The sequence below is a fragment of the Nocardioides cremeus genome (genome assembly GCF_030518195.1).
GTDB lineage: Bacteria > Actinomycetota > Actinomycetes > Propionibacteriales > Nocardioidaceae > Nocardioides > Nocardioides cremeus.
The window spans coordinates 1-57,007 of sequence record NZ_JAULSC010000004.1 but is presented as its reverse complement, the minus strand read 5'-3'; the positions used below and the strand labels follow the sequence as shown (position 1 = coordinate 57,007).

Annotated in this window: 48 protein-coding genes and 1 tRNA gene (1 of these 49 cut by a window edge); 27 read left to right on the top strand and 22 right to left on the bottom strand. The window is 74.3% G+C overall.

The window, feature by feature from the left end; genetic code table 11:
- From nirB to QWJ41_RS05935, 5 genes are all read left to right on the top strand, one after another.
- Nucleotides 1–2,574, top strand: the 3' portion of a protein-coding gene (gene nirB, locus QWJ41_RS05955; RefSeq protein WP_302706448.1) for a nitrite reductase large subunit NirB. The gene continues 3 nt to the left of window position 1, outside the view; only the last 2,574 of its 2,577 coding nucleotides appear in the window; its start codon lies beyond the left edge, outside the window; it ends in the stop codon at nucleotides 2,572–2,574.
- Complete coding sequence (gene nirD / locus QWJ41_RS05950; protein WP_302706446.1) at nucleotides 2,571–2,954, top strand: nitrite reductase small subunit NirD; 384 nt, start codon at nucleotides 2,571–2,573, stop codon at nucleotides 2,952–2,954. The genes nirB and nirD overlap by 4 nt, the downstream gene beginning before the upstream one ends.
- Nucleotides 2,951–4,138 (top strand): uroporphyrinogen-III synthase, encoded by a 1,188-nt coding sequence (locus QWJ41_RS05945; protein ID WP_302706444.1) that lies wholly within the window; start codon nucleotides 2,951–2,953, stop codon nucleotides 4,136–4,138. Before nirD ends, QWJ41_RS05945 begins: the two co-directional genes overlap by 4 nt.
- Nucleotides 4,135–4,824 carry a sirohydrochlorin chelatase gene (locus QWJ41_RS05940; RefSeq protein ID WP_302706442.1) on the top strand — a complete coding sequence of 230 codons (690 nt, stop codon included), beginning with the start codon at nucleotides 4,135–4,137 and terminating at the stop codon, nucleotides 4,822–4,824. Before QWJ41_RS05945 ends, QWJ41_RS05940 begins: the two co-directional genes overlap by 4 nt.
- A 221-nt stretch (nucleotides 4,825–5,045) precedes the next feature.
- A complete protein-coding gene (locus QWJ41_RS05935) occupies nucleotides 5,046–6,983 on the top strand; it encodes a PA domain-containing protein (protein ID WP_302706440.1) in 1,938 nt (645 codons plus the stop codon).
- Between the two features lie 96 nt (nucleotides 6,984–7,079).
- Here the strand turns inward: QWJ41_RS05935 and QWJ41_RS05930 are convergent, their stop codons facing one another.
- From QWJ41_RS05930 to QWJ41_RS05910, 5 genes are read right to left on the bottom strand one after another with little or no spacing between them, the layout of a single operon-like run.
- Entirely contained in the window at nucleotides 7,080–8,618 is a 1,539-nt protein-coding gene (locus QWJ41_RS05930; RefSeq protein ID WP_302706438.1) for a sodium/solute symporter, read from the bottom strand.
- Entirely contained in the window at nucleotides 8,615–9,016 is a 402-nt protein-coding gene (locus QWJ41_RS05925) for a hypothetical protein (RefSeq protein WP_302706437.1), read from the bottom strand. The genes QWJ41_RS05930 and QWJ41_RS05925 overlap by 4 nt, the downstream gene beginning before the upstream one ends.
- A 52-nt stretch (nucleotides 9,017–9,068) precedes the next feature.
- A complete protein-coding gene (locus QWJ41_RS05920; protein ID WP_302706435.1) occupies nucleotides 9,069–9,821 on the bottom strand; it encodes a LytR/AlgR family response regulator transcription factor in 753 nt (250 codons plus the stop codon).
- Nucleotides 9,818–10,951, bottom strand: a complete 1,134-nt coding sequence (locus QWJ41_RS05915; protein ID WP_302706434.1) for a sensor histidine kinase — start codon at nucleotides 10,949–10,951, stop codon at nucleotides 9,818–9,820. The genes QWJ41_RS05920 and QWJ41_RS05915 overlap by 4 nt, the downstream gene beginning before the upstream one ends.
- Before the next feature lie 27 nt (nucleotides 10,952–10,978).
- On the bottom strand, nucleotides 10,979–11,953 hold the full coding sequence (locus QWJ41_RS05910; protein ID WP_302706432.1) for a class I SAM-dependent methyltransferase: 975 nt from the start codon (nucleotides 11,951–11,953) through the stop codon (nucleotides 10,979–10,981).
- A 35-nt stretch (nucleotides 11,954–11,988) separates the two neighbouring features.
- Here QWJ41_RS05910 and QWJ41_RS05905 point away from each other — a divergent pair, with 35 nt between their 5' ends.
- Nucleotides 11,989–12,720 (top strand): Fic family protein, encoded by a 732-nt coding sequence (locus QWJ41_RS05905; protein WP_302706430.1) that lies wholly within the window; start codon nucleotides 11,989–11,991, stop codon nucleotides 12,718–12,720.
- A 478-nt stretch (nucleotides 12,721–13,198) separates the two neighbouring features.
- On the opposite strand, the gene QWJ41_RS05900 is transcribed toward QWJ41_RS05905, so the two are convergent.
- The gene (locus QWJ41_RS05900; RefSeq protein WP_302706428.1) at nucleotides 13,199–13,975 is read right to left on the bottom strand and encodes an HAD family hydrolase; all 777 of its coding nucleotides are present in this window, start codon (nucleotides 13,973–13,975) and stop codon (nucleotides 13,199–13,201) included.
- Between the two features lie 161 nt (nucleotides 13,976–14,136).
- On the opposite strand from QWJ41_RS05900, the gene ssd reads away from it, so the two are divergent.
- From ssd to QWJ41_RS05865, 7 genes are all read left to right on the top strand, one after another.
- Nucleotides 14,137–15,264: a septum site-determining protein Ssd gene (gene ssd / locus QWJ41_RS05895; protein WP_302706427.1), complete on the top strand. Its 1,128-nt coding sequence runs from the start codon at nucleotides 14,137–14,139 to the stop codon at nucleotides 15,262–15,264.
- Nucleotides 15,261–16,448 (top strand): TadA family conjugal transfer-associated ATPase, encoded by a 1,188-nt coding sequence (locus QWJ41_RS05890; protein WP_302706426.1) that lies wholly within the window; start codon nucleotides 15,261–15,263, stop codon nucleotides 16,446–16,448. Before ssd ends, QWJ41_RS05890 begins: the two co-directional genes overlap by 4 nt.
- A complete protein-coding gene (locus QWJ41_RS05885; protein WP_302706425.1) occupies nucleotides 16,442–17,275 on the top strand; it encodes a type II secretion system F family protein in 834 nt (277 codons plus the stop codon). The genes QWJ41_RS05890 and QWJ41_RS05885 overlap by 7 nt, the downstream gene beginning before the upstream one ends.
- Before the next feature lie 7 nt (nucleotides 17,276–17,282).
- A complete protein-coding gene (locus tag QWJ41_RS05880) occupies nucleotides 17,283–18,014 on the top strand; it encodes a type II secretion system F family protein (RefSeq protein ID WP_302706423.1) in 732 nt (243 codons plus the stop codon).
- 149 nt (nucleotides 18,015–18,163) lie between these two features.
- Nucleotides 18,164–18,409, top strand: coding sequence for a DUF4244 domain-containing protein (locus QWJ41_RS05875; protein ID WP_302706421.1), 246 nt, complete (start codon nucleotides 18,164–18,166; stop codon nucleotides 18,407–18,409).
- 62 nt (nucleotides 18,410–18,471) lie between these two features.
- Nucleotides 18,472–18,804, top strand: a complete 333-nt coding sequence (locus tag QWJ41_RS05870; protein WP_302706419.1) for a TadE family type IV pilus minor pilin — start codon at nucleotides 18,472–18,474, stop codon at nucleotides 18,802–18,804.
- The gene (locus QWJ41_RS05865) at nucleotides 18,801–19,187 is read left to right on the top strand and encodes an Rv3654c family TadE-like protein (RefSeq protein ID WP_302706417.1); all 387 of its coding nucleotides are present in this window, start codon (nucleotides 18,801–18,803) and stop codon (nucleotides 19,185–19,187) included. The genes QWJ41_RS05870 and QWJ41_RS05865 overlap by 4 nt, the downstream gene beginning before the upstream one ends.
- A gap of 48 nt (nucleotides 19,188–19,235) precedes the next feature.
- On the opposite strand, the gene QWJ41_RS05860 is transcribed toward QWJ41_RS05865, so the two are convergent.
- Complete coding sequence (locus tag QWJ41_RS05860) at nucleotides 19,236–21,614, bottom strand: DEAD/DEAH box helicase (RefSeq protein WP_302706415.1); 2,379 nt, start codon at nucleotides 21,612–21,614, stop codon at nucleotides 19,236–19,238.
- A gap of 225 nt (nucleotides 21,615–21,839) precedes the next feature.
- Here QWJ41_RS05860 and QWJ41_RS05855 point away from each other — a divergent pair, with 225 nt between their 5' ends.
- Together QWJ41_RS05855 and QWJ41_RS05850 are read left to right on the top strand one after the other, a co-directional pair.
- Nucleotides 21,840–22,178, top strand: a complete 339-nt coding sequence (locus QWJ41_RS05855) for an anti-sigma factor antagonist (protein WP_302706413.1) — start codon at nucleotides 21,840–21,842, stop codon at nucleotides 22,176–22,178.
- A gap of 204 nt (nucleotides 22,179–22,382) precedes the next feature.
- Nucleotides 22,383–24,707, top strand: coding sequence for a sodium-translocating pyrophosphatase (locus QWJ41_RS05850; protein WP_302706412.1), 2,325 nt, complete (start codon nucleotides 22,383–22,385; stop codon nucleotides 24,705–24,707).
- Between the two features lie 106 nt (nucleotides 24,708–24,813).
- On the opposite strand, the gene QWJ41_RS05845 is transcribed toward QWJ41_RS05850, so the two are convergent.
- Nucleotides 24,814–26,442, bottom strand: coding sequence for an Ig-like domain repeat protein (locus QWJ41_RS05845; RefSeq protein ID WP_302706410.1), 1,629 nt, complete (start codon nucleotides 26,440–26,442; stop codon nucleotides 24,814–24,816).
- A 145-nt stretch (nucleotides 26,443–26,587) separates the two neighbouring features.
- Here QWJ41_RS05845 and QWJ41_RS05840 point away from each other — a divergent pair, with 145 nt between their 5' ends.
- Nucleotides 26,588–28,120, top strand: coding sequence for a DUF7059 domain-containing protein (locus QWJ41_RS05840; protein ID WP_302706408.1), 1,533 nt, complete (start codon nucleotides 26,588–26,590; stop codon nucleotides 28,118–28,120).
- Between the two features lie 6 nt (nucleotides 28,121–28,126).
- Here the strand turns inward: QWJ41_RS05840 and QWJ41_RS05835 are convergent, their stop codons facing one another.
- Nucleotides 28,127–29,002: a hypothetical protein gene (locus QWJ41_RS05835; protein ID WP_302706406.1), complete on the bottom strand. Its 876-nt coding sequence runs from the start codon at nucleotides 29,000–29,002 to the stop codon at nucleotides 28,127–28,129.
- Nucleotides 29,003–29,272: 270 nt separating this feature from the next.
- Here QWJ41_RS05835 and topA point away from each other — a divergent pair, with 270 nt between their 5' ends.
- The 5 genes from topA to QWJ41_RS05810 all read left to right on the top strand — a co-directional run bounded on the left by topA (nucleotide 29,273) and on the right by QWJ41_RS05810 (nucleotide 36,760).
- Nucleotides 29,273–32,005, top strand: a complete 2,733-nt coding sequence (gene topA / locus QWJ41_RS05830; protein ID WP_302706404.1) for a type I DNA topoisomerase — start codon at nucleotides 29,273–29,275, stop codon at nucleotides 32,003–32,005.
- 130 nt (nucleotides 32,006–32,135) lie between these two features.
- Nucleotides 32,136–33,224 carry a spore photoproduct lyase family protein gene (locus tag QWJ41_RS05825; RefSeq protein ID WP_302706402.1) on the top strand — a complete coding sequence of 363 codons (1,089 nt, stop codon included), beginning with the start codon at nucleotides 32,136–32,138 and terminating at the stop codon, nucleotides 33,222–33,224.
- A 70-nt stretch (nucleotides 33,225–33,294) separates the two neighbouring features.
- A complete protein-coding gene (gene tmk / locus QWJ41_RS05820) occupies nucleotides 33,295–33,984 on the top strand; it encodes a dTMP kinase (RefSeq protein WP_302706401.1) in 690 nt (229 codons plus the stop codon).
- A complete protein-coding gene (locus QWJ41_RS05815; RefSeq protein ID WP_302706399.1) occupies nucleotides 33,981–35,168 on the top strand; it encodes a DNA polymerase III subunit delta' in 1,188 nt (395 codons plus the stop codon). Before tmk ends, QWJ41_RS05815 begins: the two co-directional genes overlap by 4 nt.
- Nucleotides 35,165–36,760 (top strand): alpha/beta hydrolase, encoded by a 1,596-nt coding sequence (locus QWJ41_RS05810; RefSeq protein ID WP_302706397.1) that lies wholly within the window; start codon nucleotides 35,165–35,167, stop codon nucleotides 36,758–36,760. The genes QWJ41_RS05815 and QWJ41_RS05810 overlap by 4 nt, the downstream gene beginning before the upstream one ends.
- A gap of 9 nt (nucleotides 36,761–36,769) precedes the next feature.
- Here the strand turns inward: QWJ41_RS05810 and QWJ41_RS05805 are convergent, their stop codons facing one another.
- From QWJ41_RS05805 to QWJ41_RS05795, 3 genes are read right to left on the bottom strand one after another with little or no spacing between them, the layout of a single operon-like run.
- On the bottom strand, nucleotides 36,770–37,168 hold the full coding sequence (locus QWJ41_RS05805) for a limonene-1,2-epoxide hydrolase family protein (protein WP_302706395.1): 399 nt from the start codon (nucleotides 37,166–37,168) through the stop codon (nucleotides 36,770–36,772).
- 31 nt (nucleotides 37,169–37,199) lie between these two features.
- Nucleotides 37,200–38,555 carry a flavin monoamine oxidase family protein gene (locus tag QWJ41_RS05800; protein ID WP_302706393.1) on the bottom strand — a complete coding sequence of 452 codons (1,356 nt, stop codon included), beginning with the start codon at nucleotides 38,553–38,555 and terminating at the stop codon, nucleotides 37,200–37,202.
- Between the two features lie 42 nt (nucleotides 38,556–38,597).
- On the bottom strand, nucleotides 38,598–39,533 hold the full coding sequence (locus QWJ41_RS05795; RefSeq protein ID WP_302706392.1) for a LysR family transcriptional regulator: 936 nt from the start codon (nucleotides 39,531–39,533) through the stop codon (nucleotides 38,598–38,600).
- A gap of 97 nt (nucleotides 39,534–39,630) precedes the next feature.
- Between QWJ41_RS05795 and QWJ41_RS05790 the strand changes: the two genes are divergently transcribed.
- Together QWJ41_RS05790 and QWJ41_RS05785 are read left to right on the top strand one after the other, a co-directional pair.
- Nucleotides 39,631–39,813: a hypothetical protein gene (locus QWJ41_RS05790; protein ID WP_302706391.1), complete on the top strand. Its 183-nt coding sequence runs from the start codon at nucleotides 39,631–39,633 to the stop codon at nucleotides 39,811–39,813.
- 111 nt (nucleotides 39,814–39,924) lie between these two features.
- Nucleotides 39,925–40,000 (top strand) — tRNA-Thr (locus QWJ41_RS05785).
- Nucleotides 40,001–40,076: 76 nt separating this feature from the next.
- On the opposite strand, the gene QWJ41_RS05780 is transcribed toward QWJ41_RS05785, so the two are convergent.
- The 9 genes from QWJ41_RS05780 to QWJ41_RS05740 form a co-directional block, all read right to left on the bottom strand.
- Entirely contained in the window at nucleotides 40,077–41,195 is a 1,119-nt protein-coding gene (locus tag QWJ41_RS05780) for an MSMEG_0565 family glycosyltransferase (protein ID WP_302706389.1), read from the bottom strand.
- Complete coding sequence (locus tag QWJ41_RS05775; RefSeq protein WP_302706388.1) at nucleotides 41,192–42,058, bottom strand: carbon-nitrogen hydrolase family protein; 867 nt, start codon at nucleotides 42,056–42,058, stop codon at nucleotides 41,192–41,194. The genes QWJ41_RS05780 and QWJ41_RS05775 overlap by 4 nt, the downstream gene beginning before the upstream one ends.
- A gap of 16 nt (nucleotides 42,059–42,074) precedes the next feature.
- Nucleotides 42,075–43,424 carry an MSMEG_0569 family flavin-dependent oxidoreductase gene (locus QWJ41_RS05770; RefSeq protein ID WP_302706386.1) on the bottom strand — a complete coding sequence of 450 codons (1,350 nt, stop codon included), beginning with the start codon at nucleotides 43,422–43,424 and terminating at the stop codon, nucleotides 42,075–42,077.
- A gap of 1 nt (nucleotide 43,425) precedes the next feature.
- Nucleotides 43,426–43,716 carry an MSMEG_0570 family nitrogen starvation response protein gene (locus QWJ41_RS05765; RefSeq protein WP_302706784.1) on the bottom strand — a complete coding sequence of 97 codons (291 nt, stop codon included), beginning with the start codon at nucleotides 43,714–43,716 and terminating at the stop codon, nucleotides 43,426–43,428.
- 1 nt (nucleotide 43,717) lies between these two features.
- Nucleotides 43,718–44,623 (bottom strand): carbon-nitrogen hydrolase family protein, encoded by a 906-nt coding sequence (locus QWJ41_RS05760; protein WP_302706384.1) that lies wholly within the window; start codon nucleotides 44,621–44,623, stop codon nucleotides 43,718–43,720.
- Entirely contained in the window at nucleotides 44,623–46,047 is a 1,425-nt protein-coding gene (locus QWJ41_RS05755) for an MSMEG_0567/sll0787 family protein (protein ID WP_302706382.1), read from the bottom strand. Before QWJ41_RS05755 ends, QWJ41_RS05760 begins: the two co-directional genes overlap by 1 nt.
- Before the next feature lies 1 nt (nucleotide 46,048).
- The gene (locus QWJ41_RS05750) at nucleotides 46,049–47,149 is read right to left on the bottom strand and encodes an MSMEG_0568 family radical SAM protein (protein ID WP_302706380.1); all 1,101 of its coding nucleotides are present in this window, start codon (nucleotides 47,147–47,149) and stop codon (nucleotides 46,049–46,051) included.
- A 19-nt stretch (nucleotides 47,150–47,168) separates the two neighbouring features.
- On the bottom strand, nucleotides 47,169–47,693 hold the full coding sequence (locus tag QWJ41_RS05745; RefSeq protein ID WP_302706378.1) for an MSMEG_0572/Sll0783 family nitrogen starvation response protein: 525 nt from the start codon (nucleotides 47,691–47,693) through the stop codon (nucleotides 47,169–47,171).
- 66 nt (nucleotides 47,694–47,759) lie between these two features.
- Nucleotides 47,760–48,587 (bottom strand): amidohydrolase family protein, encoded by an 828-nt coding sequence (locus QWJ41_RS05740; protein WP_302706376.1) that lies wholly within the window; start codon nucleotides 48,585–48,587, stop codon nucleotides 47,760–47,762.
- A 226-nt stretch (nucleotides 48,588–48,813) separates the two neighbouring features.
- Here QWJ41_RS05740 and QWJ41_RS05735 point away from each other — a divergent pair, with 226 nt between their 5' ends.
- From QWJ41_RS05735 to QWJ41_RS05725, 3 genes are all read left to right on the top strand, one after another.
- Nucleotides 48,814–49,212: a hypothetical protein gene (locus QWJ41_RS05735; protein ID WP_302706374.1), complete on the top strand. Its 399-nt coding sequence runs from the start codon at nucleotides 48,814–48,816 to the stop codon at nucleotides 49,210–49,212.
- A gap of 119 nt (nucleotides 49,213–49,331) precedes the next feature.
- Entirely contained in the window at nucleotides 49,332–52,919 is a 3,588-nt protein-coding gene (locus QWJ41_RS05730) for a SpoIIE family protein phosphatase (protein WP_302706372.1), read from the top strand.
- A 46-nt stretch (nucleotides 52,920–52,965) separates the two neighbouring features.
- Complete coding sequence (locus tag QWJ41_RS05725) at nucleotides 52,966–54,627, top strand: amidohydrolase (RefSeq protein ID WP_302706370.1); 1,662 nt, start codon at nucleotides 52,966–52,968, stop codon at nucleotides 54,625–54,627.
- A gap of 6 nt (nucleotides 54,628–54,633) precedes the next feature.
- On the opposite strand, the gene QWJ41_RS05720 is transcribed toward QWJ41_RS05725, so the two are convergent.
- The gene (locus tag QWJ41_RS05720; protein WP_302706368.1) at nucleotides 54,634–55,158 is read right to left on the bottom strand and encodes a GNAT family N-acetyltransferase; all 525 of its coding nucleotides are present in this window, start codon (nucleotides 55,156–55,158) and stop codon (nucleotides 54,634–54,636) included.
- Nucleotides 55,159–55,316: 158 nt separating this feature from the next.
- On the opposite strand from QWJ41_RS05720, the gene QWJ41_RS05715 reads away from it, so the two are divergent.
- Complete coding sequence (locus QWJ41_RS05715) at nucleotides 55,317–56,597, top strand: HNH endonuclease signature motif containing protein (protein ID WP_302706366.1); 1,281 nt, start codon at nucleotides 55,317–55,319, stop codon at nucleotides 56,595–56,597.
- Nucleotides 56,598–57,007: the final 410 nt, after the last annotated feature.

Here is a 57,007-nt window from a genome sequence, read left to right as displayed (position 1 = left end):
ACGAGCACCACCCCCCGCCCCCGCCTGGTCGTGGTCGGCCACGGCATGGTCGGCCACCGCCTCGTGCAGGCCGCCGTCGAGCGCGGGCTGACCGCCACCCACGACGTCGTCGTGGTCGGCCAGGAGCCGCGACCGGCCTACGACCGCGTGGCGCTGACGTCGTACTTCGCCGCGAGCGGGCCCGAGGAGCTCTCCCTGCTGCCCTCCGGCTCGTACGACGACCCCGCGGTCGAGCTGCTGCTCGGCACCGAGGTCACCGCGCTCGACCGGGCTGAGCGCACGGTCTCGCTCCGCGACGGCCGGGTGCTGGGCTACGACCAGCTGGTGCTGGCCACGGGCGCGGCGCCCTTCGTGCCGCCCGTGCCTGGCCACGACCTCGACGGCTGCTTCGTCTACCGCACCATCGAGGACCTCGACGCGATTCGGGCGGCGGCCGGCCCGGCCACGGCCGGGGTCGTGGTGGGCGGCGGCCTGCTGGGCCTCGAGGCCGCCAACGCGCTCGTGCAGCTCGGGCTCGAGACCCACGTCGTGGAGATGGCGCCCCGGCTGATGCCGGTGCAGCTCGACGAGGCGGCCGGCGCCACGCTGGTGCGCCACGTCGAGGGCCTCGGCGTGCGGGTGCACACCGGTGTGGCCACCGAGTCGGTGAGCGGCACCGACCGCGTCGACGGGCTCGCCCTGGCCGGCGGGGCACGGGTCGAGGCCCAGGTGGTGGTCTTCTCGGCCGGCATCCGCCCGCGCGACGCGCTGGCCCGCGCGGCCGGGCTCGAGGTCGCCGAGCGGGGCGGGGTGCTGGTCGACGAGCAGTGCCGCAGCAGCGACGAGCGGATCTGGGCGGTCGGCGAGTGCGCCGCCCCTGGGGGTCGGATGTACGGACTGGTCGCGCCCGGCTACGACATGGCCGAGGTGGTCGTCGACGCCCTGCTCGGCGGCGCCGGCCGCTTCGTGGGCGCCGACATGTCGACGAAGCTTAAGCTGCTCGGGGTCGACGTGGCCTCGTTCGGCGACGCGTTCGCCACCACCGACGGCGCCCTCGAGCTGGTCTTCTCCGACGCGGTCGCCGGGCTCTACAAGAAGCTCGTGGTCAGCGACGACGGGCGGCGCCTGCTCGGCGGGATCCTGGTCGGCGACGCGTCGGCGTACGGCGTGCTGCGACCGATGGTGGCCAGCGGCATCGACCTGCCCGACAACCCCGAGGAGCTGATCCTGCCGCCCAGCCGTGGTGGTGCCACGACCGGAGTGGCGTCGTTGCCGCCCGAGGCCCAGGTCTGCTCCTGCAACAACGTCACCAAGGCGACCCTCCTCGAGCGGCTCGACGTGGCCCACCCCGGCCCCGACGGAGCCGAGCACCACTGTGGGGACGTGGCCGCGCTCAAGGCCTGCACCGGGGCGGGCAGCACCTGCGGCTCGTGCGTGGGCACCGTCAAGGCGATCGTCGAGGACCACTTCGCCGCCCAGGGCCGCGAGGTCAGCCGGGCCTTGTGCGAGCACTTCGCGCTCTCGCGCGCCGAGCTCTTCGACGTGGTCGCGATCCACGGCTACCGCAGCTTCGACGAGGTGGTGACGGCCCACGGCACCGGCCGCGGCTGCGACGTGTGCAAGCCGACCGTCGCCTCCGTGCTGGCCAGCCTGGTCAACGAGCACGTGCTGGGCGAGCAGCGCGCGGTGCTCCAGGACACCAACGACGCGTTCCTGGCCAACATCCAGCGCAACGGCAGCTACTCGGTGGTGCCGCGCATCCCGGGCGGTGAGATCACCCCCGACAAGCTCATCGTGATCGGCGAGGTCGCCCGCGACCACGGGCTCTACACCAAGATCACCGGCGGCCAGCGCATCGACCTCTTCGGGGCCCGGGTCGAGGAGCTCCCGGTGATCTGGCGCCGCCTCGTCGACGCCGGCTTCGAGTCCGGGCACGCCTACGGCAAGTCGCTGCGCACGGTGAAGTCGTGCGTGGGGTCGACGTGGTGCCGCTTCGGGGTGCAGGACTCGGTGCAGATGGCCATCGACCTCGAGCTGCGCTACCGGGGGCTGCGCTCGCCGCACAAGCTCAAGGGCGGGGTCTCGGGGTGTGCACGTGAGTGCGCGGAGGCGCGGTCGAAGGACTTCGGCGTGATCGCCACCGAGAAGGGCTGGAACCTCTACGTCGGAGGCAACGGCGGGGCCACCCCGGCGCACGCCAGGCTGCTCGCCGGTGACCTCGACGACGAGACGCTCGTGCGCTACCTCGACCGCTACCTCATGTACTACGTCCGCACCGCCGACCGGCTGCAGCGCACGGCGCCGTGGCTCGACTCCCTCGAGGGCGGGCTCGACCGGCTCCGCGAGGTGGTCGTCGACGACGTGCTCGGCCTGGGCAGCGAGCTCGAGGCCGCCATGGCGCGCCACGTCGCGACGTACGTCGACGAGTGGTCGGCGGTGCTCGACGACCCCGACAAGCTGGCCCGCTTCGTCTCCTTCGTCAACGCACCCGAGACCCCCGACCCGGCCGTCTCGTTCGGCACGGCGCGCGACCAGATCGTGCCGGCCGGACCGGTCGACCTGGGGGCCACCATCGCGATGGGGGCGCCGGCATGAGCGCCACGGCGCCGGACGAGGTGCGGGTTCCCGACGACGTGACGTGGGTGCCCGTGTGCGCCCTGGGCGCGCTGGCCCGCGAAGCCGGTGTGCCCGCCCTGGTGCGTGGTGAGGCCGTCGCGGTCTTCCGCACCCACGACGACCAGGTGCACGCGCTGTCCAACATCGACCCCGTCACCGGGGCGTCGGTGCTCTCGCGTGGGATCATCGGGACACGCGGCGACGAGGTGTTCGTGGCCTCGCCGCTGCACAAGGAGCACTACGCGCTGCGCGACGGCCGGTGCCTCGACGACCCGACCCTGCGGGTCGCCGCCTACGACACCCGAGTCGTCGACGGAGAGGTGCAGGTCGGCGGGCGGCGCCCCGAGTGCCCGCAGTGACCTCCGGGAGGGCCCTGGCGCCAGGTGCCGGACCGGACGCCGAGGAGAGGGCCGAGGAGATGGACGAGTCCGGGGGCGGCAGCCTCGACGGGTTCCGCGTCGGGGTCACGGCCTCGCGCAAGGTCGAGGAGCAGGTCGCGCTCATCGAGCGGCGCGGCGCCGAGGTCGTGTGGGCGCCGGCGCTGTCGACCGACCCCACCCGTGTGGACGACGCGGCGCTCCGACGGGCGACCGAGGCCGTCGTCGCCCAGCCGCCCGACCTGTTCCTGGCCACCACCGGGGTCGGGATGCGCGCCTGGCTCGCCGCTGCCGAGGGCTGGGGGCTGCGCGAGGGCCTCGTCGAGGCGCTGCGCCCGGCCGAGATCCTGGCCCGCGGCCCGAAGAGCGTCGGTGCCCTGCGCGGCGCAGGCCTGCGCGAGCTGTGGTCGCCGGAGTCGGAGCTCTTCGAGGACGTGCTCAACCACCTGCGCGGGCGCGACCTCGCCGGCCGGCGGATCGTGGTGCAGGAGCACGGCCAGTCGCTCTCGATGGTGGCCCACGCCCTGCGCCGCCAGGGGGCCGTCGTCGACGTGGTGACCGTCTACCGCGTCGTGGGCGCCGACGACCCGACACCGATGTTCCGCCTGGTCGACCAGATCGCCGACGGCCAGGTGCACGCCGTCACCTTCACCGCCGCTCCGGCGGTCTCCGCCCTGCTCGACGCCGCCGCCTCGGTGGGCCGGCGCGACGACGTGGTCAGCGCCTTCCAGGCCGACGTGCTGGCTGTGTGCGTCGGCCCGGTCACCGCCGCGGCCTTCGAGCTGTGGGGCGTGCCCACCGTCTACCCCGACCGCTCCCGGCTGGTGGCGATGGTCAAGCTGCTGGCCACCGAGCTGCCCTCGCGACGTTCCGGTCTGGCCGTCGAGCTGGTCGGCGGCCACCAGCTGCTGCTGCACGGCGACAGCGTGCTGCTCGACGGTGCGGAGGTGAAGCTCTCGCCCGCCCCCGCCTCGGTCCTCCAGGCCCTGGTCGCCAACCCCGGCAACGTGGTCTCACGGCGCGCCCTGCTGGCGATGCTCCCCAGCGGCACCGCCGGCTCCGAGCACGCCGTCGAGATGGCGGTCGCCCGCCTGCGAGCCGCCCTCGGTACTCGCGCCGTCCAGACCGTCGTCAAGCGCGGCTACCGGCTCGCGGTCGAGCCGTGAGCGGGTCGCCGCTGCTGGTCACGGTCGCGCACGGCACCCGGCGCGCCGGCGGAAACGAGACCGCCCGGCGCCTGACCGCCGCGGCGGCCGAGCGGCTCGGCGTGCCCGCGACGGCGGCGTACGTCGAGCTGAGCGAGCCGCTGCTCGGTGACGTCGTAGCCGGGTTGGCGGCCCCGGCCGTGGTGGTCCCGCTGCTGCTCTCGACCGGGTTCCACGTGCGCCAGGACCTGCCGCAGGCGTGCGCCGGCGCGCCGGCCGGGGTGCCGGTCGTGCTGGGCCGCCCGCTCGGGCCCGACCTGCTGCTGGCCCGCGCGCAGGTCGACCGGCTGGTCGAGGCCGGTGCCGAGCCGGGTGCGCCGCTGGTGATGGTCGCCGCCGGCTCCACCGACCTGCGTGCCTGGCGCGACCTGCGCGGCGCCACCCGGCTGCTGGCCGGGCAGTGGGGCGGGCGGGTACGGCTGGCGACGCTCTCCGGCTACGGCCGGCGGCCCGAGGAGGTCGTCCGGCCCGGTGACGCGGTGTCGGCGTACCTGCTCTCGCCGGGGCTGTTCTCGCGCAAGGTGCGAGAGATGGCCGACGCCGCCGGGGCGGGCGTCTGCGCCGACGTGCTGGGCGAGCACCCGCTGGTGGTCGAGCTGGTCGTCCAGCGTGCTCGCTCCTTGGTGGTGTCGGCGCAGGGTGCCTGAGCCGGCCTCCGAGCACCCCGTGGACCAGTCTGCGGACACCAGCCCGTTACCCCATGTGCGGGTTCTCCGCAACGCCAGTTGTGACGGTTGTCACATACCCCTGGGCGTGTTGTGCTGCCACCCCGAGGTGGGCTCGGCACGCGGGCAGCACCGAAGAGATCCGACCAGGAGATGCTGTGAACAGATTGCGAAGAGCTGCGTGGGCCGTGGGGGCCGCCGGCATGCTGACCCTGTCGCTGGCGGCGGGGCCGTCGATGGCCCACCCGGGAGCAGGTGACCTCGAGGGCGATGCCTCGCACCCCGAGACCGGGGCGCACGACCACGACGGTGGTGTCTCCGCGCCGACCGACCCCTCCGACGCGCTCGAGAGCCACGACGCCGCGACCGAGGGCGTCATCAGTTCCGGACCGACGACGAAGAAGAACAAGAACCTCGCCCTGACCGGTCGCGGTGAGCGACTGGCACCCGACGCGACGACGGACGTCTGGACCCTCGGCAAGTACGCCTACCTGGGCACGTTCAACTCGCCTTGCGGCACCGGCGAGGGCTACGGCACCGATGCCCTGGTCCAGGGCGTCGAGGGTCCCGGGGTGCCGGTGTTCGACGTCCACAACGCCAACAAGCCCTCCTACGTCGGCAACATCCCTTCGGTGGAGGGGAGCCGGATCAACGACGTCAAGGTCGCCTCCATGGGTGGGCGCGACATCCTGGTCCACTCCAACGAGCCCTGTGACGGTGGACCGGGCGGTTTCGAGGTCTACGACGTCTCGGAGGTCACCGCGCCGACGCACCTGGCCCACGTGCAGGTCGACGACATCAACGTCCTGCTGCGCGAGGACCTCGGCTTCACCGACGTAGGTGTGCACAACAACTACCTGTTCGAGCGCGACGGTCGCAGCTACAACGCGGTGCAGGCCGAGGGTCTCCTGGGCAGCTTCCAGGTCTTCGACATCACCGACCCGGCCGACGTCCAGCTGGTCGGATGGTTCGGTGCCGAGTACCTGCTGGACCCCGGTGTCGACTGGGCGACCACGCGAGACTTCGGGCTGATCCTGGATGCCAACGACTACCTGACGAGCGGCTTCGGTTCCTCGGCCAACAAGTTCCTCCACGACCACTTCGTCACTCCCGACGGTCGGCAGGCCTACCTCGCGAACTGGGACGCCGGGCTGTTGCTGGTGGACCTCGGTGACCTCGACGGTTCCCCGGCCAGCCTGATCTCCCAGGCGATCGACGTCGAGAACGGCTCCCTCGACGGCGAGGTCAACAGCCACTCGGTGTGGCCCACGGCCGACGGCCGGACCGTGGTGGAGGGCGAGGAGGACTTCGACGCCATCGTCAGCGACAAGCCCTTGAGCAACTTCACGTTCGGGGAGCACCCGACCAACACCATCTACGGCGTGGGCATCAGCCCGATCGCCGGAGACGACTTCGAGGCGAGCCAGACCGGCAACACCGTCACCATCAGCTCCACCCGTGTCGAGGTGAGCGCGGGCCCGCTGGCGGACAACAGCTACCCCGCCGTGGAGGGCGGCGGGAACCAGCCCAAGCTGGGCGAGGACACCCTCGAGGGCGAGGCTGTCTGGATCGGGCGGGCATGTGACGGCGACGAGCTGCTGAATGCCGACACGTTCGAGGAGAGCAACATCGCCGTCGTCCGTCGCGGTGGCTGTGCTTTCGCCGACAAGCTCGCCAACGCGGCCGAGCTCGGAGCGGCGGCGATCGTGGTCTCCAACAACGTGCGCAACGACACCCCGTGGAGCGGACTGCGGATCTGGGACTACTCCGACCCCGCGAACCCGGTGCTGGCCAGCACGTTCGACACGGTGTGCAGCGCTGACCCGTTCGACGAGTCGTGCGACCCCCGCGGCACCTACAGCTCGCACAACGTGGTGGTCGACGGAGACCGCGCCTACGTCTCCTGGTACTCCGACGGTGTGCTGGTGCTCGACATCTCCGACCCCTACCACCCGGTGGAGGTGGGGCGCTACACGCAGTCCGGTCCGGCGTTCGAGGAGGCCAACGGGGGACCCCAGGACGTGTGGGGCGTCTACAAGGAGGCCGGCAGTCCGCGCGTGTACGCCTCGGACCGCAACGGCGGGCTCTACGTCCTCAAGGAGCTCGGCAAGGGAACCCTGAAGCAGCAGGGCCAGGGCTGAGCCTCCCTCCGGCAGCGCACGTCCGCCTCCGTCCCGGGTCCAGGGGACGGAGGCGGACGTGCGTCGCCACCAGGTCGACCCCGTCGGGCGAGGGGCTCAGCCGCGGTCGAGGTCGAGCGCCTCGGGCGTGTGCAGGCGCACCATGAAGCGCCGCACGTGCAGGGGAGCGCGGTCGCGGGTGAGCCGACTGACCGCCACCATCACCAGGAAGGACAGGGGCACGCTCCAGGCGGCCGGGCGGCGCAGCAGCACCTCGAGCCACCCGTCGGCCCACCCGGGGAAGAGGGTGAGCAGCGCGGCCAGCCCCGAGCCCAGGCCCCCGGCCGCCAGCCCTGCCAGGGCGCCGGCCGCGGTCAGCCCGCGCCACCAGATGCCCAGCAGCAGCAACGGGCAGAAGGTCGAGGCCGAGACCGCGAAGGCCAGCCCCACGGTGGTGGCCACCCCCACCTGCGACGGCGAGAGCGAGACCAGTGCCGGCACCACCACCGCCAGCACCGCGCCGACCCGGAAGGCCGCGACCCCGCCGAGGCGGCGACCGGCGTACGGGCGGCCGGTGACGTCCTGGCTCAGCACCCCGGCCACCGCGATGGCCAGACCCGACGAGGTCGACAGGAACGCAGCGAACGCACCGCCCACGACCAGCCCGGTCAGCACGTCGCCGCCCAGGCCCGGCAGCATCAGCCGGGGCAGCTCGAGCACCAGCACGTCGGAGCGTCCGCTCGCGGCCAGCTCGGCGGCGTACACGCGCCCGAGCGCGCCGTAGACCGGCGGCACCATGTAGAAGATGCCGATCAGCACCAGCACCACCAGCGTCGTACGCCGCGCGGCGCGGCCGTCGGGGTTGGTGTAGAAGCGCACCACCACGTGGGGCAGGCCCATGGTGCCCAGGAACGTGGCCACGATCAGCGAGTAGGTCAGGTAGAGCCCCGTGGGCCCCGACTCGGCCAGCGGGCTCGACCACGACAGCGACCCGCCGGCGGCCGCGGGCCCGGTCGCCGGGCCGGGGCGGCCGTCGCCGGCCCAGACCACGAGCAGCACGGCGGCCGGGACCAGCAGCGCGGTCAGCTTGAGCCAGTACTGGAAGGCCTGGACCAGGGTGATCGAGCGCATCCCGCCGCTGATCACGTTGATCAGCACCACCGAGCCCACCACCAGCGAGCCCAGCCAGGTCGGGCCGCCGACCGCGCTGGCCAGGGTGATGCCGGCGCCCTGGAACTGCGGCAGCAGGTAGAGCCAGCCGATGCCGACCACCAGCAGCGAGCAGGCCCGGCGCACGGCCTGCGAGTCGAGCCGGGCCTCGGCGAAGTCGGGCAGCGTGTAGGCGCCGGAGCGCCGCAGCGGGGCCGCGACCAGGGTGAGCAGCACCAGGTAGCCCGCGGTCCAGCCGACGGGGTACCAGAGCATGTCGGCGCCGAAGGTGAGCAGCAGCCCCGCGACGCCGAGGAAGGAGGCCGCGGAGAGGTACTCGCCGCTGATCGCTGAGGCGTTCATCCGCGGCCGCACCGTGCGCGAGGCGACCATGAAGTCGCTGGTGGTGCGCGAGAACCGCAGGCCGTAGGTGCCGATCGCCAGCGTGGCCACGCTGACCAGCACCAGCGCGACGATGCCCGGCGCGGCGCCGAGGTCGGGGTTCACCGCCGCGGCCTGCGCTCGGGGGCACCGCCCGGCCCGCGCCCGGCCTCCATCAGCTCGACGAAGGCGTCCTCGTTGCCCTCGGCGCGCCGCAGGTAGCGCCAGCCCAGCAGCACCAGGAACGGGTAGGCCAGCACGCCCAGGAGCAGCCAGGCCAGCGGCAGCCCCAGCACTCGCACGTCGGTCAGCCCCGGCACCAGCAGGAACAGCACCGGCACCACACCCAGGCCCAGCGCGAGGGCCACCAGGGTGCGCACCGCCAGCCACAGCTGCTCGCGCAGCAGCGAGCCCAGGTAGACCGCGCCCAGTGGTGTCTCGGCGTCGACCTCGCGGGTGCGCGCCAGCGGCGTACGCCGTCTCGGCGGGCCGGTGACCCGCACCCGGGCCGGTGGCTCGTTCACCCGCCCGCCCTCACGACTGGCCCCTCACGACTGTGCCCTCACGACTGTGCCCTCACGACTGGCCCCGGCGCAGCAGCAGGTCGCGCAGCTGGCGGGTGTGGCGCCGGCTGACGCCGAGCTCGACCCCCGGCCCGCCGTCGGGACCGCCAGGGCCGCTGACCACGACCGAGCAGCGCCCGGCGTCCATCCGCACCTCGTGCACGTGGGCGAGGGCGACCAGCAGCGAGCGGTGGATGCGCACGAACCCGGCGGAGGCCCACTCCTCCTCCAGCGTCGACAGGGCGGCGCGCACCAGGTGGGAGCCGGTGGCGGTGTGCAGGCGCACGTAGTCGCCGTGCGCCTCGACGTGCGTGAGCTCGGAGCGGTGCACGAAGCGGGTCACCCCGCCGAGCTCGACGGGGATCTGCAGGTCGTGGTCGGCCGGTGCACGCACGTCGCCGCCGCCGACGCGGCGTACGGCCTCGGCGAGACGCTCGGCGCGCACCGGCTTGAGCACGTAGTCGACGGCCTGGAGGTCGAAGGCGTCGACGGCGTGGCCCTCGTGGGCGGTCACGAACACGATCGCCGGCGGCTGCCGGAAGCGGGTGAGCACCTGGGCGAGCTCGAGCCCGCTCAGCCCCGGCATCTGGATGTCGAGGAACAGCGCGTCGACCTCCTGCTCCTGCAGCACCCGCAGCGCGTCGGTGGCCGAGTCGCAGGTCAGCACCTCGCAGACCCGCTCGTCGCGCTGCAGCAGGTAGGCGAGCTCGTCGAGGGCCGGGCGCTCGTCGTCGACGACCAGCACCCGCATCCGGGCGCCGCTCACGCGTGCACCCCCGGCGCGAACTTCGGCAGCCGCACCACGACCTTGGTGCCGGCGCCGGGCGCGGTCTCGACGACCAGGCCGTGGTCGTCGCCGTAGACGGCGCGCAGCCGGCCGTCGACGTTGCCCAGACCCACCGAGTCGAGCGACTGGTCGCCGGCGAGCACACGCCGGATGTGCTCGGGGTCCTCCCCGGCGCCGTCGTCCTCCACCTCGATCACGCACTCCTGCCCCTGGTCGATGGCCACGATCCGGATGTGCCCGCCGCCCTCGGCGGACTCCAGGCCGTGCCGCACCGCATTCTCGACCAACGGCTGGATGCAGAGGAAGGGCACGGCGACGCTGAGCACCTCGGGGGCCACCGAGAGGGTCACGCGCAGCCGGTCGCCGAAGCGGGCCTGCTCGAGCAGCAGGTAGCGCTCCACCGAGCGCAGCTCCTCGGCCAGGGTGGTGAACTCGCCGTGGCGGCGGAAGGAGTAGCGGGTGAAGTCGGCGAACTCCAGCAGCAGCTCGCGCGCCCGGTCGGGGTCGGTGCGCACGAAGCTGGCGATGGCGCCGAGGGAGTTGTAGACGAAGTGCGGGCTGATCTGGGCCCGCAGGGCCCGCACCTCCGCCTCCATCAGGCGGGTGCGCGAGGTGTCGAGCTCGGCGAGCTCGAGCTGGCCCGAGACCCAGCGCGCCACCTCGTCGGCCGCGCGCACCAGCCCGGCCGAGGCGTAGGGGCCGAAGACCTGCAGGGTGCCGACCACCCGGTCCTCGACCGCCAGCGGGCTGATCACCGCCGCCCGCACCGGGCAGGAGCCCTGCTGTCCCTCGGTGCACGGCAGCTCGCGGCGCGCGACCACCTGGGTGCCGCTGCGCGCCAGCGCCTCGGTGGCCAGCGCCGGCACCTGCGCGGCGTGGTGGTGCCCGGCGCCGTCCCAGGCCAGCAGGTCGGCGGTGTCGCTCAACGCGATCGCGGGGGTGCCCAGCAGCGCGTGCAGGTGCTTGATGGAGCGCTCGGCGCTCTCACGGGTCAGCCCCGCGCGCAGGGCCGGGGCCGCCAGCGACGCGGTGTGCAGGGTGCGGAAGGTGGCGCGGTCGGCGTCGGAGCCCAGGTGCGTACGCCGCCACGGGCGGGGCAGGCGCGCCACCGCGGGACCCCGCCGCTCAGCCCCTGCTCATCGGAAGTCGATGAGCAGCATCGAGGTGTCGTCGTCGCCGACCGAGGGCCAGGGTGCCTTGGTGACCTCGTCCTCGACGCGGGGGATGCTGCCGGTGGTGACGGTCCAGGGCGGGTCGGACTGCTGGGTGTCGGCAATGTCGCCGCTGCCGCCGATGTCGCCGCTGCCGCCGATGCCGCCGACGTCGTGGCCGGGGCGCCGCCCGGTCTCGCGCACCGGGGCCGGGGCGACCTGGGGCCGGACCCGGGCCCGGAAGCAGGAGGTCAGGTAGGGCAGCTGCATGCCGTCCATGCCACGGCCGTAGTCGTCGTAGAGCGCCAGCACGTCGGCGAGCAGCCGCTCGCGCTCGGGCGCGTCGAGGGTGGAGACGCTCGACAGCGAGCCGACGTAGTCGAGGATCGACTCGCGGTCGAGGACCTGCCAGTGCTTGGAGGTGTGCTCCTCGGCGTCGTCGAAGAGCTCGCTGTCGGCCAGCGGCCGGGTCAGCTCCTCGAGCGGGTGCTCGGGGCCCAGGATGCGACCGAGCTTGCGCACCCACGGGATCCGCACGTCGCGCTGGTGCCAGACCAGGGACAGGTGGCCGCCGGGCTTGAGGACGCGGGCGATCTCGGGCAGCGCCCGGTCGTGGTCGAACCAGTGGAAGGACTGTGCGGCGACCACGACGTCGTACCCGCGGTCGGCGGCCGGCAGCTCTTCGGCGCCCGCGACGCTGGTGCGCACCCCGGGCAGCCGCTCGCGCAGCACCGCCAGCATCCGCTCGTCGGGGTCGGTGGCGTGCACGAGGTGTCCCAGGCCCACCAGCTGCTCGGTGAGGCGGCCCGTGCCGGCGCCCAGCTCGAGCACCGTCAGGCCGCCGCGCTGCTCCCCGCCGCCCAGCCAGGCCGCGACGTCTCGCGGGTAGGTCGGCCGGCCCCGGTCGTAGGCCGACGCCACCTGCCCGAAGGAGCGCGCGTGCGGGAGGAGGTCACTCATCGGGTCGAGCGTATCGGCTGGATACCCTCGACGCCGTGACCACCGATCCGTTGTCCTGGCTGGTGTCGCTCGAGGGTGTGCCCAGCGGCCTGGCCGCCGCCCGCGACGGCATCGACGTCGTGCTGCGCGACCGCGGGCTGCGGCGCACCAGCCCCGAGACCACGGGCGAGTCGCTGCTGCGCGGGGCGCACGCCAGCGCGACGCTCGAGGGCTCGACCTCGACGCTGGCGCAGGTGCGCGCCGGCGAGGGCGACGCCATCGCGCAGGACGCCCTGCGCGTGTCGACCGAGCTGCTCTCCCTGGTGCCCACCCTGGGCCGTTCGCCCCTCCAGGCGCTGGCCCGGCTGCACGCCCTGGCGTCCGCCACCAGCCTGCCCGCCGAGCAGCGGGGCCGGCCCCGCGACGCGGAGTCGGCCGGGCGGCTGCGCGACCTCGCCGACCTGATCACCTCCAGCGCCGGGTCGCCCGGCCTGCTCGTCGCGGCCGTGGTGCACGCCGACCTCGCCACCGCCGCGCCGTTCGCCTCCCACAACGGCCTGGTCGCCCGGGCCGCCGAGCGCCTCGTGCTCGTCGCGCGCGGCGTCGATGAGAAGTCGCTCGTGGTGCCCGAGGCCGGCCACCTGGCGCTGCGCGAGGCCTACGAGTCCAACCTGCGCGGCTACGCCACCGGCGGCGACGCCGGCGTGCACTCCTGGCTGCTCTACGCCACCGAGGCGTACGCCGCCGCGGCCGAGGCGTCGCCGTTGCGGCGGCCTGCGGAGGGCTGAGACTCCCTGGGCTGATGGCCTCGGCCGGTCTGTCCCATCGGCGACTGGTGTCTCGACACGCGCGTCGCGCCCTCGCGAGCTCGGGCGCGGCGCTTGCTCGACCCTTGCCAGGTCCGGCGCCCCGCCGGCGAACGCCGGCGGGGCGCCGGCTGGCAAGCAGATGGCCCCGGGAGCAGTGCTCCGCGGGGCCATCGCTGACACGTGTCCTGGCTGGCTACCAAGCGTGCACTCAATAAGCTGTCTCGGAAGTGTTCCGTCGACAAGCGCCCTGTAGGAAGGGTAGGTCGCCGCGTGGGTACCCCTGGTCACGTGTACGTCTGTTGAGTTGGTACCCCCTTGTGTACGCCGATGTGAGCCACGACACAAGGGGTCCGCATGAAAATGCAGCCCGGCCCGGGCGGTTTCCCCGGGTACCCGGGGACACCGTTCGAGTGACCCGCCAGGCACCTGGAAGGGGGCGGGGGAGGACCCTGAGGGGTCAGTCGACCCGGCGCCGGCCGGCCCAGACGACGCCGCCCACGGCCACCGCGCCGCCCACGGCGAGGGCCGCCAGGGTCGGGCGCACCCGCACCCGCCCGCGCAGCGCCACCGGGCGCATGAAGACCAGCACCGGCCACTCCCGCTCGATGGCGGTGCGGCGCAGCTCCTTGTCGGGGTTGACCACGAACGGGTGCCCGACGGCCTCGAGCATCGGCACGTCGGTGATCGAGTCGCTGTAGGCGTAGCAGGCGTCGAGGTCGTAGCCACGACGCTCGGCCAGCTCGAGGATCTCCACGGCCTTCTGCTCGGCGTAGACGTAGGTCTCGATCTCGCCCGTGTAGCAGCCGTCCTCGACCTCCATCCGGGTCGCCACGACGGTGTCGGCGCCGAGCAGCTCGCCGATCGGCTCGACGACCTCGGTGCCGGAGGCGGAGACGATCACGATGTCGCGCCCCGCGGCCCGGTGCTCCTCGATGAGCGCGACGGCCTCGTCGTAGACGATCGGGTCGACGACGTGGTGCAGGGTCTCGGCGACGATCTCGTTGACGGTGGCGACGTCCCAGCCCTTGCACAGCTGGGACATGAACTGGCGCAGCTTCTCCATCTGGTCGTGGTCGGCGCCGCCGACGAGGTAGAGGAACTGCGCGTACGCCGAGCGCAGCACGGCGCGCCGGGAGATCAGGCCGCCGGCCTGGAAGGGCTTGCTGAAGGCCAGCGTGCTCGACTTGGCGATGATCGTCTTGTCGAGGTCGAAGAAAGCCGCGGAGGCGGTCATGGGTCGAGCCTAGGGGCTCGCGCCACCCGGCCGGGACCCGCCGGGGCTCCCGCGGCGCGGCACGGGCCACCTGGTCCGCACAGGTCGGCCCGGGAGCGACGCCCTCCACAGCCCCGCCCGGTACGCCGCTCCACACGGCGTACGACGGGCAGCGTGGCGCCATGAGCCCTCTGCGCAGCACCTCCTCGACGACCGGCGCCGGACCGACCGGGGGCCCGCCGGCGGCCCCGTCCGCGGGGCCCGAGCCCGACCCGGCCCTGCTGGTCACCCGCGACCCCGACCTGCTCGACGAGGTGGGGCGCCTGGCGGCCGCGGCGGGGGCAGCGCTGGCCACCACGGGCGAGCCGGCCCAGGCGCTGCGGCGCTGGTCGAGGGCGCCGCTGGTGCTGCTCGGCGCCGACCTGGCCGGCGAGATGGCCGTGCTGGGCCCTCCGCGCCGGGCGCGCGTGCACGTGGTCAGCAGCCGGGTGGTGCCCGACGACCTGTTCCGCCTCGCGCTGGCCGTCGGGGCCGCCGACGTCTCCGACCTGCCGGGGTCGGCCGGCTGGCTCACCGAGCTGCTCACCGACCTCGGCGAGGCCCGGGTGCGACCGGCGCGGGTGGTCGGCGTGGTGGGCGGGTCGGGCGGCGCCGGCGCGACCACGCTGGCCTGCGCGCTGGGCCAGCGGGCCGCCGCACGCGGCCCCACGCTGGTGGTCGACGCCGATCCGGCCGGGCCCGGGCTCGACCGGGTGCTGGGGCTCGACGGGCGCGACGGGGTACGTTGGGACTCGCTGGGCCGCACCACCGGCCGGCTCAGCGCCCGCTCGCTGCGCGACGCGGTGCCGCGCGACCGCGACCTGGGAGTGCTGACCTGGCCGCCCGGGGTCGCCGACCAGCTGGCCCCCTTCGCGGCCCGCGAGGCGCTGTCGGCGGCGCGGCGCGGGCACGAGACGGTGGTGGTCGACCTGCCGCGGGTGCTCGGGCCGGTGGCCGAGGAGGTGGTCGCGCACTGCGACCTGGTCCTGGTCGTCGTGGTCCCGACGGTCCCCGGCCTGGCGTCCGCGGCCCGGGTCTGCGCCCGGCTCAGCGACCCCGGCCGCACCCGATTGGTGGTGCGCGGGAGCGCCGACCCGACGCTCGTGCGCCGGGCCGTGGGAGCGCCGGTGCTGGCCACGATGGGCGACCAGCGCGGCCTCCACGAGGCGGTCGACCTGGGCCGGGGCCCGGCCAGGTCGCCCCGCGGCGTGCTGGCGCGCACCGCCGCGGGGCTCCTCGACCGGCTCGAGGTCCTCGGGGAGGCGGCGTGACCCGGGTGCCCGCGACGGCCGCGCCCGCCGCGGAGGCCGACCTGGTCGAGGCGGTCCGGGCCGACCTGGCCCGCGAGCCGGGCCCGCTGACCCCGCACCGCGTCGCCACCGCCCTGCGCGCCGCCGGCCGCCCCGTCGGCGACACCACGGTGCTGGCCGTCCACGAGGCGTTGCGCCGCGACGTGCTGGGCGCCGGCCCGCTCGAGCCGCTGCTGCGCCGCCCCGGCGTCACCGACGTGCTGGTCAACGGGCCCGCCCAGGTGGTGCTCGACCGCGGCCGGGGCCTCGAGCCGACCGGTGTGGTGTTCCCCGACGACGACGCTGTGCGCCGCCTGGCCCAACGGCTGGCGGCCGCCGCCGGGCGACGCCTCGACGACGCCACGCCGTACGCCGACGTGCGGCTGCCCGACGGCACCCGCCTGCACGCGGTGCTCGCGCCCGTGGCGCGCCCGGGCACCTCCATCTCGCTCCGGGTGCCGCCGACCCGCGCCATCCGGGTCGACGACCTGGTCGCCGAGGGCACCCTGCCGGCCGCCGGGGCCCGGCTGCTGCGGGCCGTCGTGGCCTCGCGGTGCGCGTTCCTGGTCACCGGCGGCACCGGCAGCGGCAAGACCACGCTCCTGGCCGGGCTGCTCGGCCTGGTCGACCCCGCCGAGCGGCTGGTGCTCGTCGAGGACTCCTCCGAGCTGCGCCCCGACCACCCGCACGTGGTGGGCCTCGAGGGCCGGCCCGCCAACATCGAGGGCGCCGGGGCCGTCGACGTGCGCACCCTGGTGCGCCAGGCGCTGCGGATGCGTCCCGACCGGCTGGTGGTCGGCGAGGTGCGCGGCGCCGAGGTCGTCGACCTGCTCGCCGCGCTCAACACCGGCCACGAGGGTGGCTGCGGCACCCTGCACGCCAACTCCGCCGCCGACGTGCCGGCCCGGGTCGAGGCGCTGGCGCTGGCGGCCGGGCTCGACCGGGCCGCCACCCACAGCCAGCTGGCCTCGGGCGTGCACCTGGTGCTGCACCTGGCCCGCGGTCCCGACGGCGTACGCCGGATCCGCGAGGTCGCCGTGCCCGAGCGCGGCCCCGACGGGCTGGTGCGGATGCTGACCGCGGCCCGCCTCGACACCGGCCGGGTGCAGGACGGCCCGGGCGCCGAGCGGCTCTCCGCGCTGCTCGACCGGGCGCCGGCGTGGTGAGCCCGGCGGGCGTGCTGGCCGCGGTCTCGGTCGCGGCGGCGGTGGCCCTGCTGCTGCGCCCCGAGCCGCAGGTGCCCGGAGGTTGGGGCGTCGGGCGCCGGGGAGCGCTCACCCTCGCGACCGGCCTGCTCGTGCTGCTGGCTGTGGGCCGCCTCGCAGGTGTCGGAGGTGTCGCGGGAACGGGTGGAGCGCTCGGCGTGGGGCTGGTGCGGCTGCTGGTGCCGGGCCTGGTGGTGCTGGCCGCGGCGTGGGCCCTGCTGGGCCTGCACCGACGCCGCCGGCGCGACGTACAGGCCCAGGAGCGCTCGGAGCGGGTGCGCGAGACCTGCGAGGCGCTGGCAGCCGAGCTCGCCGCCGGCCGCCCACCGGGGGCGGCGCTCGACCGCGCCGCCGACGACTGGCCGCTGCTGGCGCCGGTCGCCGAGGCGCAGCGGGTCGGTGCCGACGTGCCGGCGGCCTGGCGCGCCGCCTCGACGGTCGCCGGGGCGGGCGACCTGAGACTGGTCGCGGCGGCCTGGCAGGTCGCCCACCGGACGGGTCACGGGCTCTCGCACGCGGTGGCCCGCGTGGCGGCCGACCTGCGCCGGGCCCGCGGCACCCGGCGGATCGTGGCCGGCGAGCTGGCCTCGGCGCGCGCGACCGCCCGGCTCGTCGCCGTGCTGCCGGTCGCGGCGCTGCTGATGGGCTCGGGGGCGGGCGGCGACCCGGTGGCGTTCCTGCTCGGCCACCCGGTCGGCCTAGCCTGCCTGGCCGGCGGGGTCGCGCTCGCCGTGGCCGGCCTGGCCTGGATCGAGGCACTGGCCCGCGAGGCCGGACGCCAGGCATGAGGCCCAGGTGAGCGCCTGGCAGTCGGCGCTGGTGGCTCTGCTGGCTGCGGGCGCGCTCGCCCTGGCGGTGCCGCCGAGCCGCGGTCGGGCCCCCCGCCCGACCGAGGGTCCCGCTCGGGCCGGGCCGGCGGGCGACGAGGGATGGATGCGACGGCACCGGCTGCTGCTGGCCGGCTGTGCCGCCGCGGTCGGCCCGACGGTCCTGGGTGGCGGCACCGGGGCCGTGGCCGGGCCGGTGCTCGCGGCCGTGGTGTGGGTCCTGGTCGGTCGCTCGGAGCCGCCTGCCGTTCGCCGCCGGCGCGAGCAGGTGCGCCGGGACCTGCCCCACCTGGTCGGGCTGCTGGCCGTGGCGCTGCGCTCCGGCACGGCCCCCGCCGAGGCGGTCACCGTCGCGTGCGCGGCGCTGCCGGGCCCCGCGGCGGAGCACCTGGGTGCGCTGACCTCGAGGCTGGGCCTGGGCGTCGACCCCGGCGTCGTGTGGCGCGACGTCGCCCAGGACCCGCTGCTGGCCCCGCTGGGGCGGGCGCTGGCCCGGGCCCACACCAGCGGGTCCTCGGTCGTCGAGGCCGTCGAGGACCTCGCCGACGCCCTGGCCCGCGAGTCGCGCGCCGATGCCGAGGACCTGGCCCGCTCGGTGGGCGTGCGGGCCGCGGTGCCGCTGGGCGTGTGCCTGCTGCCGGCCTTCGTGCTGGTCGGCATCGTGCCGCTGGCGGCGGGTCTGATGCGCACGCTGCTGTGAGGCGGTCCGGTGGGCCACGGCCTCTCCACAGGAGACCCCTCCCGCCCGCCGTCCCACACGCCGCTCCCGACGGGCCCCGCCCCCGGCCCCGCCCGCGCAGGCTCGACCCACCGGCCGCGACCACGCGGCCCCGACGAGGAGGAGCACCCGTGCACCGACACCACCAGAGGCACCCCGACCAGACGAGCCCCGACCGGACGCGCTCCGGCCGACTCCGCCACCGCAGTGCCGCCGTCCGCGGCCAGGACGGCATCACCACCGCGGAGTACGCGGTCGGCACCGCGGCCGGCGCGGGCCTGGCGGGCCTGCTCTACACGATGCTCACCGGCGGGTTCGGCGACCAGCTGCTGACCACGTTGTTCGACCACGTGCTCGGCCTGCTGGGCATCGGGTGAGCCGCGGGTCGCGCCGCCGGCGCCCGCCCCGCGTCCCGGCGGCGCGACCCGAGCGCGGTGCGGTGACCGCGGAGCTGGCGATGGTGCTGCCGCTGCTGCTCGCGGTCGTGGTCGCGATGACGTGGCTGCTCAGCGTCGGGCTGGCCCAGGTCCGCACCGTCGACGCGGCCCGCGAGGCGGCCCGGACCCTGGCCCGCGGCGACGACGAGTCCCGAGCGGTGGACCTGGCGTCCCGGGTGGCCCCCGCCGGCAGCCGGGTCACGGTCGCCCGCACCGACGGCACCGTCGTGGTCACCGTGGCCGGCACCGTCACCGGCCCCGGCGGGCTGCTCGGCTCGCTGCCCGGTGCCGAGGTGTCGGCCACCGCGACCGCCCTGGAGGAGCAGCTGCCATGACTCCGTCTCGCCGCACCGGCCCCGCCGGCGGTCCGGGGCCGGCCGCGCGTGGTTCCCGGGGAGCGGCCACCGTGCTCGGGGTCGCCATGGCCGGGCTGCTCCTGCTGCTCGGGGTGGCCCTGGCAGAGCTGACCGCGGTGGTGGTGGCGCACCGGCGCGCGCAGGCCGCCGCCGACCTGGCCGCCCTGGCCGGTGCGGGCGCACCCGCCGAGCCGTGCGCAGCAGCCGAGCGGGTCGCCCTGGCCAACGGTGCGCGGCTGGCCGCCTGCACGCCCGAGGGGCCTCGGGCCGGGGTGCTGGTCACCGTGCGGGTCGACGGCCCGCCCGGGCTCGACCGGGTCCTGGTGATCGAGGGGCACGCCCGCGCCGGACCGGCCCCCTGAGCGCAGGGCCCGAGCGACGTCGCCGGCGGTGACCCGCAGCTCCGGCGGCTACGCCTCCGCGTCGGCGTGCGGCGTCGCCCCGGCGAGCAGCACCTCGAGCAGCCGGGCCGCTCCGGCCTTGTCGAGCGGGTTGTTCTGGTTGCCGCACTTGGGCGACTGGATGCACGAGGGGCAGCCCGTCTCGCACTCGCAGGAGACGATCGCCTCGCGGGTCGCGGTGAGCCAGGCGTGGGCGGTGCGGTAGCCCCGCTCCGCGAAGCCGGCACCGCCCGGGTGGCCGTCGTGCACGAAGACGGTGAGCACGCCGGTGTCGGGGTGGCGGGCGGTGGAGACGCCGCCGATGTCCCACCGGTCGCAGGTAGCGAAGAGCGGCAGCAGCCCGATGGAGCAGTGCTCGGCCGCGTGCGCGGCGCCGGGCAGGTCGCCCGGGTCGATCCCGCTGTCGGCGAGGACGTCGTCGGGCACGCTCCACCAGACCGCGGTGGTGCGCAGGGTGCGCTCGGGCAGGTCGAGCGGCTCCTCGCCGACCACCTCGCCGCCGGGCTGGCGGCGCAGCAGGTAGGAGACCACCTGGTGGCTCACGGCCACCTCGCCCACCGAGAGCCGGCACCGGCCCCAGGCGGTGTGCTCGCGCTCGGCGACGATGCTGATGTCGGTGACCTCGCGGGCCGAGGTGGTGTGGTCGGGCTCGGCGCGCTCGATGACGGCCACCGACTCCTCGAGGTCCAGCGAGGTGACGAGGTAGGTCTCGCCCCGGTGCAGGTAGACCGCGCCGGGGTGGGCGGTGCCGTGGGCGCTGCCCGCGTCGACGGTGCCCACCACCCGCCCGGTGCCGGCCTCGACGAGCTGCACCGGCCGCCCGCCCGCCGACCTGATGTCGGCCAGGTCGGCGGCGCGACGACGGTCGGTCCAGAACCAGCCGTGCGAGCGCCGGCGCAGCAGCCCCGCGGCCACCAGCTGGTCGACCACGCCCCTCGCGGTGGGCCCGAAGAGCGGCAGGTCGGCCTCGGTCAGCGCCTGTTCCTGCGCCGCGGCGCACAGGTGCGGGCCCAGCACGTAGGGGTTCGACTCGTCGAAGACGCTCGCCTCGACCGGGCGCCCGAAGAGCGCCTCGGGGTGGTGCACCAGGTAGGTGTCGAGGGGGTCGTCGCGCGCCACCAGCACCGCCGCCGCGTCGCGGGCGCCCCGCCCGGCGCGACCGACCTGCTGCCACAGTGCGGCCCGGGTGCCGGGGAAGCCGGCCATCAGCACCGCGTCGAGGCCGCTGACGTCGATGCCGAGCTCGAGGGCGTTGGTGGCGGCCAGCCCGAGCAGGTCGCCGGCGCGCAGCTGCTGCTCGATCGCGCGCCGCTCCTCGGGCAGGTAGCCGCCGCGGTACGACGCGACCCGCCCGGCCAGTGCCGGGTCGACCTCCTCCAGGAGCCCGGCCGCGGTCATCGCCACCTGCTCGGCTCCGCGCCGCGAGCGCACGAAGGCCAGGGTGCGCACCCCCTCGACGACCAGGTCGGTCAGCAGGTCGGCGGTCTCCGACGACGCGGCGCGACGCACGGGCGCGCCGTTCTCGCCGGCGTACGACGTCAGCGGCGGCTCCCACAGCCCGAGCGCGACCGACCCGCGCGGTGAGGCGTCGTCGGTGACGGCGTGCACGGGCAGGCCGGTCAGCCGCCCTGCGGCCGTGGCCGGCTCGGCGACCGTCGCGGAGGCCAGCACGAAGGTCGGCGAGGAGCCGTGCGCGGCGCAGACCCGCCGCAGCCGGCGCAGCACCTGCGCCACGTGGGCGCCGAACACGCCGCGGTAGTGGTGGCACTCGTCGACGACCACGTAGCGCAGCGTGCGCCAGAAGTGGTGCCAGTGCTCGTGGCCGGGCAGCAGGCTGCGGTGCAGCATGTCGGGGTTGGTCAGCACGTACTCGGCGTGGTCGCGGGCCCAGTCGCGCTGGTCGCGTCCCGAGTCGCCGTCGTGGGTGGTCACCCGCAGCCCGAGCTCGAGGCCGCGCAGCGACGCCAGCTGGTCCTGGGCCAGCGCCTTGGTCGGCGACAGGTAGAGCGTCGTGGCGCCGCGCTGGCCGCGCCGGCCGCGGGCACCCAGAAGGGTGGTCAGGGCCGGCAGCTGGAAGGCCAGCGACTTGCCCGAGGCGGTGCCGGTCGAGACCACGACGTGCCGGCCGGCGTACGCCGCCTCCGCGGCCTCGACCTGGTGCTCCCACGGTTGCGACACGCCGCGCCGCCCGAGGGCCGCGACGACCTCGGGGTCGGCCCAGCCCGGCCACGGCGCCGGGCGCCCCGCCCGGGCCGGGAGCCGCTCCAGGTGCGTCAGGCGGCCCGCCCGCGAGGGCAGCGAGGCCAGCCGCTCCACCGCGTCGCTGACGCTGTCGCGCGCCCCGTCACCGGGGCGGGCGACGGCGGGGTCGGGGGAGTGGACGGGCACGCTCCGATGGTCCCAAACGCCGCCGACACCGCGCCGGGCGACGTGGTCGTGGGCGGGGTCGGGGCGTCGTCGGGGGCGTGGGGTGCACGACACGATGTGGGACCGGCTCTTTGCAGTGGTGTGCGCCTGGCTGGCCTACGTGGTTTCATATGCCTGATCCATTGCTCGGGACCCATGCGTCCCGCCGCCTCCGGGCACCTCACCGCAGCTGACAGGGAGAACGACGTGGACCTCACCCTCGCGACACGCGATGCCGATGGCAAGACCATCGTTGCGGTCGGCGGGGAGATCGACGTCTACACCGCCCCCAAGCTGCGCGACAAGATCACCGAGCTGGTCGCGGCCGGCGTCTACGACATCGTCGTCGACATGGAGGCCGTCGAGTTCCTCGACTCCACCGGGCTCGGTGTGCTGGTCGGCGGGCTGAAGAAGGTCCGCGCCCACGACGGGTCCCTGCAGCTGGTCTGCACCCAGGACCGGTTGCTGAAGATCTTCCGCATCACCGGCCTGGCGAAGGTGTTCGTGATCCACGACTCCGCCGACGCCGCGCTCGCCGCCGGCTGAGCGACCCCTCCCGCCGCGCGACCACGCCGTCAGGCGCGCCGCCGTACGCCCCGCGTACAGGGCGTCGAAGCCGACACGCTGTGGCGCGGGTCACATCGGCGTGCCCTCGGGGGGTCGGATCTGCGTAGAGTCTGCCTCGTTCCGTGAGACCTGGGTCACATGTGGTGACCAGGCCCCGCACGACCGAGTCGCAGGAGGCAGCAGATGACGGGGTTCGTTCCCGCTGTCGTGTCCGTCACCGGTGGGGACCTCGTCCTGGTCATCGTCGTCGCACTGATCGCGCTCGGCGCGCTCGCGATGGCAGCGATGTTCAGGCAAGAGGTCCTCGCCGCCGCTGAGGGCACCGACAACATGAAGACCATCGCCCGAGCGGTCCAGGAAGGAGCCACCGCCTACCTGACCCGCCAGTTCCGCACCCTCGCCATCTTCGCGGGCATCGCGTTCTTCGCGCTGCTGCTGCTGCCGGCCAACGACGCCGTGGTGCGGATCTTCCGCTCCGTGGCCTTCCTGGGCGGCGCCGGCTTCTCCGCGGCCGTGGGCTACCTCGGCATGAACCTCGCGGTGCAGGCCAACCTGCGCGTGGCCGCGGCGGCGGAGTCGCAGGGCCGCGACCCCGCGATGCACATCGGCTTCCGCACCGGCGCCACCGTGGGCATGCTGACGGTCGGCCTGGGCCTGCTGGGCGCGAGCCTCGTGGTGATCTTCTTCCAGGACGACGCACCCAAGGTGCTCGAGGGCTTCGGCTTCGGTGCCGCGCTGCTGGCGATGTTCATGAGGGTCGGCGGCGGCATCTTCACTAAGGCCGCCGACGTGGGCGCCGACCTGGTCGGCAAGGTCGAGAACAACATCCCCGAGGACGACCCTCGCAACGCCGCCACCATCGCCGACAACGTCGGTGACAACGTCGGCGACTGCGCCGGCATGGCCGCCGACCTCTTCGAGTCCTACGCCGTCACCCTGGTCGCGGCGCTGATCCTCGGCTCGCAGGCCTTCGGCGACAAGGGCCTGGTCTACCCGCTGCTGATCCCCGCCATCGGCGCCCTGACCGCGGTGGCCGGCGTCTACCTGTGCCAGCCGCGGGCCGGCGAGAGCGGCCTGACGACCATCAACCGCGCCTTCTACATCTCGGCCGCCATCGGCGCCGTCGGCTCGGTGCTGCTGTCCTTCGTCTACCTGCCCGGCGAGTGGTCCGAGCTCGGCGTCGGGGTGGAGGCCGCGGTGAGCCCGCCGGTCTTCGCCTCGCTGTCGGTGGTGATCGGCATCGTGCTGGCCGCCGCCATCCTCTCGTTGACCGGCTACTACACCGGCACCGAGCACCGCCCGGTCCAGGACGTCGGCAAGACCTCCCTGACCGGCGCCGCGACCGTGATCCTCTCCGGCCTGGCCGTCGGCTTCGAGTCGGCTGTCTACACCGCCTTCGTCATCGGCGCGGCCGTCTTCGGTGCCGCGCTGATCGGCGGCGAGGTGGCGCTGTTCGCCGTCGCGCTGGCCGGCTGCGGCCTGCTCACCACCGTCGGCGTCATCGTCGCGATGGACACCTTCGGCCCGGTCTCCGACAACGCCCAGGGCATCGCGGAGATGTCCGGCGACGTCAGCCCGGAGGGCGCGCAGATCCTCACCGAGCTCGACGCGGTCGGCAACACCACCAAGGCCATCACCAAGGGCATCGCGATCGCCACGGCCGTGCTGGCCGCCAGCGCACTGTTCGCGTCGTACACGCAGGACGCCTTCGAGAAGTTCACCGAGGTCGCCAGCGAGGCCGACATAGCGCCGTTCTACGAGGGCTTCTGGGTCTTCGACGCCAAGGTCCTCGTCGGTGCTCTCCTCGGCGCCGGCGTGGTCTTCCTCTTCTCGGGCCTGGCGATCAACGCCGTGGGTCGGGCGGCGGGCGCAGTGGTCTACGAGGTGCGCCGCCAGTTCCGCGAGATCCCCGGGATCATGGAGGGCACCGGTCGCCCGGAGTACGGCAAGGTCGTCGACATCGTGACGCGTGACTCGCTGCGCGAGCTGGCGACGCCGGGCATCCTGGCGATCCTGGCGCCGATCGCGGTCGGCTTCGGCCTCGGGGTGGCGCCGCTGGCCGGTTTCCTGGCCGGTGCGATCGCCACCGGCACCCTGATGGCGGTCTTCCTGGCCAACGCCGGTGGGGCCTGGGACAACGCCAAGAAGCTGGTCGAGGACGGCCACCACGGTGGCAAGGGCTCGCCGGCCCACGAGGCGACGGTCATCGGCGACACCGTCGGCGACCCGTTCAAGGACACCGCCGGCCCGGCCATCAACCCGCTGCTGAAGGTGATGAACCTGGTCTCGCTGCTGATCGTGGCCGCCATCGTCGAGATGTCCTACGGCGAGGGTGAGAACGACGTGGTGCGGATCCTGATCGCACTGGTCGCGACCGCGGTGATCGCGGGCGCGGTCTACGTCTCCAAGCAGCGCTCGACGGTCATCGGTGACGACCAGCCGGCCCCGGCCGGTCCGTCGTCGGGCTCGCCCGGCTCGTCCGGCTCGACCGGGCCGTCCACGGCCTGAGGTGACAGTGCGAGGCCCCCGTCCGGACTCCGGGCGGGGGCCTCGTGCTGTGTGGGCTGACCTGAGCCGCACCGGGCTGTGCGGGGCTGTGCGGGGCTGTACGGGGTCAGCGACGCTTCCGGCCGAGCACCCGCACGACGACCTTCCTGGCCTTCGACGCCTCGGTGGTCGCCGAGCCGAGGTAGCGGACCCGCAGGACGTGCTTGCCCCGCCCGAGCTTGGTGACGCGGACCTTCTTGGTGCCGGTCGCGACCTTGAAGGTCCGCAGGCGCTTGGTGCCCTCGTCGATGCGGACCTTGCCGTCGGGGCTCGCGGCGCCGGCGTCGACGGTGATCCGCAGCACCGCGGCCCGGCCCTGGCGGATCTTCTTCCTGGCCGCCTTCGCGGTCGTGCTCGTGGCCACCCGCGCGACTGGGAGGCCGGCGGTGGTGAAGCTGCCCGGGGCGTAGGCGGGGCGGGTCGCGGTCACCCGCAGCGAGAGGTCGCGCCCGAGGTCGGCGAGCGTGACGACGTACGACGCCTGGGTGGCGCCCGTGATCGGCCCGCCGTCGCGCAGCCACTGGTAGCCGAACGCGGGCGTCTCGCCGGTGCCCCAGGTGCCGGGCGTGGCGGTGAGGGTCTGGCCCAGGGCGGGCGTGCCGCTCACGCGGGGCTGGAGGGTGGCGACGATGGCGTCGCCCACGGTGGTGGTGAGCGCGTTGCTGTCGACCGTGGCGCTGGTCCAGCCCTCCTTGGTGCCGGTCACGGCCACGCTGATCGATCGACCCAGGTCGGCGGGTGCCAGCAGGTGGCTCGCGGCGCTGGCGCCGGTGATCGGTGCACCGTCGCGCAGCCACTGGTAGGTCTGCTCGACGTCGTCGGTGTTCCAGGCCGGGTCGGCGACGGTGAGTGTCTTCCCGACCTTGGGGGTGCCCGAGAGTGCGGGCTGCGAGCTCGCACCGAGCTCCTGGGCCGGGGCCGCGGGGATGGGCAGGTAGTCGGTCAGCACGCTGACCAGGGGCAGCCCGACGAGCACGCCGGTGACCTTGGCGTGGATGGTGGTGCCGGCCTGGGCGAGGGTGGGCACGAAGGTCTGGCCGGTCGCGCCCGGGATCGCCACGTTGTCAGAGAACCACTGGTAGCCCGTGGTGACGCCCGGCAGGCTCCACACGGGGTCCAGCACCTGCAGCAGCGACCCGACGCCGGGGATGCCGGTCAGCCGAGGCGGCTGGGTCGCCTCGAGCGGATCGGGGGTCTCCGCGCCACCGCCACCGCCGCTCCCGCCGTCGGTGGTGAGGACCCGGACGACGTCGGTGAACGCGTCGACGGGCAGCAGGCCGAGCACCCTGCCGGTCACCACGGCCTGCAGGTTGCTGCCCACGTCGTCGGGGGTCGGCAGGTAGGAGCCGCCGGTGGCGCCGGGGATCGCGACGCCGTCGCGCAGCCACTGCACCGACTCGGTGACGGTGAGCAAGCCCAGCACGTCCGAGAAGTCCCAGGTCGGGCGCTGCAGGTCGAGCAGGGTGCCGGGGGCGGCGACGCCGTCGAGGTGTCCCAGGATGCGTGCTGGGTCGAGGATCTCCAGCACGCCGCCGAGGCCTGCCTCGGTGGTGTTGCCGGCCGTGGCAGCGGAGGCGGCGACCGCCGTGGGTGCGGCGGTGGCCGGCGCGCTGGCCAGGCCGCTGCTGGAGGCGACGACGGCGGACGCCAGGGTCGTGGTCAGTGCGGCGCCGAGGGCGCGTCGGGCTCGGTACATGTGGGTTCCCTCCCCATGGTGGTCCGCGCCCCGGGCTCCCGACCGGTCGCGGAGGTGTCCTGGGCAAGGTAAAGCGCCCTGACTAGCCTCGTCCTGAGAATCCGCAAGGTGTGCCCGATCGGCAGCGGTCACTAGGCTCGCGCGGGTGAGCGACCTCCCCCATCTCCTGCGTGACGCCCTGGTCCGTGCCGACTTCACCTACGACGCCGTGGCCGAGCTGCTCGGGCCCCGCGCCCACGACGCGCTCGCACGCAACGAGACGACCCCGGCGCTGCGTCGTACGGCGCAGGCGGGCGGGTCGCCGCTGGCCACGCTGGTGCGCCTCTTCCTGCTCCAGGTGCCCGTCGGGGCCGGCGAGGCCGAGGCGGCGCTGCCGGGGCTGGTGGAGCGGATGTGCGTCGAGGGCCTGCTCGAGCAGTCGGTCGGCGAGGTCGCGGCCCGCCTCGACGTGCGGCCCTACGCCACCGAGCACGCCGGGCCCGCGGGCGTCGGCGGGGTGGTCACCGAGCACCTGTGGGTGGTCTCCGACCTGACCCCGGGCCTCGACGGCGCGCCGCAGCGGGTCGGCGCCGACCACGTGCTGGGCATCAGCCCGGCCTCGACGTCGCTGGCCCAGCTGACCCGGCGCGAGCCGGTCGGGCGCGCGCTCGACCTCGGCACCGGCTGCGGCGTCCAGGCGCTGCACCTGGCCCGGCACAGCGACGCCGTCGTCGCCACCGACGTCAACGCCCGGGCGCTGCGCCTGACCCGCTTCAACGCCCAGCTCAACGACGTCGCCGAGCGCGTCGACGTGCGCGACGGGTCGTTCTTCGAGCCCGTCGAGGGCGAGCGCTTCGACCTGATCGCCACCAACCCGCCGTTCGTGATCTCGCCGGCCACCGGCGAGCGGCTGGTCTACCGCGACTCCGGGCTGCCGGGCGACCGGGTCGTCGAGGACATCGTGCGCACCGCCCCCGACCACCTGGCCCCCGGCGGCTGGTGCCAGGTGCTGGCCAACTGGGTGATCAGCGAGGACCAGCCGTGGGACGAGCGCCTCGGCGCGTGGCTGCGCGACGACGTCGACGCGCTGGTGGTCCAGCGCGAGGTGCTCGACCCGGCGTCGTACGTCGAGCTGTGGCTCAAGGACTCCGGCCACCACCCCTCGACGGGCTCGGTCACCGCGGCCGGCACCGCCGACTACCGGCGCCGCTACGAGACCTGGCTGTCGTGGATGGAGGAGCAGCGCATCGAGGCCGTCGGCTTCGGCTGGGTCAACCTGCACCTGCGCGAGGACCGCGCGCCCGCGCCGGCGCACGAGCTCCTGTCGTGGCCCTACGAGGTCGAGCAGCCGATCGCGCCGGCGATCTCGGCGTGGGGCGCCGCCGCGCGCCTTGAGGTCGGCCCGGAGGACCGCCTGGTCACCCGCCCCGACGTGCAGCAGGAGACGCAGGGCGCGCCGGGCGCCGAGGACCCCGAGACCATCGTGCTGCGCCAGCAGACCGGGCTGCGCCGCGCCCGCCCAGCCGACACGGTCGTGGCCGCCCTGGTCGGCGCCTGCGACGGCGACCTCGAGGTCGGCCAGATCCTCGACGCGCTGGCCGAGCTGCTCGACCTCGACCCCGCCGCCACCCGCGAGGACTACCTGCCGGTGGTGCGCGAGCTGGTGCGCGAGGGCTACCTCACCCTCGCCGAGCGCTGACCCGGGTCAGGCGGCGTCGCGGGCGGCCCAGGCCCGGTCGCGCAGGTGCAGCAAGCGGGCGCGGGTGGCGCCGGTGAGCAGGTCGGGGTGGCCCAGGTCGAGCAGGTCGGGCACCCCGAGCGGGCGGTGGTGCAGCGAGGCGAGGTGGCGGAAGCCGACGAGTCCCGCGCGCACCGTGCCGCCGTACGCCGACGGGGCGCTGCGCAGGTCGAGGTGGTCCTTGAGCGTGCCGACCCGCAACCCGCCCACGGGGTGCAGCAGCCCGTTGGCCCTGGCGACGGCCCAGGCGAGGCCGCCGGCGCAGGCGGCCGCGCTGCTGGCGCGGCTGACGGCCTCGGGCTCGAGGCGCCACAGGGTGAGCAGGGCGGTGCGCAGCGCGGTGGCGACCTCGGTGTCGAAGCAGCGCCCGGCCACCGAGTCGAGCAGCTCGGCGACCGCCTCGACCCGCTGGCGATCGGCCCGGCTGGGGTAGTCGTCGGGCAGGTCGGGCGCGTCGCCCAGGGGCTCGGCGTCGAGGCCGGCCAGCGCGCTCTCGCCGCCGACCCGGTCGGCGAGCCAGTCGAGCACGTGCTGCCAGCGCGGTGTCGGCGGTGGCGGGGGCGGCTGCCGCTCCTCGCGGTCGCGGCGGGCCGCGAAGCCCGCCCACGACGTGCCCGCCACCGGCCCGGTGGTGTGCGAGACCAGGCGGCCGTCGAGGAAGACGAGCTCGGTGAGCCGGTCGTCGACCGGGCCGCCCCGACGCGCCGCCTCCCCCCAGGACTCGTCGAAGCGGGGCTCGTCGAAGCGGGGCTCCTCGAACCGGGGGTCGTCGAACCAGGGCTCGTCGAGGTAGCGGTCGTCGTAGCGGGGACGCCGGCGCGGGGCGCCGTACAGGTCGGTCACAGGGGTCTCCTCGAGGTCGCGACGGGCGGTGGACGGACGAGGCTGGCACGTCGGCGGCCGCGTCGAGCCGCTCCTCCACAGGCCCCGCGGTCCGAGCCGCCGACAGGGCCGCTGACCTGCGCAAAGCGTCCGCGGCCACGCCGCAGCAGCGGCGTACGACGCTGTACGCGCTACCGTGACGGCCGGCGGGACCCTCACGGGTCGCCCCTCGGCCAGCACGGGGGGACACCGCATGGGAGCACCGCCGCTCCTCCCCACACTCTCGAAGGAATGACACACGCAGTGGCACACAAGTTGGTGATCGTCGAGTCCCCGGCGAAGGCCCGCACCATCGGCGGGTACCTCGGCCAGGGCTACGTCGTCGAGTCCTCCATCGGCCACATCCGCGACCTCCCGCAGTCGGCCGCGGACACCCCGGCCAAGATCAAGGACAAGCCGTGGGGCCGCCTGGCCGTCGACGTCGACAACGGCTTCGAGCCCTACTACGTGGTGCCGCGCGACAAGAAGAGCCACATCACCAAGCTCAAGGGCCTGCTCAAGGACGCCGACGAGCTCTACCTGGCCACCGATGAGGACCGCGAGGGCGAGGCCATCGCCTGGCACCTCCTCGACGAGCTGAAGCCGAAGAACATCCCGGTGCACCGGATGGTCTTCCACGAGATCACCAAGTCCGCGATCCAGGCTGCCGTCGACAACCCGCGCCAGATCAACGACGACCTCGTCGAGGCCCAGGAGGCGCGCCGCATCCTCGACCGCCTCTACGGCTACGAGGTCTCCCCGGTGCTGTGGAAGAAGGTCATGTCGGGCCTGTCGGCCGGGCGCGTGCAGTCGGTGGCCACCCGCCTGGTCGTCGACAAGGAACGCGACCGGATGGCCTTCAAGATCGCCTCCTACTGGGACCTCGAGGGCACCTTCGACGCCGGCTCCAAGCACGACCAGCGGATGTTCCCGGCGAAGGTCTACTCCGTCGACGAGCGTCGCGTGGCGCGCGGCTCCGACTTCACCTCCGAGGGCGTGCTCAAGTCGTCCGCCGAGGGCAAGGTCGTCCACCTCGACCGCACCCGCGCCGAGGCGCTGGTCGCCGGGCTCGGCGAGACCACCTTCGACGTGCGCTCGGTGGAGTCCAAGCCCTACCGCCGCTCGCCGTACGCGCCGTTCCGCACCACGACGCTGCAGCAGGAGGCCAGCCGCAAGCTCGGCATGGGCGCCAGCGTGACCATGTCGGTCGCGCAGCGCCTCTACGAGAACGGCTTCATCACCTACATGCGTACCGACTCCACGACCCTGTCGGGCACCGCGGTCAACGCGGCCCGCGCCCAGGTCCAGGAGCTGTACGGCGCGGAGTACCTGCCCGACGCCCCGCGGACCTACGCCTCGAAGGTCAAGAACGCCCAGGAGGCGCACGAGGCGATCCGCCCCGCCGGCGAGACCTTCCGCACCCCCGCCCAGACCGGGCTCAAGGGCGAGCAGTTCCGCCTCTACGAGCTGATCTGGATGCGCACCGTCGCCTCGCAGATGAAGGACGCCGTCGGCCAGTCGGTGACCATCCGCCTCGGCGGCGCCGCGTCGACCGGCGAGGACGTCGTCTTCTCGGCCAGCGGTCGCGTCATCACCTTCCACGGCTTCCTCAAGGCCTACGTCGAGGGCACCGACCACGGTGCGGCCTCCGACGACCAGGAGACCCGCCTGCCGCAGCTCGCCCAGGGCGACGCGGTCTCGGCGGCCTCGATCAGCGCCAACGGCCACGAGACCAAGCCGCCGGCGCGCTACACCGAGGCCACGCTGATCAAGGAGCTCGAGGAGCGCGAGATCGGCCGCCCCTCGACGTACGCCTCGATCATCGGCACGATCCTCAACCGCGGCTACGTCTACAAGAAGGGCACCGCGCTGGTGCCGGCCTGGCTGGCGTTCTCGGTGATCCGGCTGCTCGAGGAGCACTTCCCGCGCCAGATCTCCTACGAGTTCACCGCGCAGATGGAGGACGTGCTCGACGAGATCGCCGCCGGGCGCAAGCAGCGCAACACCGAGCTCGGCGAGTTCTACTACGGCACCGAGGAGCTCGACGGGCTGAAGAAGCTCGTCGACGAGCTCGGCGACATCGATGCCCGCGAGCTGGCGACCTTCCCGGTCGGTGGCCCCGACTCGGGGGTCAACCTGCGGGTGGGCCGCTACGGCCCCTACCTCGAGGGCCCCGACGACGAGGGCAACCCGGTCGGCAAGCGCGCCAACGTGCCCGACGACCTGCCGCCCGACGAGCTGACGCTCGAGAAGGCCAAGGAGCTCTTCGCCAACCCCGCCGGCGAGGAGATCGAGCTGGGCGCGCACCCCGAGACCGGGCTGCGGGTGGTGGCCAAGAACGGCCGCTTCGGCCCCTACGTCACCGAGGACCTGCCCGAGGACGCCAAGAAGAGCGCCAAGCCCCGCACCGGCTCGCTCTTCAAGTCGATGTCGCTCGACACGATCACCCTCGACGACGCCGTCAAGCTGCTCTCGCTGCCCCGTGTGGTCGGCGAGGACCCCGAGACCGGCGACGAGATCACCGCCCAGAACGGCCGCTACGGGCCGTACCTGAAGAAGGGCACCGACTCGCGCTCGCTGACCAGCGAGGACCAGCTCTTCACGGTCACCCTCGAGGAGGCCCTGAAGATCTACTCCCAGCCCAAGCAGCGCGGGCGGGCCGCCGCGGCCCCGCCGCTCAAGGAGCTGGGCAACGACCCGGTCTCCGGGCAGCCGGTCGTGGTGAAGTCGGGCCGCTTCGGCGAGTACGTCACCGACGGCGAGTACAACGCCACCCTGCGCAAGGACGACACGGTCGAGGACCTCACCCTCGAGCGCGCCGCCGAGCTGCTCGAGGAGCGTCGCGCCCGCGGTCCGGCCAAGAAGGGCGCCAAGAAGGCCCCTGCCAAGAAGTCGGCAGCCAAGAAGACGACGGCCAAGAAGACCGCCACGAAGAAGACGGCCGCCAAGAAGACGACGAAGAAGGCCGCGGCCAAGAAGTCCTGAGGCCCCGGCCCGTAGGCCGCCCGCTCGCCCGCCGCGAGCCGGGCGGCGTACGTCGTCGGGGCCAGTGTCGGGGCTGGTGTCGGGGGCCGGTCCGGGGGCTGGTGTCGGCGGGCCTGCCTAGCCTGGCCCCATGCCCATGCCCATGCCCCCGCCCACCGCTGCCGAGCGCCTGCTCGAGGTGCGCCGGATCTACCACGAGCCCGACATCGGGCGGTGGCCGCGCGCGCAGCAGGTGCTGGAGCGCTTCCCCGACGCGGAGCGGGTCGAGGTGGCCTCCCACCAGGACATCCCCGGGCTCTACGGCAACCCCGGCGGGGTGGAGCGGTGGGTGCGCACCAAGCGCGAGGTGCTGGTGCTGGGGGAGAAGCGGAGCCTGCAGGCGCGGCCCAACGGCCGCTCGGCCGACTTCATCGCCCCGTCCACCAGCAACGGCTGCGCGATGGCCTGCAGCTACTGCTACGTGCCGCGGCGCAAGGGCTTCGCCAACCCGATCACGGTCTTCGTCAACATCGAGCGGATCGCGGGCTACCTCGCCCGCCACGCGGCGCGGCAGGGGCCCAAGACCGAGCCCAACCAGTGCGACCCCGTCGACTGGGTCTACGACCTGGGCGAGAACGGCGACTGCTCGGCCGACGCGCTGGTCTCCGACAACGTGCGCGACCTGGTCGACCTCTTCGGCGACCTGCGCGGGGCCAAGGCCAGCTTCGCCACCAAGCTGGTCAACCGCGACCTGCTCGACTGGGACCCGCGCGGCGGCACCCGGGTGCGGTTCTCGCTGATGCCCGAGCCGCTGGCGCACCGGCTCGACCTGCGCACCTCGCGCATCGCCGAGCGGATCGCTGCGGTCGACGACTTCGTCGAGGCCGGCTACGAGGTGCACCTCAACTTCAGCCCGGTGGTGGTGCACGAGCAGTGGCTGGAGCAGTGGGCCGAGCTGTTCGACCAGGTCGACGACGTGCTGGGGGAGCGGGCCAAGGCCCAGCTGGCCTGCGAGATCATCTTCCTGACCCACAACGAGCCGCTGCACGAGGTCAACCTGGGCTGGCACCCGCGCGGCGAGGAGCTGCTGTGGCGCCCGGACCTCCAGGAGCCCAAGACCAGCCACTCGGGGCAGGCCAACGTGCGCTACCGCGCCGCCTGGAAGGCCCGCTGGCGCGACCAGCTCACCGACCTGCTGGCCGAGCGGATGCCCTACTGCCGGGTCCGCTACGCCTTCTGAGGCGCACGCGTGCGCAGCGGCTGTGGACCGGTGCTGGCCGGTGTCGGTGCCCCCACGTAGGTTCGGGGCCGTGACATCGCCCGGCACCTACACCCAGCGCGGCGTCTTCGTGTGCTTCGAGGGCGGCGAGGGCTCCGGCAAGTCGACCCAGTCGCGGCTGCTGCGCGCCTGGCTCGAGGAGCAGGGCCACCGCGTGGTGCTGACCTTCGAGCCGGGGGACACCCCCGTCGGTCGCCGGCTGCGTGAGATCGTGCTCGCGCCTGAGACCGGGGCGCTCGCCGACCGCACCGAGGCGCTGCTCTACGCCGCCGACAAGGCCGAGCACGTCGAGACGCTGGTGCTGCCGGCGCTCGAGCGCGGCGAGGTCGTGGTCACCGACCGCTACGTCGACTCCACGCTGGCCTACCAGGGCGCCGGTCGCAGACTGCCGGTCGCCGAGGTCGAGCAGGTGGCCCGCTGGGCGACCGGCGACCTGCGTCCGCACCTGACGGTCGTCCTCGACCTCGAGCCCGCCGCCGGCCTGGGCCGCTTCGAGGGCCGCGACCGCATCGAGGGCGAGTCGCTGGAGTTCCACCAGCGGGTGCGCGAGTCGTTCGTCGCGATGGCCGCCACCGACCCGGAGCACTACCTCGTGCTCGACGCCCGCGCCCCCGTCGAGGAGGTCGCGGCGGCCGTGCAGGCGCGGCTCGTCCCGCTGCTCGAGGCCCTGACCGCACCCCAGCAGGCCGACCCCCAGCAGGCCGACCAGGTGGCCCCGTGAGCACGCCCACCCACGAGGTGACCTCGACCGTCTGGGAGCGCCTGGTCGGCCAGCGCCCGGCGATCAAGGCGCTGCGCAAGGCCGCGTCGGGCCAGGGCATGAGCCACGCCTGGTTGTTCACCGGCCCGCCCGGCTCGGGCCGCTCCAACGCCGCGATCGCGTTCGCGGCCGCGCTGCAGTGCGAGAACGGCCCCGACCTGGTCGGCTGCGGGCACTGCCACGGCTGCCACACCACCCTGGTCGGCAGCCACGCCGACGTCGCCCTGGTCCGCACCGAGAAGCTCTCCATCGGTGTCGACGAGGTGCGCGACCTGGTGCGCAAGGCGTCCCTCTCGCCGGTGGGCTCGGGGCGCCAGATCCTCATCATCGAGGACGCCGACCGGCTCACCGAGCGGGCCTGGAACGCGCTGCTCAAGGCGATCGAGGAGCCGGGCGAGCGCACCGTGTGGATGCTCTGCGCCCCCACCCTCGAGGACGTGCTGCCCACCGTGGTCAGCCGCTGCCGGCTGGTCACGCTGACCACCCCGACCTCCCCCGACGTGGCCGCCTTCCTCTCCCGCACCCTCGGCGTGCCCGACGCGCTGGCGTCGTACGCCGCCCGCGCCAGCCAGGGCCACATCGGCCGGGCCCGGGCCCTGGCCACAGACGAGGCGACCCGCAACCGCCGGCGCGAGGTGGTGCTCTACCCGACGAAGCTGACGACGCTGGGCGCCTGCATGCAGGCCGCCGCCAACCTCGTCGAGGTCGCGAAGGAGGAGGCCGAGGCGATCACCGCCGAGCTCGACGCCCGCGAGAAGGTCGACCTCGACGCCTCCTACGGCGTGGTCGAGCGCGGCCGCCGCCCGCGGGAGTACGCACCGGCCCTCTCCGCGCTGGAGAAGGGTCAGAAGACCCGCGCCAAGCGGCGCGTCCTCGACGTGGTCGACCGCAGCCTGATGGACCTGGTCTCGGTCTACCGCGACGCGATCGCGGTCGCGGTCGGCGCCGCGGGCGCGCTGGTCAACGAGGAGATCCGGCCCGACGTCGAGGAGGTCGTGCGCACCTCCAGCCCCGAGCTCAACCTGCGCCGCATCGACGCGGTCTTCGAGGCGCGCGAGCAGATGCTGGAGTTCAACGTGCAGCCGGCCTTGGCGCTGGAGGCCATGATGGTCGCCCTGATAGTGCCCGAGGGGAGCGTTCGTTGAGGTCGATCAAGCAGGTCGTGGCGATCGTGGTCGTCCTGGCCATGGTCCTCAGCGCCCTCGGCCTGGCCCTGGCCCTGGTGCTGGGCGGCATGCTCGGCGGCGACGACGAGGCCCCGCAGCGGCAGCCGCGCACCGGCCCGGCGCTGAGCACCACCCCCTCCGGCGACGCCACCGAGCCGCCCGACCCCGCCCTGGCGCCCTTCTACGACCAGTCCCTCGACTGGCAGCCGTGCGAGGGCGACGCCGACCACGAGTGCACCGACCTGCAGGTGCCGCTCGACTACACCGACCCCGGTGGCGAGACGATCGAGATCGCGGTGCTGCGGGTGCCGGCGAGCGAGCCCGGGCAGCGCCTCGGGTCGCTGGTGGTCAACCCCGGCGGGCCCGGCGCCCCCGGCACGTCGTACGCCGCGGCCGGCGACGCGGTCTTCCGCGCACCGCTGCTGGCCCGCTACGACATCGTCGGCTTCGACCCCCGCGGCACCGGTGGCTCGGCGCCGGTCGACTGCCTCTCCGACGAGCAGCTGACCGAGTTCCTGGCCGCCGACCCCTCGCCCGACGAGCCGGCCGAGGTCGAGGCGCTGGTCGCCGACCTCGAGACGTTCTTCGACGGGTGCGTGGAGCGCTCCGGCGACCTGGCCGCCCACGTCAGCACGGTCGAGGCGGCCAAGGACATGGACGTGCTGCGCGCGGCGCTGGGCGAGAGCGGCCTGACCTACCTGGGCGCCTCCTACGGCACCAAGCTGGGCGCCACCTATGCCGAGCTCTTCCCCGACCGGGCCGACCGGCTCGTCCTCGACGGCGCCGTCGACGTCAGCCTCACCAGCCGCGAGCTCAACCTGGGCCAGGCGGCGGGCTTCGAGCGGGCGCTGCGTGCCTACGTGAGCGACTGCGTCGAGGGCGGTGACTGCTTCCTCGGCGAGAGCGTGCAGGAGGGCCTCGACCGCATCGTGGCCTTCCTCGAGGAGGTCGACCGCGAGCCGATCCCCGCCCCGGGTGGGCGCGAGCTCACCGTCGGCAGCGCCTTCTACGGGTTGATCACGCCGCTCTACGTCAGCGACTACTGGTTCCTGCTGAGCCAGGCGCTCGAGGCGGCCTTCGCCGGCGACGGCACCACGCTGATGCTGCTCGCCGACACCTACGCCTCGCGCACGCCCAGCGGCAACTACACCGACAACTCCTCCGAGGCGATCTACGCGATCAACTGCCTCGACGACCCGTCCTCGACCCCGGTCGAGGAGATCCCGGCGCAGGTGCCCGACTTCCTCGAGGCGTCCCCGACCCTGGGCGAGGTGTTCGCCTGGAGCCTGGTCGGCTGCCGCGGCCTCGAGGTCGAGCCCGACCCCTCCACCCGCCTCGGCGAGATCACCGCCGAGGGCGCGGCGCCGATCCTGGTCGTGGGCACCACCCGCGACCCGGCGACGCCCTACGAGTGGGCGCAGGCGCTGGCCGACCAGCTCGAGCCCGGGGTGCTGCTGACCCGCGAGGGCGACGGGCACACGGCGTACAACTCGGGCAACGCCTGCATCGACGAGGCGATCGAGGCCTTCCTCATCGAGGGCACCGTCCCCGACGACGGCACCACCTGCTGAGCCCGCTGCTCAGCGAGCGCCGCGCAGCAGTCGCAGCAGCCCGGCCACCGAGGCGACGCTCGCCTCGCCCCAGCTGAACCGGTCGTCCCACAGCGTGATCAGCCCGTCGCGCACCTCGAAGGTGCCGTCGACGTGGAACCGGCTGCCGTAGGCCTTCCAGGTCAGCGTGTCGTGGCGGTCGGTGAGCACGGTGGAGCCGTCGGCGCCGACGTGGTGCAGCTCGACGCGGACCCCGACGCCGCGGGCGGTGAGCATGTCGAGGGCCTCGGCGACCTTGGCGCCGCGCACCGTGGGCAGCCGGGTGTTGCGCCACTCCACGTCGGGGGCCAGCAGGGCGTTGGCCCGGTCGGTCTCGCCGGCGTCGAGGTGCTCGAGGAAGGCGCGGACGACGTCACGGGGCTCAGTCATGGCGCCAGCCTAGAGACCCCACGGCACGGGCTCACCCCAGCCGGGAGTGCACCTCGGCCGCGGTGGTCTCGCCGGAGCGCACCGCCCCCTCCATGTAGCCGTTCCAGACCGGCGAGCACTCGGTGCCGGCCCAGTGCACGCGGCCCACGGGCTCGCGCAGCGCGCTGCCGAAGCCGGTCCAGGTGCCCGGGGTGAAGTGGGCGCCGTAGCAGCCGCGGGTGAACTCCTCGGCCGACCAGTCGCGCTCGAGGTACTCCACGGGGGCGGCGGCACGGGGGCCGAAGTAGCCGACCAGGCAGTCCACGACGGCCTGCCGGCGCTCGGCAGGGTCGCGGCCCGACCACTCGCGGGCGGCGCTGCCCTCGAGGAAGCAGAGCAGGATGCCGCGCGGGTAGCCCGGCGGCGAGTTGTCGAAGACCACCTTCACCGGGCCACGGTCGGAGGCCACCTGGCCGTTGAGCCCCTCCTCGCGCCAGAAGGGCGTCGGGTAGACGGCGTACACCTTGATGACGCTGCCGGCCGGGGTGCGCTGGGTCAGCTGGTCGCGCAGGGCGGGCAGGAGCGGCCGGTGAGCGAGCCGGCCGGCCAGGGTGGGCGGCAGGGCCACGACCGCGCGTCGTGCCCGCCAGCGCCGGCCGTCACGGGTGCCGACGGTGACCTCCCGGTCGTCCTGCTCGACCTGGCTCACCACCTGGCCGAGCCGGACGTCGAGCGGCGCGGCCAGCCGCTCGCTGAGCAGCACCGACCCGCCCTCGATGCGGTCCTGCTGGGCGCCGGCCCCGGTGGCCATCAGGGTGTCCAGGTCCTGGCCGGAGCGGGTGTAGAAGAGCGCGTGCAGCAGCGACACGTCGCCGGCCCCGGTCGCGAGGACGGCCTCGGCGAAGAGGTCGAAGTAGGCGCGCCCCGCGGCGGTCCGCAGGTGGCGGTGCACCCAGCTGTGCAGCGTCTGGGCGTCGAGACGCCCGGCCTCGGGGGTCAGCCACGGGTGGTCGGTGTCGACGCGCCGAGCCAGGCGGGCGAAGCGGGTCACGCCCTGGGCGAGGTCGGCGAGGGCGACCGGGTTCAGCCGCGGCACGGCGCCCTTGGCGCTGCTCATCCGCCGGGTGCGGCCGCCGAGGGAGAAGAGCATGTCCCCGTCGTCGTACGTCGGCACGGTGCGCAGGCCGTGCTCCGCGACGAGCTCGTACATGCGGTCCTGGGTGGGCCCGATCCACTGCCCGCCGAGCTCGACCCACTGCCCGTCGGAGAGCAGGCCTCCCTCGGTCCGGCCCCCGACCCGGTCGCGTGCCTCCAGCACGACCACGGACCGGCCGGCCGCGACCAGCGCGCGGGCGGCGGCGAGCCCGGCCAGGCCGGCACCGACCACCACCACGTCGTGACTGCTCATCGACCGACCTCCTGGGCGCAGCCTAGTGATGTCGGGGCGCGCTCACCGGGGGTTGATGGGCTCCGCGATCGACTGCATCCGGCGGGTGGCCAGCTCGATCATCAGCTGGGCGGCGGGGGAGAGCACCGCGTTGGTGCGGTGCACGATGGCGAAGGTGTCGAACTGGCGCGGGCGCAGCGAGACGAACCCGGCCCGGGGCGCCAGCCGTGGCAGCAGCTGCTCGGCGGCGCCCCGGGGGATGACGCTGTCGGCCAGGCCCATCCCCACCAGCTCGACCGCGGTCTCGACGTCCTCGACCTCGATCCGGCTCTGCGGGTTGCGACCGGTCTCGTGCAGCATCTGGCGCAGCGTGGCCCGGGTCGAGTCGACCGCGCGGTAGGTCGTCTCCGGCATCACCAGCGAGGCCTGCGCGAGCCGGTGCGCGGTGACCGGGGAGGCCAGGTGCTCGGGGTCGGCGCTGATGTAGACCAGCTCCTCCCGGGCAACCGGTCGCACCGCGATGCCCTCGCTGGCGACCGTGGAGACCGCCAGCATGGCCGCCTCGAGACGACCGCGGCGCAGGTCCTCGACGACCTCGGTGGAGTTCTGGCCGACGAGCTCGACGCGCACGCCGGGGTAGCGCGCCAGCACGTCGGCGATCAGCGCGGACCCGGCGTACAGGCGAGCGATGCCGAACATGCCGAAGCGGATCGTGCCGGTCTCGAGCGACTTCACGCTCGCCACGGCGCGCTCGGTCTCCGCGATGGCGGCCAGCACCTGCTCGGCGTAGGGACGCATGGTCTCGGCGACCGTGGTCGGCACGACGCCGCGCCCGACCCGGTGGAAGAGCTGCACGCCGAGCGACTTCTCCAGCGCCCGGATCTGCTCGGAGACCGACGGCTGGGCGTAGCCGAGCTCGTCGGCCGCGCGGGTCAGCGACCCCTGCTCGTAGGTGGCGAGGAAACATGTGAGCTGGTGCACAGAGAGCACAAGGCTCATCCTATGGCTTCCGCAGGAAAGTCAGGCTACCCCTATTGCTACCGGCGAGTCAGACTGGACGCAGACACCACGTCTCCGAGTCGAGAAAGGAACCGCCGTGCTCACCCACCTCTGCACCTCCTGCAGCAAGCGCCAGCTCATCTTCCCCTCCCAGATCACGGCCGTCACCGGCTCCGAGACCGGGCCGGTCGCGACCTTCACCTGCTGGTGCGGCTCCGAGCAGTCCGCCCCGCTGGGCTGGGCCGACGCCGAGCCCCGCAAGCGCGTCCTCGCCGCCTGAGCGAGATCCACGTCGTACGCCGCCGTCCCTGCCGCCTGATTTCTCGCGGCCGGGGCGGCGTCTGTATGCTCACCCGCGTTGCCCGCAGCCGGAGACCGGCACGGGCAGCACGCCGCCTTAGCTCAGTCGGTAGAGCGTCTCACTCGTAATGAGAAGGTCGTCGGTTCGATTCCGACAGGCGGCTCCAGAAGCCTCCTCCGCCACACGGCTCTCGTCGCTCCGGCGGGCGCAGGGAGGCGCCCCCAGGCAGCAGTGCCCGTCGTTCAGGCGAGGCCCGAGACCTCGCGGTAGAGGTCGACGTGCTTCCGCGCTGCCGCGGCCCAGGTGTAGGACCCCGCGAGGGCCCGGCCGGGGCCGGGGTCGCGGTGCTCGCGCAGCTCGCTCGCCATGGCGTCGGCGATGCCGGCGACGTCGGAGGCGTACGCCACCGTCTCGCCGAGGACCTCGCGCAGCACCGGCAGGTCCCGCGCGACCACCGGGACACCAGCCGCGAGCGCCTCCATGGCGGCCAGCCCGAAGCCCTCCTTGGTGGAGACGAAGCCGAGTGCCGAGGCCTCGGCCACCAGGGAGGGGAGCGCGGGGTCGTCGACCGGGCCGAGCACGAGCGGTTCGGTGCCCAGCTCAGCGGCCAGCTCCACGGCGCGGGTGTCGAACGCCGCGCGGTAGTCGCGGTAGTCGAACAAGGTCTCCCCGCCCCCGAGGACCAGCCGGACGTGGGCGAGGTCGGGGCACGCGCGCACCATGGCGGCGTGCGCCTCGAGCAGGTCCAGCGTGCCCTTGCGCGGCTCGATGCCGCCCAACGCCAGGACGTACGGCGCGCCGATGCGCTCACGCCAGGCAGACCGCCCGGCGTGGTCGCGCGCGGCCTCGGCGAACCGCGCGGCGTCGACTCCGTTGGGGATCACCGCGGGCCGCAGACCCCAGCCGCGGCGCACCTCCTCGGCGACCGCGGTCGAGACGCACACGCGGCTGGTGGGCTCGACGACGGCGCGCTCGTGGCAGGCGACCAGCTCGGGGGTGGTGAAGGTGTCGAGGTGGTGGATGGTGCGCACGCAGGGCAGGGCGGCGTTCGCGCTGATGCAGTCCTGGGCGTGCACCACGTCGTAGCGGCCGCGCTCGACGGCGAAGGCCGAGCGCAGCACCGCGATGGATCGCACGATGCGGGCCCCCACGTCCTCGCCCTCGACCTCGGGGAACGGCACCGCCCGCACACCGACCCGGGGGTCGACACCGCGGAAGAACGTCGTGTCCCCGCCCCGCCCGAGGGTCCAGACGTCGACCGATTCACCCAGACCGGCCAGGGCCTCGGCCAGCGCCAGGGTGTGCACGACGCCACCACGGGGCTTGGTGGAGTAGGTGAGCAGCGCGATCCGCACGGTCACACCCCCTCGCGGTCCGCCGCGCGGAGTGCCAGGTACGCCTCCGGGGTGCGTTCGGCCAGGTGGTGCAGCACCCGGCGGGCCCGGGCGACCTCGCCCTCCGGATCGAGCTCGGCGACCGCCAGCCCGCCCTTGGAGGAGGTGCGGGCCAGCACGTCGCCGCCCGGGCCGACGACCTTGGCCTGCCCGAGGAAGCGCAGGCCACCCATCACCCCGGTCTGGTTGGAGGAGACCCACACGACCTGGTTCTCCGCGGCGCGGGCGCAGTCGTAGAGGTCGAAGAGCCGCGACTGCCGGTCCTGCGGCAACCGGGAGGCGCGGTCGGTGACCGAGGCCGGCCACGCGGACAGGCACGCCAGCACCGTCGCGCCGTCCATCGCCAGGGAGCGAGCCGCCTCGGGGAAGGTCTTGTCGTAGTCGATGAGCATGCCGAGCCGCCCCAGCGGGGTGTCGAAGGCTGCGAAGGACTCGCCCGCGTCGTACACCAGCGACTCGCCGGCGGGGCGGTGGACCTTGCGGTGCCGTCCGAGCACGCCGGACCCGTCGAGGCACACCGCGGTGTTGAACACCCGGTGCTCGCCGGCCACCACGCCCTCCTCGGTATAGCCGAGGGCGAGGACCATGTCGCCGGCCAGCGTCCGCACCCGCTCGATCTCGGGGGAGTCCTCGCACAGGCCCGGCGGGAGGCTGGAGGGATCGGGCCGCCGCAGGTCGCAGAGGTAGCCGCCCAGGGTGGCGTCGGGCAGGACGAGCAGGTCCACCCCCGCCGCACGGGCGTCGGCGACGATCCCGGCCAGCTTGGCCAGGGCTCGTTCGAGGTCACGGCCGAAGTGCGCGGCCACGGCGCCGATGCGCAGGACTCCCACGGCAGTCCGGATCCCGCTAGCCCGCCAGCGCGACCGACGACGCGGCCGGAGCCGGGGAGACCCGACGCGCCAAGGCCGAGGCCGGCTCGGTGAGGGCTGGGCCGGCGCGGCCGGTGAGGTGGCCGGTCACGTGCTCGGCGTCCGCGGCGATGCCGAGGAACCGTCCCGAGCCCCAGGTGTGCAGCCACGGCAGGCCGAGGAAGTACAGCCCCGGGACGGAGGTGACGCCCCGCGTGTGGGTGGGCCGGCCGGTGCCGTCGAACACCCCGGCCCGCACCCACCGGTAGTCGGGCCGGTAGCCGATGGCCCACACGATGCTGGAGACCCCCGCCGCGGCGAGGTCGAGCGAGGTCGGCTCCTCCTGCGGCTCCCAGACCGGCTCGTACGCAACGCCCGGGGGCGCCGGCACGTCGTGCGTCTCGATCCAGCGGTCGATGTCGCGGCAGATCGAGCGGTGCACGTCGTCGGCCGAGTCCAGCGCGGCCCGCAGCGTGGGCCGGAAGGCGAGCCGCGTCCCGTCGGCACCCAGGCCCTCGAGCAGTCCGTAGAGGCGCATCCCCTCCACGGCGAACCGGCGCAGGTCGATGTCGCGGCCCCCGTCCCGCCCGGTGACGTAGTGGTTGGTCTTCTCGCGGGCGGTGGCGCCGCCGGGGTACTGCGCGACCGCGGTGTCGTAGAGCCCCATCTCCGCCAGCCAGGTCATGCTGTCGCGCCCCCGGTGGAACCGGGCAACCCGGGGTGCGTCGCCCAGCGCCAGGTGCACCTCGCGGCCGGCCAGGTGCAGGTCCTCGGCGATCTGGGCCCCGGACTGGCCCGACCCGACCACCAGCACGCCGCCGCCGGGGAGCTGGTCGGGGGCCACGTAGTCGGCCGAGTGGATCTGGGTGACCGCGCGCGTCACGGCCGGCGCCCACGGCGGCACGATCGGGAGGTGGTAGCCGCCGGTGCACACGACGACCGCCTCGGCCGCCCAGCTCTCCGGGCCCTCCGGTCCGACCGCCTCGACCACGAAGCCGCCGTCCTCGGACTCGGCCAGCGAGGTCACTCGGGTGTGCTCGCGCAGCGGCGGCCCGAAGGTCGGTGCGTACCCGGCGAGCCACTCGACCACCTGGTCGCGAGTCATGAACCCGTCCGGGTCGGGGCCGTCGTAGGCGTAGCCGGGAAGGCGGCAGTGCCAGTTCGGGGTGACGAGGGTGAAGCTGTCCCAGCGGGTGTCGGCCCACTCGTGGCCGGCGGTGCCGGCCTCGAGGACCACGTGGTCGACGCCGTCGCGCACCAGGAACCAGCTGGTCGCCAGCCCCGCCTGGCCGCCGCCGACGACGACCACGCGCGTCCGACGGGCGGGGGGTGAGGTGGGTGCGGTCATCTCAGGACTCCTGCGGGAGGGGCGGGTGGAGGCGGAGGACGGTCACGGTGGACCGGTCGGGGCAGGTCGCGGCGAGCGCGTCGATGTCGGTCAGGCTGGCCGCGGCGGAGGTGCAGGCGAAGCCGAACCGGGCACGGACCCGCTCGCTGGCGATGCCCAGCGCAGTGGCGGCACGGTCCCGGAACTCGGCGACTGGGTAGGTGGCGCCGGCGGCCAGGTGGTCGTGGACGACCAGGGAGGGCGAGTAGTGCTCGACGACGCGTCCGTCGGGCCAGCGCACGGTGAAGGTCATCTCAGGCACGCCCGGCTCCGGTCAGGGAGGAGGTGGTGACCGCGGCGTAGGTCTCGGGACGGCGGTCGCTCAGGTGGAACATCGCGCGTCGGGCGGTCTCGAGCGCTGCCGGCACGTCGAGCTCGGCGACGGCCAGCCCGGGCTCGGTCCCCGTCGTGGCCAGGACGTCGCCGCCGGGACCGACCACCTTCGCGTGTGCGACGAAGCGGAGCCTGCCGAACGTGCCGTGCTGGTTGGCGGCCAGCCAGACGACCTGGTTCTCCAGGGCGCGGGCGGCGTCGAAGAGGTTGAAGCGCTGGGTCCAGCGGTCCTCGGCGAGCGAGGCTCCGGTCGCGGTGCGCGAGGCCGGCCAGGCGGAGATGCAGGCGATGACGTCGGCGTCGTCGACGGCCAGCGCGCGGGCCGCCTCGGGGAAGGCCTTGTCGTAGCAGATCAGGGTGCCCAGCCGGCCCATGGGCGTGTCCACGCAGGCGAAGTCCTGGCCGGCGGAGTAGAACAGCGACTCCCCGAGCGGCTGGTGCACCTTGCGGTGGGCACCCAGCACCCCGTCGCCGGTCACGACGGCGGCGGTGTTGTAGCGCTCGGACCCGTCGGACTCGCACAGCCCGACGACCACGGTCATCTCCCGTGCGATCTCCGCGACGCGGCGCAGCTCGGGCCCGTCGAGGTCCATCGCGGGCGGCAGGTCGTCGGGACGCTCGTCGTGGCTGCCGTCCCGGCCGACGCCGAGGACCGAGAGGTAGCCGCCCAGGCAGGCCTCGGGCAGCGCGAGCAGCCCGACCCCGCGGTCCCGGGCGTCCTGGACGAGTCCACCGACCCGGGCGAGGTTGTCCTCGACGTCGCGGCCGAAGGCTGCGCAGGCTGCGGCCACGGCGGTGCCGGCGCGGGCAGGCGTGGTGCTGGTCATCAGGCGGTCCCCATTCCGGTGACGGTGGAGGTGACGGCGTCGGTGACGACGCCGTCCGGCCAGCGCAGGCCCACACCCGAGCCGGGACGGAGCTCGCCACAGGCTGCGGTGGTGAGGTGGGAGGGGAGGAGGTCGGTGTCGGGTGCCGAGGCCTCGGCCGAGACCAGGGCGAACCCGGGGAAGCAGGTGAGCCAGTCGGCGGTGCCCGCACCGTCCGGCGTCGGCACCTCCGCGACGTCGAGCACCGCGCGGCAGCCGCTCGCCTCGGCCAGCATCCCGGTGCTGCCCACCAGGCCGCTCATGCTGACGTCCTTGGCGGCGCTCGGCGCGAGCGCCGGCACCACCTCCAGCTGGGATCGCAGCTGTTCGGGGGTGCGGTGGGAGGTGGAGTCCCACTGGGCACCGCTGTAGCCGCGACGCCACTCGCCGCCGAGATCGGCGGTCACCCGGAGGCGCTGCCCGGCCCTTCCGCCACCCCCGGGGACGGGTGCCGAGGTCCTGCCCAGGGCGGTGACCGCGAGCTGGCCGGGGACCCCGAGCTGGGTGTGACCCCCCAGGACCGGTACGCCCCAGGCGGCGGCCGCATCGATGATCCCGCGCAGGACGCGCCGGGCGAAGGAGGCGTCGCGGGCGCCGACGGCGTCGAGCAGCCCGACGGGCCGGGCGCCCATCGCGGCGAGGTCGTTGAGGTTGACCAGCACGCTGCACCAGCCCGCCCACTCCGGGTCGCGCTCGACCATCGCGGGCAGGATCGCGTCGCAGGCCGCGACCAGCTCGCTGCCCGGCACGGGCGCGGCGTCGTCCCCGCGGAAGCCCGCGGGGGCTCCCGTGGAGAGCTCGGCGAGCAGCAGGCCCAGCGGCGCCTTGGTCGCCTCCGCGAGCCGCTGGACACGCCCGATCGGGAAGTCGACGACCAGGTGCGGGTGAGCGAGGCGCACGGTCTCGTGGCGCACGCTCCAGCCCAGCCGCTCGAAGAGCCGGCGGTGCTGGGCCTGGATCTCGGCGTCGAAGCGCAGCGCGCCCTGGGTCTCGGCTCGCGCACAGGCGGCGCGGACCAGCGCCGCGCCGACGCCGAGGTGCAGCCGGGCGTCGGCGGCCACGGCCAGCCGGCTGCCCCGCCACCAGCCCAGATCGCGGGCGGGCGGCGTGCCGTCGGCCGTGGGAGCCGGGTGGATGCGCACGCCGCCGAGGACCTCGTCGCCGGCCCGGGCCACGAGCACCACCGTGCGCGGGTCGTCGTCGACCGGGTCGTCGTCGGAGCCGTGGAAGAGGCCCTGCTCGGCGACGAAGACCTCGTGGCGCAGCCGCCGGTAGTCGGCCAGCTCGCGCGGCCCCGCCTCGACGACGACGTACGACGCGTCGGCGTGGCGCTCGCGCGGAGTGCTGCGCAGGGGCCCGGTGAGGACCGAGACGTCGAGGGTCATCTCAGGCTCCTTCGCAGGCGAGGGCCGAGCAGGCGCCGCACGCCGCGCAGCCGGCGGACTGGGCGGCGCCCGCCATCCCGGCGCGGCGCAGCGCGGCGCCGACGCGGCTGGTCACCGACGCGACGTTGCGCGGGTCCGGCGCCGGCACCCGGTCGACCTCGGTGGCCAGCGTCCCGGCCAGCGGGCGGAACGGGACCACGAACGGGTAGACGCCCATGTCGATGAGCTCGGTGGCGGCGGCGACCGTCTCGTCCGGGTCCTCCCCGAGACCGACGAGCAGGTAGGTGGAGACCTCGTTCCAGCCGAAGACGCGGACCGCCTCGGCCCAGGCGGCGCGGTACTCGCTCATCGGGACCGAGCCCTTGCCGGGCATCCAGCGGCGCCGCACGTCGTCGTCGAGGGACTCCACGTGGATGCCGATGGAGCGGGCACCGGCGTCGTGGAGCTCCTGGATCGTGGCCAGGTCGCCCGGGGGCTCGCACTGGACCTGGATGGGCAGATCGGGCAGCACCTCACGCACCGCCCGGACGCACCGCGCGAGGTGGGTGGCGCCCCGGTCGCGGCCGTTGGAGGTGCCGGTGGTCATCACCATCTGCGTGATGCCGTCGAGCTCGTGGGCGGCCAGCGCGACCTCGGCGACCTGCGCCGGGGACTTCACCGCGATGGTCGAGCCCTGGCGCAACGACTCCTCGATGGCGCAGAAGCGGCAGCGCTGGTCCTCGTCGTAGCGCACGCAGGTCTGCACCACCGTGGTGGCCAGCACCCGGGCGGAGTGCAGCCGGGCGATCTGCTCGTAGGGGACACCGTCGGCGGTGGTCAGGTCGTAGAAGCGGGGGCGGGTGATGGTCTCCACGCCCAGGCCGGTGTCGGCGCCGTCGAGCAGGAGCTTGCCACCGGCGACGGTGTAGGGGCTGCGGGGGTTGAGGGGGATGGCCGCGCCGACTCCGTCCAGCAGCACGTGCCCGTCGTCGCTCGGTCCGGCTCCGGCCCGGCGGGAGACCGGCGCGTCGGCGAGTCGGATCCCCTGGATCGCCAGGTCCACGCGCGTGGCGCTGGCGGTGCTCGTCGGGTGGTTGCCTGTGGTGCTGGTCGGCGCGGCCATCGTCAGGGTCCGTCCGAGATCAGAGGTTGTAGACGGAGTTGATGATCGCGCCCTTGTTGGCGAAGTGGATCACCGCGTCCTGGACGTCGAGCGGGTGGCACGGGATGACCCCTTCGATGAGGTCCTCCTCGCGCTGGCCGTGCAGGGCCATGCCGAAGCGGCAGCAAAGCACGGTGCCGCCCTCGGCGATGAACGTCTTGATCGCGTCGTTCATGTTCTGGTTGCCGGGGAAGGCCACGTCGCCGGTGGTCGGGAAGCCGCGGGTGTCGGCGCACGCCAGCGCGCCGGGGCCGTAGAAGTAGAGCGTGGCGTCGAAGCCCTTGCGCAGCGCCCGCGTGGTCTGCAGGACGGCCACGAACGAGACGGAGGACTCGTGGGGGATGCCGTGCACGAGGGTGAGCCAGGCCTGGCCCTCGCTGGCCTGGTAGTCGGGGAACAGCTTGGTGGAGCCGTAGAGGTTGGTGCCCTTGCCCTGTGAGGGGTGGGGGACCTCGGCCTTGGACTTCTCCATCGCGGCGAGGATCTCGTCGTCGAACACGGACATGTGCGTCTCCTGGTGGTGAGAGGTGGGTGCGGGTGGTCGACGTGCAGGTGCTGCTGGTCGTGCGCCTCAGGACCCGTAGAGGGCCTCGAAGTTGCCCCGGAAGAGCGCGTCGGTGAGCTCGGGGTCGTCGGTGGCGGCGGCCAGCCGGGCGTGCTCGCCGGCGTGGTCGCCCCAGGGGGTGTCGGTGGCGAAGAGGACGCGGTCGTGGCCGATGCCGCGCCGCTGGATCTCCTGGCACAGCCAGGCCGGCGCGAAGCCGATGGCCCAGGAGGTGTCGGTGTAGACCTGCAGGCCGCGCTCGATCCAGTCGAAGAACCTTCCGCCGATGAGCTTCATGTGCCCGCTCATCCCGCCGCCGAGGTGGACCAGGTGGATGCGGGTCCGTGCCCCGTAGGCCTCCACCAGCCTCCCGACCTGGTCCACGTCGCTCGCGGCGCCGGGGGAGGTGTGCACGTGGACCACGAGGTCGCGCTCGGCGGCGACGGTGAAGATCCGCTCGAGCTCCTCGGCCGAGTCCTCGGCGTCGACGGCGCCGCCGAGGAGGAAGCTGGTCTTCAGCGCGGCGACCCCCTCCTCACCGGCCAGGGCCAGGGACGCGGTGTTGCGCTCGCTGTCGCTGCCCTTGGGCGAGACCCACAGGCCGCAGCGCACCCGGTCGTCGGCCTGCGCGGCCTCCAGGGCGAGGTGGTTGAGCCCGAAGGCCACGTCGGGGTCGGGGACGCCGTAGTTGGGGAGCACCAGCGCCCGCTCGGTGCGCTCTGCGTCGAGGTCGGCGAAGAGCTCGGCCACGCTCTCGCGGGCGGTGGTGTCGGGGCTGATCGGTGGGCCGCCGTAGAACGGGTACGACGGCAACCGGCCGATGTGCCGATGGGCGTCGTGGGCGGCGGTGGGCATGTCGAGAAGTCCACCGCGGACATGTTTCAGCCTGGTTGAGACAGGAATACGGGGTGCTACCTGGTCTGTAAAATCCTGGTTGCGGGGGCGGCAGCCGTCTTCTCCCCCCGGCCCGGTGGTCTCGACCGGGGGGCTCCTGGACACGGACGGCGGCACCGGTGCGGTCCGTAGGGGACTCACGGTGGATCATCAGGCCACTGTCAGGTCGGTGCCGCACGCTCGGTGCATGACATCGCCAGCCCGTCCCCGCAGGTCCGCCCGCGTCGCCGCTGCGATCCGCTCCGTCCCGGGGCGCGGCAAGCGCGCCGCCGTCACCGTGGCGCTCGTCGGCGCGACCGTCCTGGCGGGTCCGCTGCCCGCCGCCGAGGCCGACGGGGCGACGGCCGCCTCCTACCCGGTCGTCGACGAGGTCGCCACGGCCGCGGAGGACGAGCTGGCCGCCGGCCTCGCCGCCGAGTACACCGGCGCGGTCGACGGACACGACGTGACGGCGCTCGTGCACGGGGTGTCGCGGCGGTTGCAGGGCGAGGCCCTCTCGCCGCGGCTGACGCTCCTGACCACCGAGGCCGTCAGTCGCCGGGCCCTGACGGACCACCTCGCGCGCGGGACCGCCCTGCCGTCCTGAGGGGACGGACCGCAGCGCCCCTCCGCAGGGGCGAGGTGCCGCCGCCCTCCTCCGGTTAAGATCCGGTGCCGCGCAGGACGCGCGGGGAGGCCCGCCTCCGCGAGCGTGGAGGCACGACGATGGCATCGACGGGCTCGTCCGGGGTCCCGCACCGCGCGGGCTCCACGCCCGACGTGCGGACCGCGGTCGTACGCCGCCTGGTCGTCGGCAGCGGACGCAGCTCCTCGCTCGACCGCCTGTGCGAGCTGGCCGCGGCGCTGCTCGACGCGGGGTCCGCCCAGGTCTCGCTGATCGGTGAGACCCAGGTCGTGGTCGGCGGCCATGGTGCCGGCAGCGCCGCCGTCGGCGTGGAGACCCCGGCCGCGGACTCCCTGTGCACGGTCACCGTCGGGCTCGGTGCGCCGCTCGTGGTGCCCTCGGCCGGCACGGACCCGCGGGTCCGGGCGCTGCCGCCGGTCGTCTCCGGCGCGGTCGGGGCCTACCTGGGGGTCCCCCTGGTGGTCTCCGGCGGTCAGGTCGTGGGCGCACTGTGCGTCTACGACCCGGAGCCGCGCGACTGGTCGGAGCTCGACGAGAGCACCCTCCAACGGCTGGCCGAGGCGGTGGTCGGGGACCTCGAGCTGGCTGCGCTGGGCTCCGACTACGAGGCGCAGCAGGTGGCCTGGCGGCTCGCGACCGACGCGGCTGGGGTGGGCGCCTGGGAGTGGGACCTGACCACCGGCGAGCTGCGCTTCGACGACCGGCTCCTCGAGCTCTTCGGCCTCGCCCCCGACACGTTCGGCGGCACCATCGATGCCTTCACCGACATGGTCGACGCCGAGGACCGGCCCCGCGTCACCGCCGCCCTCGAGCGCGCCATCGCCACCTGCGGCGAGTACGCCGCCGAGTACCGCATCCACCTTCCCGACGGCCGGGTGCGCTGGATCGGCGCGCGTGGGCGCGGGCTCGGAGACGGCGGCGGGCGGGCGCTGCGCGTGCTGGGTGCGGCGTACGACACCACGGCCGTGCAGGAGGGCGAGGCCCGCGTAGCCCGGGTGCTGGAGTCGATGCCCACCGCCTTCTTCCAGCTGGACCGCAGCTGGCGCTTCTCCTACCTCAACGGCGAGGCCGAGCGGCTGCTCGGCCGCAGCCGTGACGAGCTGGCCGGCCAGGACATCTGGGTCTGCTTCCCCGCCGCCGTCGGCAGCGACTTCGAGCACCACTACCGCCTCTCCGCCCGCACCGGTGAGCCGGTCGCCTTCGACGCCTACTACCCAGAGCCGCTCGACGCCTGGTACGAGGTGCGGGCCTGGCCCAACCCCGACGGCCTGGCGGTCTACTTCGTCGACGTCACCGCCCGGCACCGCGCTCAGGAGCAGGTGGCGCGCACCGCGCGGCGCGACGCGCTGGTGGCCTCCGTGACCGAGCAGCTCGGTGGCACCCTCGACCTCGAGGAGGCGCTCGCGCGGCTGGGCGCCCTGGTCGTGCCGGGGCTGGGGGACTGGTGCGTCGGCACGCTGGTCGAGGAGCCCGGCCACGAGGGGCGGCTCCCCGGTCTGCGCGACGTCGGCGGCTGGCACCGCGACCGGGAGTCGCAGCCCCTCGTCGACCGGTTCGCCGAGGTGCGGCTCTCGCGCCTGGTCGACCAGTCCTTCATGCCCGCGGTGCTGGCCGCCGACCGTCCGATCGTCGCCCCCGGCGCGACCGAGGGGCTCTGCGCCGTCTTCGAGGAGGGCGAGGTGACCGACCTGGTCCGCCGGCTCGCACCCGAGCACGTCGCGGTCGTCACCCTGCGCGGACGCGACCGCGTGGTCGGGCTGCTCACGGTGCTGCGCGACCCCTCGAGCGGCGCCTTCAGCGGCGACGACCTCGACACCCTCGCCCAGGTCGCCGAGCGCGCCGGACTGGCCGTCGACAACGCCCGGCTCTTCGCCGAGCAGCGCGACCTCGCCGAGGGCCTGCAGCGCAGTCTGCTCACCGCGCCCCCGCAGCCCGACCACCTCGAGATCGTGGTGCGCTACGAGGCCGCCGCCGAGACCGCCCAGGTGGGCGGCGACTGGTACGACGCCTTCGTCCAGGACGCCGGAGCCACCATGCTGGTCATCGGTGACGTGGTGGGCCACGACACCGCCGCCGCGGCCGCGATGGGGCAGGTGCGCAACCTGCTGCGCGGGATCTCGGTCTTCAGCGGGCAGGGGCCCGCCGACGTGCTGCACGGGGTCGACCGGGCCCTCGACACCCTGGGCGTCGACACGACCGCCACCGCGGTGCTGGCCCGCCTCGAGCAGACCCCCGCGGAGGTCGAGGAGGGCGTGACCCGCCTGCGGTGGTCGAACGCCGGGCACCCGCCGCCGGTCGTCCTGGCCCCCGACGGCTCCGTCGACCTGCTGAGCACCGACGACCCCGACCTGCTGCTGGGCCTCGACCCCGACGCCGAGCGGGGCGAGCACCAGGCGGTGCTGCCGCGCGGCTCGACGGTGGTGCTGTTCACCGACGGGCTGGTCGAGCGGCGCGGCGAGGACCTCGACGTGGGGCTCGACCGGCTGCGGCGCGAGCTGGCGAGCCTGGCTGCGCTCGACTGCCCGCTCGACGAGCTCTGCGACCGGTTGCTGGTGCGGATGGTGCCGAGCGTCCGGGAGGACGACATCGCGCTGGTGGCGGTCCGGCTGCACGAGCAGGACGGGTCGCCGCCGCCCCGGGACGGCAGGACGGGCACCGGTGCCGAGGGCCCCGACGGTGCCGAGGGGGCCGCCGCCGGCAGGACCCTGCTGAGCGGTCGGATCGTGCGGACACGGTTCCCGGCCGACCCCTCGAGCGTCCCCGGAGCGCGCCGCTTCGTCCGCGAGACGCTGCGCGGGCGTGACGTCGAGCTGGTCGACGACGCCGAGCTCTGCGTGGGCGAGCTGGCCGCCAACGCCGCGCTGCACAGCCAGGGCGTGTCGATGGACGTCTCGGTGCGCCTGGACCACGGCGCGGTCACGGTGTCGGTGAGCGACGAGGGCGTCGTCCCGGCCGAGGCCGTGGTGCCGCGCCTGGTCGCGGAGCCCGACGACCCGTCGTACGGCGAGCCCACGACCGGGCGTGGTCTCGGCATCGTCTCGGTGCTGGCCGACGACTGGGGCGTCGAGCGCTTCCCCGGTGGGACGAGGGTCTGGGCGCGGTTGCTCGACGAGCGTGCCGACAGGCCGGTGCGCCCACCCGACTCGCCTCCGGGGCCGGTCGGCGTCGAGCCGGAGGACGGCGGCCCCGCGGAGACGTCGCCGGTGCTCCTGCGTGGCTGCCCGGTGCGGCTGTGGCTGCGTCAGGACGAGCACATCGACGAGCTCGTCCGCGACCTGCAGCTGCTCTCGGCCACCCACGTGCTCGACCCCGGCCTCGCCTCGATAGACGAGGTGCGCGAGCTGCTGAGCGCCTTCGCGCCCCTGCGCCGCGGCACCCGGCTGGCGGTCGAGGAGGCGCACGCGCGAGGTCTCGCGGAGCTCGACGTGACGGTCGAGCTGCCGGCCTCGGCGGCGGTCGGGGCCGCCCGGCTGCACGACCTGCTCGCGCTCTTCGACGAGGGCCCCGACGACGAGCGGATGCTCACCGTGCGGGCCGAGCCCGACGTCGTGCTCCTGCGGGAGTGGATGATCGAGCAGGTGCGGGCCCAGCTGGAGGAGGGCGCCGACGCCGTGGGGTGGGCGGCCTGGCCGCCCCGGGGCCCCGCCTCACCCCCTCCGCGGGCCTAGGCTCGCCGGGACCGAGCGAGACCGATCTCCACCGGACGGGGCAGCAATGAGCGACCTGATCTTCGCCAACGGACGGCTCTTCGACGGGCTGAAGTACCACCACGACCACGCCGTGGGCGTGCGCGGCAGCAGGATCTACGCGGTGGGTCCTCTCGACCGGGTGCGGGAGGAGATGGCGGCCGGTGGCCGTCGGGCCGAGGAGGTCGACGCCGGCGGCGGCCTGGTGATGCCGGCCTTCCACGACGCCCACATCCATCCGCTCATCGGCGGGCTCGAGCTGCGCAGCGCGCTGCTGACCGACTGCACCGGGGCCGAGGCGTGCCTCGAGAAGATCGCCGACTGCGTCGCCGAGCAGGGCGACGTCGGCGACCGGTGGTTCCGTGGCGGTGGGTGGTCGCTGGACGACTTCGACGCGAGCACCGGCCCGACCGCCGAGATGCTCGACCGCGTCGTGCCGCACCGTCCGGCGTTCCTGCCCAGCAACGACCACCACAACGCGTGGGTCAACACCCGCGCCCTCGAGCTGGCCGGCATCGACCGCGACACCCCCGACCCGCCGGACGGGTGGATCGAGCGCGACGCCGACGGGAACCCCACCGGCACGCTGCGCGAGGCCGCGGCGCTGCTGGTGCACCGCCTGGTCGACACCACGCGCGAGGAGAAGCACGCTGCGCTGCGCGACGCCGAGGCGCACCTGCACTCGTGGGGCATCGTCGGCTGGCAGGACGCCCTGGTCGGCGGGTACGCCGGCATCGACGACCCGACCCAGGCCTACCTCGACCTCGTGGAGGCCGACGAGCTGACCGCGCGGGTGCGGTTGGCGCTGTGGTGGGACCGCAACCGTGGTGTCGAGCAGATCGAGGAGCTGGAGGCCGAGCGGGCCCGCCTCGGCGAGGCCGGCCTCGACGCCGGGTCGGTCAAGCTGATGGTCGACGGGGTCTCCGAGACCCTCACCATGGCCGTCGACGAGCCCTACCTCGGCGGCGCCCGCTGCCCCTGCGCGGGCGGCGAGCGGGGGCTGGCGTTCATGGAGCCCGAGCAGCTCGACGAGGCCGTGTGCGCGCTCGACGCCGCCGGCTTCCAGGCACACTTCCACGCCCTGGGCGACCGGGCCGTGCGCACCTCGCTGGACGCCATCGAGGCCGCGCGACGCCGCCACGGCTGGAGCAACCAGCGCCACCAGCTCGCGCACCTCCAGCTGGTCGCGCCGGTCGACCGCAACCGCTTCCGACTGCTCGGCGCGATCGCCAACGTCGAGGGCATGTGGGCGCGCTACAACACCCCCGCCGTGCAGATGGTCAAGCCCTACCTCGATGACGAGCGCCTCGACTGGCAGTACCCCTTCGCCGACATCGTCGACAGCGGGGCGCTGGTGGCCGGCGGCTCGGACTGGCCGATCAACCCGCCCGACCCGATGGAGGGCATCCACGTGCTGGTCAACCGCTCCTCGCGCAGCACCGACGAGAGCGACGAGGAGCCGCCGATGCGCGACGACCAGGGGCTCACCCTGCTCCAGGCGCTGCAGGCCTACACCAGCGGTGCCGCCCACGCGAACCACCAGGAGGACTCCGGCAACCTGCGCGTCGGCGCCTCCGCCGACGTGCTGGTGCTCGACCGTGACCCCTTCGACCTGCACGAGGACGAGATCGGCTCCGCCGAGCCTGTCACCGCCTGGGCGCGGGGCTCGGAGGTCTACCGCCGCGACTGAGGCCGGTCACAGGCCGAAGGCCGCGGCGTACCTGACGGTGCCTGTGGGACCGGCGGGGCCGGTGCCGGGGTTGCGGTCGCCCTCGCCGAGACGCAGTGCGAGGAAGCTGTCGTCGGGGACCTCCATCGGGGCAGTCACACCCAGCGCCGAGGCGGGGCTGAAGCCGAAGCGGGGATAGTAGGTGGGGTGGCCCAGCACCACGACCAGCCGCTCACCGCGTGCGGCGGCAACGTGCAGCCCGTGCCGGATCGTCGCGGCGCCCGCCCCGCGCCGCTGGTGCTCGGGCAGGACGGCGCAGGGCGCGAGCGCGAGCGCGGGGTCCCCACCCACGTGACAACGAGTCATCAGCGCGAGGGCCACGACCTCGCCCCGCTCGTCCGCGGCCACCACTGACAGCTCGGGGATCCAGGCCTCGGGGTCACCGCGGAGACGGTCGACGAGTTCGGCCTCGGCCGTTGTCGGGAAGGCGGCGATGAGCACGCGGTGTACGGCGGCGCGGTCGTGCGTCGTCTCCGCGCGCGTGGCCCACATGGTCGCTGCCTCTCGGTTGCCTGGACGAGCAGTCAGTTTCGCACCATCGAGAGGTCACGTCCGCACCGTCTCGAGCGCCTCGAAAAAAGTTTCGATCTGCCTGTGGAAAACGGCTTCTGACCTGGTGCTTTGTCGGTGGGCCCTGAGATACTTTACTCATGTCCACCACCGCGGCGCACCCCATCAACGGGGCGGTCGCGCGCATGCACTCGCTGCTCGACGAGCTCGCCGAGGTGCCGACCTGGTCGATGGGCCAGGCGGCGACGGCGGAGGCGATGGTCGACATCGCACGGCTCGAGGCGAGGGTGGTCGAGCTGAAGTCGCGGACCCTCGTGCACGCGGAAAGCGTGGCGGTGGCGGAGACGAATGCGTCGCCCTCGGTGGCGGTGTGGCACTCCAACGCGACGCGGTCGACGAAGCGGGAGTCGTTCCGTCAGGTGCGTCTGGCGGCGGGTCTGGATCGGTACGACGTGGTGCGGGAGGCGCTGGGTCGCGGTGACGTCATCGCGGAGCAGGCGTCGGTGATCTGCACTGCCCTGGACGAGCTGCCCGACGACTTGGACGCCGCTGTGTTGGAGCAGGCGGCGAAGGCGCTGGTGGCGTTCGCGGAGGTGCATGACGCCAAGGCGTTGCGGGTGCTGGGTCGCCGGATCCTCGAGGTGGTCGCGCCCGAGGTGGCCGAGGCGTGGGAGGCCGAGCAGCTGGACCGCGAGGAGCGCGAGGCCGAGAAGTCGTCGGTGTTCCGGATGCGCGAGGACGGCCACGGACGGATCAAGGGGTCCTTCGCGGTGCCGCTGCTGGTGGGGCAGATGCTGGAGCGGGCACTGCTGGCGTTCGCGGCACCGAAGCACCAGATCGCGAACCGTGCCGCCGACGACGCGGGCGGGCGGAGTGAGCAGGACGAGCAGGCGCCGGTGCCGGTACGGCGCCCGACGGCGCAGCGGCTCGGTGCCGCGTTCGTGGAGCTCGTCGAACGGCTGAATCCCAACGACCTGCCCCAGGCAGGCGGGGTGAACGCCACGGTCGTGGTGACGATGACCCTCGACTCGCTGAAGGGCGGTCTGGCGGCGGCCACGCTCGACACCGGCGACCGGATCAGCGCCGCGACCGCACGCCGCCTGGCCTGTGAGGCCGGCGTCGTCCCCGTTGTCCTCGGCGGGGGCGGCCAGCCGCTCGACGTGGGACGCGCGAGGCGGTACTTCACCCCGGCCCAGCGGATCGCCATGGGCATCCGCGACGGCGGCTGCACCGCGAAGGGCTGTGACGCCCCGCCGGCGATGTGCCACGCCCACCACGACGACCCCTGGTCCCGTCACGGCCACACCGACCTGGCCCGCGGACGGCTGCTGTGCCCGTTCCACCACCGCCGGATTCATGATCCCGAGTACGAGGCCGACGTAGGCGGCGACAACCAGGTCACCTTCCACCGGCGAACCTAGAGGCACGCGCGGAACTTGCCGCCGTAGGTTGAGCAGCGAGGGCCGAAGGCTCGAGCGTCGTCGAAACCCAGTGAGCCCATGGCGTACGGCGAGCGCGGTGCTCGCGGGGTCTCGGCGTCGCTCGTCGCTGGCGCTCCTCCCTGCTCGACCAACGGGGCCTCACGGGTCTCGGCGTCGCTCGTCGCTGGCGCTCCTCCCTGCTCGACCAACGGGGCTGCCGCGTGTCGTTGGTTGAGCAGCGAGGGCCGAAGGCTCGAGCGTCGCCGAAACCCGGTGACCCCATGGCGTACGGCGAGCGCGGTGCTCGCGGGGTCTCGGCGTCGCTCGTCGCTGGCGCTCCTCCCTGCTCGACCAACGGGGCCTCACGGGTCTCGGCGTCGCTCGTCGCTGGCGCTCCTCCCTGCTCGACC

What these genes read in the sequence shown, in the direction of transcription:
- nirD (WP_302706446.1), top strand. Translation starts at nt 2,571, where the DNA reads ATGAGCGCCACGGCGCCGGACGAGGTGCGGGTTCCCGACGACGTGACG.
- QWJ41_RS05935 (WP_302706440.1), top strand. Translation starts at nt 5,046, where the DNA reads ATGCTGACCCTGTCGCTGGCGGCGGGGCCGTCGATGGCCCACCCGGGA.
- QWJ41_RS05910 (WP_302706432.1), bottom strand. Translation starts at nt 11,953, where the DNA reads ATGAGTGACCTCCTCCCGCACGCGCGCTCCTTCGGGCAGGTGGCGTCG.
- QWJ41_RS05900 (WP_302706428.1), bottom strand. Translation starts at nt 13,975, where the DNA reads ATGACCGCCTCCGCGGCTTTCTTCGACCTCGACAAGACGATCATCGCC.
- ssd (WP_302706427.1), top strand. Translation starts at nt 14,137, where the DNA reads ATGAGCCCTCTGCGCAGCACCTCCTCGACGACCGGCGCCGGACCGACC.
- QWJ41_RS05865 (WP_302706417.1), top strand. Translation starts at nt 18,801, where the DNA reads ATGACTCCGTCTCGCCGCACCGGCCCCGCCGGCGGTCCGGGGCCGGCC.
- QWJ41_RS05850 (WP_302706412.1), top strand. Translation starts at nt 22,383, where the DNA reads ATGACGGGGTTCGTTCCCGCTGTCGTGTCCGTCACCGGTGGGGACCTC.
- QWJ41_RS05845 (WP_302706410.1), bottom strand. Translation starts at nt 26,442, where the DNA reads ATGTACCGAGCCCGACGCGCCCTCGGCGCCGCACTGACCACGACCCTG.
- topA (WP_302706404.1), top strand. Translation starts at nt 29,273, where the DNA reads ATGACACACGCAGTGGCACACAAGTTGGTGATCGTCGAGTCCCCGGCG.
- QWJ41_RS05825 (WP_302706402.1), top strand. Translation starts at nt 32,136, where the DNA reads ATGCCCATGCCCATGCCCCCGCCCACCGCTGCCGAGCGCCTGCTCGAG.
- QWJ41_RS05805 (WP_302706395.1), bottom strand. Translation starts at nt 37,168, where the DNA reads ATGACTGAGCCCCGTGACGTCGTCCGCGCCTTCCTCGAGCACCTCGAC.
- QWJ41_RS05800 (WP_302706393.1), bottom strand. Translation starts at nt 38,555, where the DNA reads ATGAGCAGTCACGACGTGGTGGTGGTCGGTGCCGGCCTGGCCGGGCTC.
- QWJ41_RS05795 (WP_302706392.1), bottom strand. Translation starts at nt 39,533, where the DNA reads ATGAGCCTTGTGCTCTCTGTGCACCAGCTCACATGTTTCCTCGCCACC.
- QWJ41_RS05770 (WP_302706386.1), bottom strand. Translation starts at nt 43,424, where the DNA reads ATGACCGCACCCACCTCACCCCCCGCCCGTCGGACGCGCGTGGTCGTC.
- QWJ41_RS05765 (WP_302706784.1), bottom strand. Translation starts at nt 43,716, where the DNA reads ATGACCTTCACCGTGCGCTGGCCCGACGGACGCGTCGTCGAGCACTAC.
- QWJ41_RS05760 (WP_302706384.1), bottom strand. Translation starts at nt 44,623, where the DNA reads ATGACCAGCACCACGCCTGCCCGCGCCGGCACCGCCGTGGCCGCAGCC.
- QWJ41_RS05755 (WP_302706382.1), bottom strand. Translation starts at nt 46,047, where the DNA reads ATGACCCTCGACGTCTCGGTCCTCACCGGGCCCCTGCGCAGCACTCCG.
- QWJ41_RS05750 (WP_302706380.1), bottom strand. Translation starts at nt 47,149, where the DNA reads ATGGCCGCGCCGACCAGCACCACAGGCAACCACCCGACGAGCACCGCC.
- QWJ41_RS05745 (WP_302706378.1), bottom strand. Translation starts at nt 47,693, where the DNA reads ATGTCCGTGTTCGACGACGAGATCCTCGCCGCGATGGAGAAGTCCAAG.
- QWJ41_RS05740 (WP_302706376.1), bottom strand. Translation starts at nt 48,587, where the DNA reads ATGCCCACCGCCGCCCACGACGCCCATCGGCACATCGGCCGGTTGCCG.
- QWJ41_RS05735 (WP_302706374.1), top strand. Translation starts at nt 48,814, where the DNA reads ATGACATCGCCAGCCCGTCCCCGCAGGTCCGCCCGCGTCGCCGCTGCG.
- QWJ41_RS05730 (WP_302706372.1), top strand. Translation starts at nt 49,332, where the DNA reads ATGGCATCGACGGGCTCGTCCGGGGTCCCGCACCGCGCGGGCTCCACG.
- QWJ41_RS05725 (WP_302706370.1), top strand. Translation starts at nt 52,966, where the DNA reads ATGAGCGACCTGATCTTCGCCAACGGACGGCTCTTCGACGGGCTGAAG.
- QWJ41_RS05720 (WP_302706368.1), bottom strand. Translation starts at nt 55,158, where the DNA reads ATGTGGGCCACGCGCGCGGAGACGACGCACGACCGCGCCGCCGTACAC.
- QWJ41_RS05715 (WP_302706366.1), top strand. Translation starts at nt 55,317, where the DNA reads ATGTCCACCACCGCGGCGCACCCCATCAACGGGGCGGTCGCGCGCATG.